Genomic DNA, 57,671 nt, shown 5'->3' with positions numbered 1-57,671 from the left:
ATTAATATTTTCTTTTTTAAAAATAAATATATAATTATCTTAATAATATTTTTATGTTAACCTTGAAAGGAATTTTTATATGTTTTCTATAATTGTTGCCAAAAGTATTAATAATATCATTGGAGTTAATAATAAAATGCCTTGGAATATTCCATCTGATTTAAAAAGATTTAAAGAACTTACTATGGGTAAAAAAATATTAATGGGAAGAAAAACCTTTGAATCTCTTCCTTTTGTTTTACCTGGAAGAACTCATTTAGTTTTAACTACAAAGAAAGATTTTTCTTATAATCATAAGGACGTAATTATTTATAATGATTTAAATAAGCTTATTTCTGAGTATAAAGATAGCATGGAAGAAATATTTGTAATAGGTGGTGGAAAAATATATTCTGAGCTTTTAAAATATACTTCAAAATTATATATAACTGAAGTTTTAAAGGAATATAAAGGAGATACTTATTTCCCTAAAGTAGATTATTATAAATGGATAAAAACTTATGAAAGTTCTATTCATGAAGAAAATGGTAATAAGTTTAAGTTTTTTAACTATAAAAAGATATAATCTTCAATATATCCTTAGCTATAATTTATTTAGAGGTTATTATAATGCTTATTCCTAATGACTTAATAAAAAGTAAAAACTCCTATTTAAGTAGACATATGAAATATCTACTTAATGGAGTTTTACTTTTTTTATAACTTTTTATTTAATATGATTCTTCTAAAGATACAACTTCTCTTTTTCTAAATACTAACCCTGCTATTAAGCCTCCAACTATAGCTGGAACAACCCAGTTAAATCCTAGGTTTGCAAGAGGCAACTTATGAACAAATTCAAATTTTATTCCTAAGCTATCAATTACAGTAAGTAAGCTTATTAAAAGAGTTGCATAAGTAGCTCCCTTTACCACTACATTATTTGGAACGAATTTTTCAAATATACTCATTACTACTAATAATATAGAAACTGGATAAATTAAGCTTAATACAGGTACTGCAATTTCTATTATTTTATCTACTCCTAAATTAGAAGATAATGCACTAAATACACATATTGCTATTACTATATATTTGTATTTTAATTTTTTGTTAGATACATCTTCAAAGTATTTAGCTGTAACAGAAGTTAATCCTACAGCCGTTGTAAGACAAGCAAGTCCTATTACTATTGCTAACATAATAGTACCTGTTGACCCTAAAATTGCATTAGTTATATTCATAAGTAATGTTGTTTGTGAAATACTGCTATCATATAAAGTTGAAGATGTAGCCCCTAAGAATGTTAATCCTCCATAAACAATAGCTAGTCCAATACATGCAATTAAGGCAGATTTTATTGTAAGCATTCTATTTTCTTTTTTGTCCTTATAGCCTTTACTTGCAAATGAAGCCATAACAAGTGCTACAATTCCTCCAGTTCCTAAAGCATCCATTGTTTGATATCCTTGAGTAATCCCAGTCATAAATAACTTACCTGAATTAACTTTTTCTAAATCTCCAATAGGATTTATAATTCCCTTTATTATTAATACTGCTAATGATATAAGTAATAATGGTGTTAGAACCTTTCCGATTATATCCATAACCTTATTAGGCTTTATTGTTAGCACAAAAACTATTAAAAAGAATATTACTGAAAATACATATGGATTTACATTTCCTAAAAGTGGAGAAATACTCATTTCAAATGTTGTTGCCGCAGTCCTTGGCACTACTAATATAGGTCCTAAGCATAGCATCATTAAAATTTCTAAGGTAATACCAAACTTTTTACCTGCTCTTCCAACAACCCCTTGGAAAGATCCAGCCTTAGAAACTGCAACTATTGATAAAAATATTATTCCTACGTCTGATATTATAAATCCTAAAAAACTAATTAACCATTCACTTCCTGATGTTAATCCTATGTATGGAGGAAATATTAGGTTTCCAGCCCCAAAGAATATAGAGAATAAGGCAAATCCTATTACTAATATATCTTTCTTTTTGTTCATTTTTTACAACCCCAATCTAATTAATTTATATTTTTCATATAAAAAAGCCACATAGTGTAAAACTATGTGGCCTTAGTGCCTTAAATAAAAAGCCACATAGTGTTTATCTATGTGGCTCTACATGCATTTTAAACTTAGCCATCATAGATACAAACCTAGTTTGCATCTATGAATCTTTTATATATCATAAACGCAAACTTAACTATAATAGCTAAAGTAAAAGGTATTTAATTTTGAAGCTCTAGTTAAGTTTAAATTTTTCATACTCAATACTCTCCAAATTTCAATTTATTATCTTAATAGAATTTTAATTGTTAAACCATAAAAAGTCAATAGAAATTAATGATATAATATTAAAAAAACTTTGAAAAACCTATGAATAACATAAAATAGCTTTTAAATATTAACTTATTTATGGCAATTTAATATTATTAATTTATTAGCATCCAGCATAGTAAACTAATATTTTATCTACTAAGTTAGATACCTCCTTATTACTTTCTATAAAAATCTTTGCATTACTTTTTATAATTTCTTTATCATGAGAATTTTTCATTGTCTCTAAAGAAGTTTTAGCTTTATTTAAATTATTTATTATATCATCATTATATGAAGCAAATTTTTCTGGAACCTTTACCCCTTTAAGGTCCTCTATTAAACATTTAAAAAAATTATTTGATCTTTCTAACTGTTCAATCATAGTATTATTTAATTTACCAGTTTCAGATACTGTTCTCATATTTTTTATAGAACCATCTACGCTCATATTAACAATAGTTGATGAAATTTTATCTATGTACTCTTCTTCGTCTTTACTTTTTTCTTCTTCCCTACTCTTTTCTATAGGAATATTGATTGTATTTTTTTCACCGCTTGTACTACATCCAAGAACGAAAAGCGATAAAGTTACCCATAGAATTCCTACCAAAAGTTTTCTTCCCATAACTTCCTCCGTAAAATTATATTTTTGTCATAAGTATGTCTATATAATTATACCAACAAGTATAAAAAATTTTATTAATGTTTCGTGAACATATAGAAAACATAATTTTACAAAATAAAAAAAACTTTTAACATACTCTGTTAAAAGTTTAATTACATAATAAAACCGTGCACCTCACTTCGACAATAACTTATGAACGTTACCTATGCAGTTAGCTCAAGCCAGACGTATCCACGGCACATGAAAATGACTGCTTATCGCTGCTTCCTTCCGGACCTGACGAGGTTCACAGGTTTCCATTGCGTGGGGCCCAACTCTCAACACCACTTACATAGGGCAGACTCCACAAGTTAGAGCCTCTATGAGGACTTCGATCCTGCTGTAGCGGATTGCAGGTTACAGGGCACCGCTAACTCCCCATCTAGCACGGCATGGCGGAGAGAGAGGGATTTGAACCCTCGGTAGAGTTTCCCCTACACACGCGTTCCAGGCGTGCTCCTTCGACCACTCGGACATCTCTCCATAATAAATATTAATTTGTAATACTTTTTCATTCTAACATATAAGTCTAACCAATTCAATACTGAAAATTTAATTATAATTATTATACTTATATGAATAAAATTAGTATAAATTAGAAATTTTAATTTAAACAATACTTTTATCCTATATTTATTTTAATATAATCACTTAAAAATGAGCTATATCAAAGCTTAAAAAGAAAATTTAAAATAATATCTTCTAAATAAAATTGATACAGCTCCATATAAATCTAATTTATAAATATACCTTTTCTCTTTTTCTTTCCTCTTGAAACAATAATTATTATTGCCACAATTCCAATAATAATTCCTAGTAAGCTAACTAATTGAGCAACTCTAATATTCATAAAATATAAACTATCTGTTCTTAGCCCTTCAATAAAGAATCTTCCTAGAGAATATAAAGATATATAAGCAGAAATAACTACTCCCTTATATCTATCTGTAATATTATATAAAATTATCATCAATAAAATGGCCACAAATATATCCCATATACTTTCATATAAGAATGTAGGATGATAATATGCTCCATTTATGTACATACCCCTTTGAATAAACTCAGGAAATTTACTAATAAACTCACTAGTTACTTGTCCACCATGAGCCTCTTGGTTAAAAAAATTCCCCCATCTACCTATTCCTTGAGCTAATATAAAAGCTGGAGCCACAATATCTGCATAGGCTAAAAAATCTACTTTTTTAACCTTACAATAAATAAATGCAGTTAAGAAAGCTCCTATTATTCCTCCATGAATCGCTAATCCACCTTGTCTTATGTTTATCATATCCCAAAAGCTATGATAATTTTCAAGCTCAAAAAGCACGTAATATGCTCTAGCCCCTATAATAGCAAAAGGAAAGCACCATAAAAATAAATCTAAGATAACATCAAAGTTTAAATTCTTTTTCTTTGCGTTAATACTTACCAAGGTCATTGCAATTAAAATTCCTAATGCTATGATTATGCCATACCACCTTACTTCAAAACTACCAATTGAAAATGCTACTGGATTCATCTAACCTCTCCCATTCCTTTTAATTTTTTATAATAATACTACAGGAAAATTGTTAAGTAAATATGTATCATTCTCATTTAAATAAAATATTATAAAAAAACTTAATAATAAAATATGTAATATAACAGTCTTATTATTAAGCTTCTATCTTATCTATTTAGTTTTATATTTAGAATCCTGTTTTAAGCTAGTATTAATTTTTATTGATATATTCATACATAAGATAATTTATTGAAAAGTCTCTTTAATTTTTTATTGATTAAATTTACTGTAATGTATCTGTGTAAAATACATTTATAAATGGAATTTCAATTTCTTCTCCTGCACTATTTTTAATCTTTTTAGATTCAACTAATCCCTTAACTTTTATTTCACTTCCATTTTTTAAATCTGGCAAATCGCCCTTGCATAATACTCCTAAGTACACTGAATCAGCTATGCAGCAAGTCATATCTATTTGAGTAATTGCAAATTCTTCTTTTTCATATAATTCACTAACATATAAAAGCCCTTCTATAGAAATTTCTTTTCCTACAAAATCTTCTAGATGAAGTATTAATTCTTCTAAGGAACTATGAAAATTTTTCTCTGTAAATACTAAAGCTTCATTACTATTTAATTTTTCATTAGAGTGCAGGTGATTATGTTCACTCTCTTTATGTCTATCATGATATAACTTAACCCCTTTTAAGTTTAAGGAGACCTGATTAATATTTAATCCATTGGCTATATTTAAAATAACTAAAGCAAAAATAAAAATTAAATATCCACCCTTAAAACTCCTTCTAGTTGAGGTTTTAAAAATATTGAAAAATTGTATAACTAAAATCAAAAATAATAATATTATGGCCAAAATTACATATGCCTTCATATCTCTTGATATAATCAAAAAAATCTTTTCACTCATAAACATTTTTATTATTAAATATTCAAAGCAAAATAATATAAGAAACCATATGAATTCACTAAAATTAAATTTTCTCATAAAGGTTCCTCCTTAAAATATCAAAGCTGAAGCTATGAAGCAAAGTGAAAAGACTACAAATAAAAGTTTAATTACAAAGGATTTTTTAAATATAGAAAATAACATTATTGTATTTTTTAAATCTATCATAGGACCTATAATCAAAAATCCAGTTATTGATCCTAAAGAAAATCTATTCATAAAGGTACTAGCAACAAAGGCATCTGCCTCTGAACACAAGGAAATTAAGAATGAAAAAGCCATAAGGATTATTATTGATAAAACTGCACTATTTTCAAAATAAAAAATAATATCCCTTGGTACAAAGGTTTGAAATATGGCAGCTAAAGTTGCTCCAACTATAAAATATTTTCCTATTTCATAAAACTCTAAGGATGTATGCTTTAAAAGCCTTATAAGTTTACTAGAATTATCATCTATTTCTGAACATCCACAAAGACATTTTCCTTGTAATTCTCCCTCACCATTATCTATGAAAATATTATTTTCTCCACTTAAACAAAGCATAAGTAGCCCAGCTATGACAGCTATTGAAAAGCCTACGCCCACTCTCAACAATACTACCTTTATGTTTCCATCAAAAGCATAATATGTTGATAATATAACCAGTGGATTAACTATAGGAGCCGCCAACATGTAAGTTATGGCCACATTTAAAGGTACCTTTTTATTTAATAATCCCTTTGTTATAGGCACTGTGGCACATTCACAAACAGGTAAAAAAACTCCTATTATCCCAGCTTGAATTGATCCTAATAATTTATTTTTAGATATAATTTTATTAAAAATATTATTTGAAATATAAACTTGCATAAAGGAAGCTAGCACTGCCCCTATAAGTATAAAAGGCAGTGCTTCTATTACTATACTAGAAAAGACTATAGAAAATTTATTTAAAAGCTCCATATTTATCCCATCATCCTGTTTATAAGTCTTTCTTTGTTAAAGTTCATATTAGTTCCTTCCTTACCTATGCAATTAACTATATGGGCATTATGATTAAATCTTTCTATCATATCTTTATATTCTTTTAAAGCATTTTCACTTATTTCATTACATTTATTTAAAACAATAAGATTGCTTAGTGATATGTTCGGTATTATCATTGAAGGTATGTTCTTTAAAAACATATTAAAAGTTGTCATATCAATTAAATTAACTATAATCCCAATCTTTAAATATTCCTTAAGCTTACTATTTGTAACTTTATCTATAAACTTTTTAGTTTCACTAACCCCATTACACTCAATAAAAACTCTCTTAGGCGCATAAAACTTTATGCTTCTTATTAAATCCTCTTCCTTTAATTCATCCATGCTATAAAACTTTTTTACATTAATATTTTTCCTACAATTTATTAATTCTTCCTGCCCACGCTCACATTGTATTACTAAAACCTCCTCCTTAGAAAAATCATCTAAAATGTGATTTATGAAGGATGTTTTTCCTGATGATAAAAAACCTGTTATTAAATCAACTGAACATTTTTTCACATAATCCTCTCCCTTATTTTTAAGAAAATAACTTATCTATACTATCTTTATTTAAATTTCTTCCTATAACACAAACTCTACCTGTATAATCACTTTTATAATTAACAATAGAAATATCATTTGGTACAAAATCAAATTTAAACCACTTATTATCTTTAGATTTTATTATTCCCTTTGCCCTTAAAACCTCACCATGCTTGTTATTTTGAAATTCATTTAAAATTTTTACTAACTCAGAATATTCAAAGGTTTTTGGTGTCTCCACTCCCCAATTTTCAAAAAACTCAGGTGCAGAAACTCTTCTTAAACCTATTCTTTTAGGCTTCTTAATATTTATATTCTCTATTAAATTTTCAACTTTTTTCTCTGAAACTTGAATTATTCTTTCTGGGCTTAACTTACTTAACTCAGTAGTTATAATGTTAGCCTTATTGTTTATTGTTTTTATTTCATTACAAACATGAGTAATTTCCTTATCAGAAAGTTTTTCTACTCTAGTTAATATTATTGTGTTTGCATTTACTAATTGACTTCTATAAAAATCTCCAAAGTTTTTCATATACATATGAACATTTTGAGCATCAACCATGGTTATTTTCATATTTATTCTTAAGCCCTCTATATGAGCTTCTTTTATAGATTCAAGAACTTGAGAAAAATTAGCTACTCCTGAAGGTTCAATTATGATTCTATCTGGTCTGTAATTTGATATTATGTCTAAAATATTTTGTTTAAAGTCTCCCTTTATGGTGCAACATATACACCCAGAATTAATTTCTTTTACTTCAATTCTTCTATCTTTAAGTAAATCTCCATCAATTCCAACTTCTCCATATTCATTTTCCACAATAGCTACCTTTTCATCCTTTACTAAGGTATCTAAAAGCTTTTTTATTAAAGTAGTTTTGCCAGCTCCTAGGAATCCTGAAATTATATCTACTTTCATTTAATCCTCCTACTATAGAAACCATATTCTTATTGATTATATTCTTAAAACAAAAGGATTATTACTTAAAGTAATAATCCCTAAATCTCTAAAAATAAGTAAAATAAAAGCTTAAGAAAGACTTTATCTTTCCTAAGCTTTTATTTTGTAAATACCACCAAAACCAATAATTATTTTTTTACTTTTATTATTTTATATTATAAGTTGAATTTCCTGAAATCCACTCGTTTATATCTTTGTCCACTACAACTTTTCCATTTGCTATTATCTTTATGTTTTCTGGCTTATAAGCATCTGAGAATGCTGTATATTTTCTTTTTCTAATCCACATATTTTGTATATCATCAATTTTTAGATTTTCATCTTTTAATTTGAAAGTATAAGTGTCTTTACTTCCAGTCATAAAATCATTTCCTGGGTTGTCCATTTCCCATTCTTGAGTTTTTCCATCCTTTGTTTTGATTCCAAAATACATGTAGTCATCTGTTCCAGCATCTTTCTCACCACTAGTTGATATGTAAGCTACTAGTTCTTTTACATTCTTTCCAACTGATGGATCATTACCCTCTGATACATCGTGTAAGAATCTATAAATATATCCCGCTGTTCCTTTTTGAGAGTTAGCTAAAGTTACCTTTGCTGCATAATCCCAATCATCCCAACTATGACTCATGCTAGCATGACTATAGTATATTGATTTTCCTGTTTTAGCAAAACCTCTTGCATATTCTTTTGACCATGCATTAAAATCTTTGTTTTTTAAGATATCAGTATAAAAAGCCTCATTAGTTTTGCAACCTGCTGTGTTTATTTTATACTGTTCTTTTCTTTCCTCTGCAAAAGTCTCAAACTTAACATGTCCTGCGCTATCAACGGCAGTAACATTAGCAGGATGATATGGAGTATCTATATCTCCAAAATAGTGCATAGCCTCTCCAAGATAGAATGTAGCTTGTTTATAGTTTCCTCTTTGCCATTCATATCTAGCTAATGCTGAAAATTTTCTTATTTGTGATTCCCCTGTGTCAGGTATAGAATAAGCTAAATACCAACTATTATCCTTTGAGAAATTATTATCTGTATCAGGATCCCAGAAATGATCTTGATATAGATCATATGCATTCTTATCATAATCTGGATAAGTAGAACCTAATTGAAGCTCATGCATGTTCTCTTTTAAAATCTCTAAGTTTTTTCTTACACTTTCTGGTTCATTTTTGGACAGATCATTTTCTAAGATTGAAACCCCTTGAGTTACAATCATAGCATGAGTTCCTGTTCCATCAATCTTTCCATCCCAAGCGTAGACTTTAGTTGATGCCCCAGCCCATAGGCTAGTTGCTAGCGCGGCACAAATAAGCGCCTTACAAATCTTTCTTTTCATTTTTTATATCCCCCGTTAATTTTTTTCAAGTATTAATCTCCCCTTTTTTGATAACGATTAACACTTGCACTGAAATTATACCATATAATTACCATAAGCTCACTAAATTTTTGAATATTTTTTAAAATATTTTTGAATACAATTCAAATTTCAATTAAACATATCTAACCTTACCCACTCTAAATTGTTAAACTTATTTTTAATATGAAAATTTACAATTATTAGTGCTATAATAAGTTAAATCTTGTTTTTTAATTTAATAAGAATTTTTACACATAATATAAGGGATGGAATAAAATTTGAAATAAATTATAAGGCAAAGGATTTTAATATGGATAATAAAAATTTTCAATCAAAAACAGGTTTTAACTTAGAAAACACTTATTTAACTCTTCCAAATATATTCTTTAGTGAACAAAATCCAAAGGGTTCAAAAAATCCTAAACTTATTAAGTTTAATACTTCTCTTGCTGAAGAACTTGGGCTTAATGAAGAAGTTTTAAACAGCGATTTTGGACTTAATATATTTGCAGGAAATGAAACCTTCCCAGGAATTGTACCAATTGCACAGGCTTATGCTGGGCACCAATTTGGTCATTTTACAATGCTAGGAGATGGTAGAGCACTCTTATTAGGAGAACATGTAACTAAAGATAGTAAAAGATATGATGTTCAATTAAAAGGGTCTGGTAGAACAATCTATTCAAGAGGTGGAGATGGAAAGGCTGCCCTTGCACCTATGCTTAGAGAATATATAATAAGTGAAGGTATGCATGGTCTTGGAATTCCTACAACTAGAAGCCTTGCTGTAGTAAATACTGGTGAGGAAGTTTTAAGAGAAAGATTTGAACAAGGTGCTATATTAACAAGAATAGCTTCTAGTCACATTAGAGTTGGAACTTTTGCTTATGCAGCTCAATGGGGAACTTTAGAAGATCTTAAAAGTCTTGCTGACTATACTATTAAAAGACACTTTCCTAATATAGCTAAGAGTGAAAATAAATATATTTTATTTCTTGAAGAGGTAATAAATCGTCAAGCTGAACTTATAGTTAAGTGGCAAAGTGTTGGATTCATTCATGGGGTTATGAACACTGATAATATGGTAATCTCAGGAGAAACTATAGATTATGGACCATGTGCATTTATGGATACTTATGATACAAACACAGTATTTAGTTCCATTGATTATGCTGGTAGATATGCTTATGGAAATCAACCTAACATGGCTTTATGGAACTTAGCTAGATTCTCAGAAGCACTACTTCCTCTTCTAAACCCTAACCTAGATGAGGCTGTTAATATTGCTAAAAAGTCCATATCAAACTTTTCTAAACTATATAAAAAATATTGGTTCAATAAAATGAGAGCTAAACTTGGTCTTTTCACAGAAAAAGAAAATGATGAATTGCTAATTGAAGGGCTTTTAAGCACAATGCAAAAATATGAAGCAGATTTTACTAATACCTTTGTATCTTTAACTCTTAATAAATTTGAAGATGAAAAAGTATTTAGTAGTGATGAATTCAAAACTTGGTATGCTCTTTGGCAAAATAGATTAAAAGAAGAAAATAGATCACAGGAAGAAGTAAGGAATTTAATGATGAATAATAATCCTTATATAATTCCTAGAAATCACTTAGTTGAAAAAGCTCTTAAAAATGCTGAAAAAGGTGATTTTACTTTTATGGATAATCTATTAGAAGCACTAAAGAATCCTTATAGTTATTCTAAAGATTTAGAAAAGTACACTAAGTTACCTGAGAAAAGTGACACTCCTTATGTAACATATTGTGGAACTTAAAATTTAATTATATAAATTAATAGAATATAAATTAATGGGATATAAAAAACTTTTTTATAAGCTTTTTATATCCCAATTTTTATATCTAAATCTCTATATAATTTTCCTAACTTAAAATATATTCATTACCTCTATGTCTTTATTTCCTGCCCCTTCCATCATCTCATTGTACATTCCAAGAATTTCTTCTCCATAGGTAGGACTTGGTGCCCAATTTTTGCTTAAATCAATTACTGAATTAGCTTTCCCAAATATTGAAGCAAAGTGTCTAGGGTCCTTTGTTTCAGCCTTTGGATATCCTTCTGCCCCTGCATATAATGCTAAGTGATCCAAATGAGCCTTTACTCCTTCATTCCAACTTTTAAATTTCATATGAGCTTTAGGGTCTTTATCGCTCCCACCCTTATTTGTTTTTAACCCACATGGATTATGATATGAAGCATCTAATACTCCTCCAAAATTACCATAGGCAGTTTCCTTAGCTGCTTGTACATACGCTAAAGCTGGATTAACATCCCCATGTTCATCTGAATATTCCCAATATAAATCAGCAAGTTCAACAAATTCCTTAGTGGCTCCTTTTCCTTGTGCCCATTTTTTAGCATCATCTACTGTTATAAAAACATCTGAAACTATTGGTATATCCTCTTCTGTTTCTATTTCTATTTTTACGCTCTGCGCCTCTGTTACATGAACCACATCTATGTTTATTATTGTTAACATTACTAATATTGCTACTATTAAAGTTTCTATGTTAAATTGGTCTTCCTTCACAATAGGATCCTCCTAATACTATTACATAATATTCTCTATAAATAATATGCTATCCTATTCTTATTTATGTAAAAAAAGTGAACCCAAAACTTGAGCTCACTAAAAATTATTACTCTTTATTAATAACTTCCCAAAAGATTAAAATTAAAGTTCCTACAAAATAGCATATAATATCTTTTACATCAAAGGATGTACCTATGAGAATTGTAAAAAATCTACTATTTTGAAGATGTAATATCTCAACTATTCTAAAGTATTGTAAAACCTCAACTAAAACACCAAATAAAAAAATATATATGGGTAAATTTTTTATTTTTCTTCCAATTATTCCTCTTATAAATGTGTATATAACTATTACAACTAAAACATCACCTATATAAGGTCTAATAAAATTATCATGTACAAATAGTGCAATAAAAACCTCAATAATTAATAAGATTAAAAAGATAGCTAAATATCTTTTATTTATTTTCATAAAAACACTTCTTTCAAACTAATTTCTTTAAATAAAAATACCATAAATTTTTATTAATTATAGCACATAAAGAAAAATCAGTAAGTAAAGCTTTACCTACTGATTAAAAATATTATGAAACCTTTAGTGATCTTATTTTACATTCTTTTTGTAAATAGTTATCTTTTATATAGTTGAAAACTTCTTTATAGTCTTCTTCACCATATTTTTTAACTAACATAACATTTAAACTTGTACCAAACCATACTCTACAGAAAGAAGGATCTATCATTAATTTTGCCCCTTCTTTACCATTTATTCTTACATTTTCATCTTCTAATAATGTATTAAAGTGATTTATAAGCCCCATCATTATTCTGTCACCCATTTTAGGATCTTCATCAGCTATTGTAACGAAGTAATATGACCAAGCATATAAAAGATTTTCTTCTATAGCTATTCCTGCCACTTTTTCTCCTATAGTTTCATTAAAACATCTATGCATATAGTAAGATAATTTCTTTATGTTTTCTTCAAATTTCTTTTCATAGAAATTCATTTCATATCCTACCATCATATCTAATTTGCTCATAATGCACCCCCACCAATATTTGTATTCTCAGTATAACATAAAAAGGGTAAGTAAATCATTACTTACCCTCGTCTATCTTTGAAAAATTTTGTTAATATTTTACTACATTTTTCATCATTCTCCCAAACTACTTCAAGAAAATAATTTAGATTATGATTTTGAAGAATATTAACTACAGAACCAGCTGCTCCTGTTGTATCATCAAAGGTACCAATATAAATTTTTGAAAGTCTACTTTGAAGAATAGCTCCAGCACACATAGGACAAGGCTCTAAAGTAACATACATCTCGCAACCATGAAGTCTCCAATTATTTAGTTTATTACAAGCTTCTCTTATGGCAAGAATTTCTGCATGAGCTGTTGGATCTTTTAAAGTCTCCTTTAAATTATGAGCCCTTGCAATGATTTCTCCATCCTTTACTATTACAGCTCCTACAGGAACTTCTCCCTTTTCTCTTGCTTTTTCTGCCTCTTCCAAAGCTAAACTAAGCACCCTTAACTCTCCTCTTTTTCTCGTTTATATGTGTAAACTCTAACCTTTTTTACCCTATTTCTATCTAATTCTTCAACAATAACTCTAAAGTCATTAGTTTTAATTTCCTCTCCAACCTTAGGCATTCTTCCTAAATAACCTATTACATATCCTCCAATAGAATCAAATTCCTCAGATTCTATTTCAAATCCTATCATATCACTTAAGTCAGAAAGTCTTGTGCTACCATCTACTACGAACTCATTTTCTTTGATAACTTCTATATCTTTATCTCTCTCATCGTATTCATCTTCAATATCTCCTACGATTTCTTCTATTAAGTCCTCAATAGTAACAATACCAACTGTTCCGCCATATTCATCTAGTACTACTGCTATGTGATTTCTAGTTGTTTTCATCTCTGCAAATAGTTCTGTTATCTTTTTAAATTCAAAGGTTCTAAAAGGTTCTCTCATGTATTCTGTTACATTGAAATTTTCCTCATCACTATCTAAAAGAATTAAATCTTTAACATTTAAAATTCCAACAATATCATCTATTGATTCATTATAAACTGGTATTCTTGAAAATTGTTGTTCTTTTATTACTTTTAATACTTCTTCGTAGGTAGCTGTAACATTTACTGCAATGACATTTACCCTTTGAACCATTATATCTTTTACTTGAAGATCTCCAAATTCAAAAACATTGAATATCATTTCTTTTTCTTCAACTTCAAGAACTCCCTCTTCTTCACTTACATCAACCATTGTTTTTAACTCTTCTTCTGTTATAAATGGCTCACTTTTATTTAAATCTCCACCTAATAATCTTACTATTAGGGATGATACTGAAGAAAATAACCAAACAAGAGGTTTGAAAATTGTAACCACTATATTTATTATAGGAGCTACGGCTAAAGAAACCTTCTCTGCATTTTGCTTAGCTAAGGATTTAGGTGTTATTTCTCCAAAGATTAATACTAGTATTGTCATAACTCCAGTAGCTAAGGCAACTCCACCATCACCAAATATTCTAAAAGCAAGTGTTGATGCTAATGATGATGCACCTATATTAACTATATTATTTCCTATTAAGATTCCACCTAATAATTTATTAGGGTCTTCTAATAATTTTTCTAATAACTTAGCTCCTTTTATCTCTTCATCAACCATATGCCTTACTCTTATTCTGCTTAAAGCCATTAAAGCTGTTTCTGAGGCTGAAAAAAATCCTGATAAAATTATCAAGATAATAAGAAGCACAATTTGAAACGTATATGGGTCCAAATAAACCCCTCCTATTATTCTATATATTTTTCTTCTTTTTTTATTTTCCTATATAATTATTATATTATACAAAAATTTCATATTAAATAATAATATTTAAAAAACTCCATATAAATATGGAGTTTTTCCTTCACAGTTAAAACCATGGTATCCCCAGTAGGAATCGAACCTACATTTATCCCTTAGGAGGGGATTGTTCTATCCATTGAACTATGGAGACTTATTTGAATTTTATAATAATTTTAACTCTTTAACTAATATATGTCAACAAAGCTTATTTTATAACTATACCATCTAAGATGTTAATTGTAATCTCATCTATAACTTTATTAACATTAAACTCTTTATCTCTACTTAATTCATATAGGGATGTTGATATAAGACTTCCAAATAAACTGTGAGCTAGTAAGGAAATATCACACTCTCTTATTTGTTTTTTGGAAATAGCTTCTTTTAATATTCTCTCTATTCCTTCAATATACTCAGTTATTTTATTTCTTAGTTCATCCTGCCTAGTTTCTTTTCCCCAAAGCTGACTCATTACCATTTTAAAAAATGCTCTATTTTCATATAATAATTCAAATTGCATTTTAAAAAGTTTTTTTAATTTTTCTATAGGCTCATCTTCTAAATTTTCTATATCAGTTAATTTTTCATGCCAAATTTCTAAGCCTTTACTAATTACAAAATTAAAAATTTCCTCTTTACTTTTAAAATTATAATAAAGTGTTCCCTTAGCAACATTAGCTTTAGATGCAATTTCATCTACAGTTGATCCATTATAACCTGAAGTAGCAAAAACGTTTATAGCTGCTTCAAAAATAGCTTTCTTAGTTCTATTCATACTACCAACTCCAACACTTATTCTTAAAACAATTTAATCATATACCACTTATTTTATTTAATCAATAATATAAATTTGTAATTTCTTGTTTACAAGTTGAATTTATATATATAATAATATAATATATGTATTTAACATAATTTTTAAAGGGAGATATAATTTATGATAAAAATTTATAACAGGAAAACAAAAGCTTATGATGTTGAGCAAGTAGCTGGTCTTAAATATATAAATTGGTCTTATGCATCTCCTATAGGAAAAAGCTTCTTAGAATTATTTATTAAAAAGAAGATGTTCTCAAAACTTTACGGAAATTTTTGCGATTCTTCTTTAAGTAAGAAAAAAATTAAAGCCTTTATTGATGAGTTTAATATTGATATGTCTCTTTGCAATAAAAATATAGATGAATTTGAAAACTTTAATGATTTCTTTGCAAGGACCTTAACTCCTGAAGCTAGACCTATTGATTATAGTGAGAATATTTTAATTTCTCCTGGAGATGGCAGATTATCTGCATTTGAAAATATAGATCTTAATAAAGTTGTTCAGATAAAAGGATATACATATTCTTTAAAAGAATTAATAGATGATCCTAAAGTAGCTGAAGAATTTGAAGGTGGAACTTGTCTTATACTAAGATTATGCCCAACTGACTATCATAGATTTCACTTCGTAGATAGTGGAACTTGTAGTGAAAGCAAGAAAATTTCAGGTTTTTATTATTCAGTTAATCCTATAGCTCTTAATAATGTATCTGAACTTTTCTGCAAGAACAAAAGAGAATGGTCTATTTTTAACTCTGATAATTTTGGTAAAATTCTTCATGTAGAAGTTGGTGCTACTTGTGTTGGTACAATACTTCAAACATATTCTCCTGAAAAGAGAGTAAAAAAAGGAGAGGAAAAAGGATACTTTAAATTTGGTGGTTCAACTACTATCTTATTCTTTAAGAAAGATACTATAAAAATAGATAGTGATATAGTTGAACAAACTAAATTAGGTTTTGAAACTAAAGTTAATATGGGTGAAACTATTGGTAATAAATAGTTAAAAAGGAGCTTAATTATGTTAATAATTAAGCTCCTTTTTTATAAAATAAGATTATAGGAGAATTTAAATTTATTTTCTCCCTATTTTCTTTATTTATCCCAAATAAAAATTTTATTTTATTATTTTTTCTAATTCTTCTTTAAATGCTTTTTTATTCCCATCAAAAACAACTAAATTTATTCCCATCTCTTTAGCTCTTTTTGAAATAGATGATTTAATTGGAGGGTGTGTTGCTACTAATATTTTTATTACATTTTCTCCTCCTAATTGCTCAGAATAAACATTTAATTCATTTAAGGCAACTTCATCATATTTTTTTGAATCCTTACAAGAAACACAAATAAGCACTGAATCCTTTATGGCAACAACATCTAGCTCATTTTTAACTCTAGATTCCTTATCATTCCAAAGAAATAATAAACCACTTTTTATATCATCAATGCTTTTTATTTCTTCAATAATATTTTTTGTTAAAACTTCAAGCCATGTTCCACTTTTAAAAATAAATCCTTTTATAAATTCATTTTGGAATGTTACCTTTAAACATTGCTCTAATTCTTTTACTTTTATTTGGCCATTTTTCTCTAAAAAGTTAAGTATTTTATCAAGAAGCATAACTTCTTCTCTGCTCAATAATTCCTTATCTATTTTTATACTTCTAGGATTTGATTCATCATGGATAAAAACAGAATTATCACTTAACCTTATTTTATACTTTTTCCAAAGATCTAAATTACTAGCTATATAGTTAGTCATGGTCTCTATAATATTTATCTCTGAAATTTCTGTTGAATCCACAACAATAGAAGCCCCTATACTGTCTATGATGTCTTCTACATCCAAATCTACGAAATTACACTTTTCACATTGTACACTTTCTAAATTTAACTTTAAAAGTTCCTCTTTAGGTATATCCAGAAAAAAACCATCTATATTATGTTTTAATGCTAGGGTATACATTATTAAAATATCCTTTTTATTCCCTTGATTTAAACATATAGCTGTATTTTTACTTTTCATTCTCTTTATAATTTCTTCTATGGATGAAATAGTATCCTTCCCTAACTTTTCATCACTAAAATTGCAATTAGGAAATTTATTTAAATAAAACTGTCTCAATGAATTTAAAACCTTTAATTCTTCATCCTTTTTGTATAAATAAATTATCTCTTTAGGCTTTAACTTTTCAGCTAATAAAATACTTGATTCATTATGTTCATCTAAAATCGTAATTATAAAATCATAATTCATATTATCACCTTTAGCATATTATTTTATCTTATTTATAAGATAATCGGACTAAAATTCTTGATGAATTAAGCTCATTTTATAATTATTTTCACCTAAGTAAATTTTTTTATTCCATATTAAAATTATATACATATAAATAAAAAAGCTTGTAACTTAAAGTTACAAGCTTATGGTGCGGCGAAGAGGATTCGAACCCCCGACCAATCGGTTCGTAGCCGACTACTCTATCCAGCTGAGCTACCACCGCATATTAACAGACTTATAATATCATATATTCATTAATAAATCAAGATATTACATATTCTTCCCAAAACTTAAATTATTATTAAATATACTATTTATGGCTCATTCTTGTATTATATACCCTAGATATTTTTTACATTAAATATTATACTTATTTAGAATAACTCTATTAAGAAAAGGAGGAAAATTTATTTTGAAAAAATTTGTTATATTTACTGATTCGGCAGCTGATCTGCCAAAAAGCATGGTAAAAGATTTAGATATTAATTATTTAGGACTTATATGTAATATTAATAATACAGAATATATTGATAATATTGATAGCGAATTAACTCCAAAAGCTTTCTATAATAAATTAAGAGAAGGTATCATGCCATCAACAAGCCAAGTAAACTCATTTAGATTTGTTGAAGCCTTTGAAGAATATGTTAAACAAGGGATCTCTATTTTATACTTAGCATTTTCATCAGCCTTAAGTGGAACATATAATAGTTCACTTATAGCTAGAGAGGAATTATTAGAAAAATATCCTGATGCTGATATAAAGATAGTAGATACTAGAGCTGCATGCCTAGGTCAAGGATTACTAGTTTATTATGCTGCTCAAATGAAAAAGGATGGAAAATCTATAGATGAAATCTACTCTTGGGTAGAAGAAAACAAAAATAAGTTATGTCATTACTTTACAGTAGATAGCTTAGATCATCTAAAAAGAGGGGGAAGAATTTCATCTACAGCAGCAGCTATTGGTAGCTTATTAAGTATAAAGCCAATGCTATATGTAAATGATGCAGGTGAACTTCATAACTTTGCTAAGGCTAAGGGAAGAAAAAAATCTTTAAAAATGTTATTCCAAGAGCTTGAAAAGCGTATTGTAAACCCTAATGAACAAACAATTTTTATTGCTCATAGTGATTGTATTGAAGATGCAGAGACTTTAGCAGAAATGATTAGAGAAAAATATACTGTAAAAGACATAATTATAGATTATATAGGAATAGTTATAGGTTCTCACACAGGTATAGGAACATTAGCTGTCTTCTTTTTAGGGGATACAAAAGAACCTTAATAAAGTAAGTTTATTATAAATTATTAAAATAAATAAAAAATTAAAACCTATAAATATATTTTGATTAATTATCTAAATATATTTATAGGTTTATTTTATTTAATCTTATTTTTCAGCATAAATTTTTATTATGTTTAGTATTACTTCAACAGCTTTTTCCATTGAATTTATTGATATATATTCATATCTTCCATGGAAGTTTTCTCCGCCAGTAAATAGATTTGGTGTTGGTAGTCCCATAAATGATAATCTTGCCCCATCAGTACCTCCTCTTATAGGATTTTTGATTGGCTCAATTCCACATTGTTTCATTGCTTTTTCAGCAGTTTCTACAATATGCATTCTAGGTTCTATCATTTCCTTCATGTTCATGTATTGGTCTTTTAAAGTTACTGTAACAGTACCTTCTCCATACTTTTTATTTAACTCTTTAGCTATTTCATTAAATCTTTCTTTTCTATTTTTAAAGCCTTCTTTATCAAAATCTCTTATTATAAATGATAATGAAGTTTTTTCTACTTCACCTTGTATATCTAATAAGAATGAGAAACCTTCATATCCTTCTGTTTTTTCTGGAACTTCATCTAAAGGAAGCATAGAAACAAATTCATGAGCAACTAAAATAGAGTTAATCATTTTTCCTTTAGCACTTCCTGGGTGAACATTTTTACCTATTATTTCAACCTTAGCACTTGCAGCATTAAAGTTTTCATATTCTAATTCACCTATTCTTCCACCATCTAATGTGTAAGCAAAATCTGCTCCAAAGCCTTCAACATCAAAGTGATCTGCTCCTTCTCCAATTTCTTCATCTGGAGTAAATCCTATTTTAATATCACCATGTTTTATTTCTGGATTATTTATTAAATATTCAATAGCTGTTACTATTTCTGCTACCCCTGCCTTATCATCAGCGCCTAAAAGAGTAGTTCCATCAGTAGTTATTAAAGTTTGACCTTTATACATTGGAAGTTCTGGTGAAAAACTTGGTGATAATGTATATCCATTTCCAAGTTCAATATCTTTACCATCATAATTTTCAACAATTTTAGGATTAACATTTTTTCCACTCATATCTGGTGCAGTATCCATATGTGAAATAAATCCTATTTTCGGAATATCCTTATCACAATTACTCTTTAAACAAGCATATACATATCCTTTATCACTTATTCTTACTTCATCTACTCCGATTTCCTTTAATTCCTCTGCAAGGATTTTTCCTAATTCTAATTGACCTTTTGTACTAGGAGTAACCCTTGTTGTCTCATCTGATTTAGTATCTACTTTTACATATTCTAAAAACCTTTCATGAACTTTCTTCATGCTCAACACCACCTTATATAAAAATTGTTAATATTTTGTTAAAACCATTACTTTATACTAATATTATGACTGTTTCACAAAAAAAATACAATAGTTGTCATTTATTAATAAGTAAAAATATCCTATAATGATTAATGTTGGTATTATTGTCCATAATTAAATTAAATTACTAAATTTAATCGAGGTAAAATATGAAAAATAAAAAACTTTTAATTTCAATTTCTTCAGCAATATCCGTATTATTAATTATAGTTGTTTCATACTTTATTTTCTCATACTCAAATAACTTAAACAAATTTAAAGAGGATTTATCATCAAATAATTATGAGGATGCCTCCTATTGTTTTAATAATGGAACAAAAAATATTATATTGAAAAAAACTTTTATTAAATCATCAGAAGATATAATTACAGAAAAACTATCAGAAATAGAGAATGAGTATTATTCTGGCGATATATCTGAAGAAGAAACTGTAGAAGATTTAAATGGACTATTATCCTTAAATACGTCTAATGAGGAAATCTTAAATTTTAAAAACACACTTCCTCTAATAAAAGATTCAAAGGACTCTTTTGATATTGGAATTTCTAAGCTAGATGAAGGAAATTATTTAGAAGCTTTAAACTACTTTAAAAGTGTACATAATCTTTCAGATTGTAAACCTCAAGCACTAGAATATGAAGAAACTTGCTTAGATAAAATAAGAGAACCTATTTTAAAAACTGTAGATGAATATATATCTAATGAAAAATATTCAAAAGGAATAGAGTATTTAGATTCTCAAATAAATTTTCTCCCTGATGATCCAAAATTACAGGAAAAAAGAGATGAATTAGAAAAGCTTAGATTGGAGCATCTTGAAGATTATAGCCAAAAGAATATAGATAAAGCTACAGCTAGAACTGCTCCTGTTATGGAATATTATAAAAAATTAAATGAAGATACAATAAACCAATTTGATATAACTAGTAACACTAATTATTTGGTTTTTGTGAATATAGCTGAACAAAAAACTTATGTCTATGAAGGTTCAAAAAATGATTGGACTTTAGATAAGACCTTTACTTGTTCAACAGGTATTGAAGGAAAAGAAACTCCTGTAGGAGTATTTACTGTACAAAATAGAGCTCCTTGGTTTTTCTCACCTAAATACGGACAAGGTGGTAAATACTATGTTCAGTTTATGGGGAACTATTTATTTCACTCAATCCCATTTGATTCTGACAGAACCACAGTATCAGATCCAACCTTAGGGGTGCCATCTTCCCATGGATGTATAAGATTATCAGTTGAAGATTCTAAATGGTTATATGATAATGTACAAAATGGTTCAAAAATAATAATTTACTAAAATAAAAAACAGCTCATTACGAGCTGTTTTTTTAATTATTTTTTTCATACATTCCATGATTGTATATTCTTCTACTATCTAAAGACCAAATTCTTTCTGAGAATTCATTTTCCTTAGTTTCCTTAATTGCTTTTTTCATATCGTACATTCTAGCATCCATTACATCTAAATAATGTAACATCTCAGCTTCTGGTATAAGAGGCTTAACAGGACTTCCATATTCAGGCTCATAGTGATGTGATAAGACCATATGTTGAAGTAACATTATAATCTTGCTATCAGCATTAACTTCTTTTCCTATTACCTCAATTTCCTTTATTCCTTGAGTAATATGTCCAAGTAGAGTTCCCTCTAAAGTATATTCATCTACTATGCCCATTTCATTAGAAGACATCTCTTTGATTTTAGCCATATCATGAAGTATTACCCCTGCATAAACTAAATCTCTGTTTAAGAAATCATATATTCCACAAATATTCTCAGCTAACTTTAACATAGTTGTTATGTGATATAAAAGTCCACCCTTTATAGAGTGATGATTTGACTTTGCTGCTGGATAGTACATAAGTTTATCCTTATTAATCTCTAAAACTCTATTTAGAATATTTTTTATATCCACATCATTCATATTATGAACAGTATCTTTTATAGTATTAAACATTTCATCGCTAGTATATGGCGCACTCTGAACAAAATCATCTAAGTTTATATTATCTTCTTCAGTAACCTTGCTAGCATGTTCCACTTTTAACTGTAAAGTTCCCTGCCAACTATTCACCGTACCTCTAATCTTAAATACTGTATTGCTTTTTAATTCTTCATGCTCAGGTTTAATCTCCCATACTTTACCTAATATATCACCAGTTTTATCACTTAAAACTAAATCTAAATATTTTTTTCCACCAGAATTAGTAGTTTTTAAAGTAACTGATTTTAAAAGAAAAAAACCTTCGACTCTTTCTCCTTTAACGAACTCACCTATTTTTTTTACCGGTATTTCCATAAGTCTATCCTTTCTTTCCATTTTAATCTCTATTTTAATTATTGCATATTATTATTTTTTGTAAACAAATAAGTACTCTATTTATAGCTAAAATTTATATTAATTGATAAAATAACTACTAGGAGGTGACATGTTAATGAAATTACCTAACAATGTCCAATATATCTTAGAGAAATTTAACTCTAATGGTTTTGAAGCCTTTATAGTTGGTGGTTGTGTAAGAGATTCTTTATTAAATAAAAAACCTCAAGATTATGATATTACAACCAATGCATTCCCTGAAAAAATAGAAGAGCTTTTTGATAAAACTATTCCTACTGGTATTAAACATGGAACAGTAACAGTTTTAATCGATAAAAATCCTTATGAAGTAACTACTTATAGGGTAGATGGGGAATATTTAAATAATAGAAAACCTAAAGACGTAAAGTTCGTTTCTAATATAGAAGAAGATTTATCAAGAAGAGATTTTACTATAAATGCAATGGCATATAGCCCATATTTAGGATTTAAGGATTGTTTTAATGGAAAAGATGATCTAAAAAACAAATTAATAAGATGCGTTGGAGATCCTGATAAACGCTTCTCTGAAGACGCCTTAAGAATGCTTAGAGCAATTAGATTTAGTTGTCAATTAAACTTTAAAATAGAAAAATTAACTGCTGAATCTATAAGAAAGAATTTTAAATTAATAAAAAATATAAGCATGGAAAGAATTCAAAGTGAATTTACTAAAATAATTCTAAGCAATGATCCAGATAGAGGTCTTATGCTTCTTAGAAAGCTAGGATTTTCTGACTTTTTAGTTGAGGAATTTAAGAATTTAAAACTAATAAATTGTTATGATTTATATGATGATATCCATGATACTTATGGATTAATAAATTCACTTCCTAAAAAGCTTCATGTAAGATTAGCAGGATTATTCTATAAAGTTTTTAATTCTGAAAATGCAGTTGAGAAGTGCAGAACTATATTAAAGAAACTTAAATATGATAATAATACAATCAATGATACTTGCAACTTAGTAGAAAATATAAATAATATTTCATGTAATATGACAAGAAAAAAACTAAAACTACTTATAAATTCAGTTGGAACTGAAAATATCTTTGATTTATTAGATTTACAAAAATCATATCTATCTTACATGGATGAATATGATACTGAATGTATAGATATATTAAAAAACAGAGTTTCTGATATATTAGCTTCAAAAGAACCCATATTTATTAAGGACTTAGCCATAACAGGAAATGACTTAATTACCGAACTTAATTTTAAACCTGGAAAAAATATAGGTGTTATATTAAATTTTCTTCTTGAAAATGTAATGCAAACACCAGAGTTAAATAATAAGGAAGACTTACTAAACCTTAGTAAGCAATTTTATTCATATAATTAAAGTTATCTACTCTAAACATAGAAAAATAAGCAAGGAAATTATTCCTTGCTTATTTTTAATTCTTTTTCAAGATAGAAGGAATACAGATAAGCTTCCTTAACTTCTTCCCCTAAAATTTTATTTAATGTGTCTTTATATAAGTTAATTTGAATTTTATATTTATTTATGAAGTCTTCTTCCTCTCCCTCTTTAACATAATCAGTTTTATAATCTAAAAGAACATATCCATCTTCTTCCTCAAAGAAAGCATCTATAATACCCTGTAATCTTACTTTTTCCTCTCCATAGATTTTAGGATCAAGATTTTTTTCTATAATACTACTTGGAATCTCAGTTATAAAAGGTAATTCTCTATATACCTTTTTACCAGATTTATATGAGTTTAACATTCTCTGACCTAAATCACTTTTAAAGAATTTCTGTATTTTAAATACATTTACCACTTTTCCTTCTTCTTCTGTTAAAAGTTCTTTTTTAACCATTTTAAGAACTTCTTCTCTTATTTCATCTATATAAGTTACCTTATCTAAATCAATATGTTGCATTACAAAGTGAGTTATAGTCCCCTTCTTAGCTGCTGAGAATTCTTCCTGTCTTTCCTCCATAAATCTTGGTTTTCTTTTTATTTTTTCTTTTTTATTTTCTTCATTACTTTCATTATCAATAATATTATAACTTTCTTGCATAAACTCTTCTTCTTGATGAGCTCTCTTTAATTCAGTTACAGAAATATTTGAAGGAGTATTACAAGACTCTATATATTTATATTTAAAGCCTAGTCTATCTCTTATTTCTATAACTTCTTTTATATCTTTTTTAGATTCAATCCAATTATTACTTTCAAAAATATCAATATTATTTTTTTCTTTTTTATTGTTATTTGTTTCTAAAAGCTCACTTCTGTCCCAGCTTTTAAAACTCCAATTAGATTTATCATCTAAATTTAAAGTTATATCTCCATTACCAATATTTCTTATGGCATCTCCATCTTTATGTTTTGTTAAAGCCATGCAAATCCAATCTAAATAACTCTTTCCCTTTAAAACATTTCCAGGATTTATTCTATTATCCCCTGAAGAAGCTGAAGCTTTGCACCAATTTTCACAAGACTTTTCTAAGTCTGATACAGCACCAGTTATAATTAATTTTTCCTTAGCTCTTGTAAAGGCAACATAAAGTATCCTCATTTCCTCTGATAAAACTTCTAATTCACATTTTTTCTTTATAGCATGCTTTTGAAGAGTATCATACTTTATTCTCTTCTTAACATCTATACAATTTGTTCCTATGCCTAAGGTTTCATGAAGAAGTATATCTTCTCTTAAGTCCATCTTGTTAAATTGCTTTCCTGTTCCACCTAATATGACAACTGGGAACTCTAGCCCCTTACTCTTGTGAATACTCATTATCCTTACAACATTCTCATTTTCTCCAAGAATCTTTGCACTTCCCATATCACCAGAAGACTTTTTAAGCTTATTTATGAAGTTTATAAAATTAAATAATCCCTTAAAACTAGTTGATTCATATTGCTTTGCTCTTTGGAATAGTATTCTTAAATTTGCCTGACGTTGAACTCCATTTGGCATTGTTCCAACATATCCATAGTATGATGTATCAGAATATAAGAACCAAATAAATTCATCTATTGGCATATAAGCTGCCTTTTCTCTCCACTTATTTAAATAATCTAAGAAGTACTTACACTTACCTTTTAATTCCTTAGATATACTTTCATCATAAATTCCATCTACAACTTCCTTTATTATTTCAAAGAAGTATTTATCTTTATTTAATAATCTTAAATCTGCAAATTCTTCAGATGTAAATGAAAATATTGGTGAACGTAAGGCAGATAATATATAAATATCCTGCATTGGATTATCTATTATGTGTAATAAGGCTAATATAGTTCTGATTTCAATAGTTTGAAAATATCCTGTTCCTGTGTCAGCATAAACAGGTATTCCATAAGTCCCTAGCTCATCAACAAAGGTTTCTGCCCAGTTCTTAGTTGCTCTAAGTAAGATAACAATATCCTTGTATTTAATCCTTCTATATTTCCCCAAATCCTTATCAAAAACCATATAGTGACTTCCATCTTCAGGATTCATTAGCTCCTTAATCTTTTTGCCAATTATTCTAGCTTCTAACTGTATGCTATCTAAATCTTCTTCCTCTTCTCCTAGTTCATCATCATCTCTATATTCCTTATTGCCTGCTTTATTTAATATATTTAGCTCTATATCACCAGCAACCTTTAGATTTTCTATTTCATCTATATATTCTTTCTCTACATTTTCCTCATTTAACTCCCCATAGGAAGCCCCTAGGTTTAAAGCCTCTTTTTCATCATATTCAAGCTCTCCTACAGTATTACTCATTAAGGTTTTAAAGATATAGTTTACTCCATTTATTATTTCTTCTCTACTTCTAAAGTTTTTATAAAGCATTATTTTTCTATTAGAATCTTCAAACTCTCTATAATTAATATATTTCTCTAAGAAAAGTTCTGGATTTGCCTGTCTAAACTTATATATACTTTGTTTAACATCTCCAACCATAAATACATTAGGATTTTCTACATCTCTTCTTGAAACCATTCCTACAATTGTTTCTTGAATTGTATTACTATCTTGATATTCATCAACTAAAACTTCTTCAAATTTATCCTTAAATTCTAAGGCAACCTGTGAAGGTTTTATATTCCCCTCTTCATCTTTATCTATTAATATTTCTAAGCAAAGATGCTCTAAGTCATTAAAATCCAAAATATCCTTTTCTCTTTTTTTATCTCTATACCTATTAGAAAATTCAATTACTAAACCACTTAAACATTTCATTAAAGGATACATCTTTTTCATTCCTAAAACAGCTTCTTCTAAAGAAGTTTCAAAAACATTATCCCTTAAATTCTCTATTATTTTTTTACTTTCATCTCTAAGACTTTTAGCTTTTTCCAATGCTCTTTCATCATCGACACTAGCTTTTCTAACTGATTTTAGCCTTCCAAAGCTTGCTCCCATAAGCTTATTATAAAACTTTACTATTCCTTCACTTAAAGCAATTCTAAGCTCTTCAACCTGAATTATTTCAGGATATATATTCACTAAATAAGGCTCAAGTCCTCCCCCCATTTCAGCTATATCCCTAGCTTGAGTAAGCATTGAATAGGCATTATTTAAATCTAAAATTATACTTTCTTTTAAGACCTCTATCCACTTCTTACCTTCAAGTTCCTCTATAGAATTTATGTTAAATTCCTCCACCTTATCCTTTAACCAAGTCTCTGGCCAAGGACCACTCATTATAAAATTATAGAATTTTAATATTATGCTATTTAAATTATCATCACTTTTACTTCCACCATAAGCTTCAACTAAATCTTTAAAGCATTCATCATCCTTAGCATACATATCCTCAAAAAGGTCAGCTAAAATATCTTGCTTTATAAGTTCACATTCTGTTTGATCTCCTATTCTAAACCCAGGATCTAAGTCTATTAAGTGGAAATTATTTTTTATAACTTCTAAACAAAAAGAATGCATAGTTGTTATACTAGCTCTATTTAAAAGAGCTAATTGTCTTTGAAGCGCTTCAGAACTAGGATCTTTCTCCAAAGCTTTAGATATTGCATCACCTATTCTCTCTCTCATTTCAGAGGCAGCAGCATTAGTAAATGTAACAACTAATAACTTATCTATATCAACAGGATTTTCTCCCTCTGTTATCATTTTTATAATTCTTTCAACTAATACAGCAGTTTTTCCTGATCCAGCAGCAGCTGCTACTAAAAGGTTGCATTTTCTAGTATTTATAGCTAATTCTTGTTCTTCAGTCCATTTAGTCCCCATTTACTTCACCACCTACTTTTTCATTTATACTCTTCCATATGTCTTCATCTTTTTTCTTTGGAATAACTTTGTATCTATTGTCTTCTAAACTAGAATCAAATTGGCATATATGTGAGTAGTTACAATAATCACACACTATATTTTTATTTTCTTTACATGGTTCTATATCAATTTTACCTTCTATCATGTTTTGGCATATCTCAACCATTTTTTCATTTACATACTTCCTTAATAATTCAAACTGCTCCATGGTTATTAAAGCTTTATTTTTTCCTAAATCTCCTGCCTTTTTCATGTTTGCAGGTATTATAAGAGAGTGTGTTCCAGGTTCTAAAGTATTATCCATTGCCTTAACAACTTTTACGTCATCTAGTAAAAGCCCTTCTAATTTTAACTCTTTTAAAACCTCACTTTTTATTTCTTCTTCTGTTAAATCTCCCTTAGACTTTAATATAGGGTCATCTATTCTAAAATAAAGTATTGCCCCTGGCATAGCTTGATTTTCAACTATATTTTCTGAATTATTTATAAGGGCATCTAAATAAACTAAAAGTTGCATTTGAAGTCCATTATAAAATTTATTTAAATCAAACTTTTTAGAACCAGTTTTATAATCTATAATTCTTAAGTATGTTTCACCATCTAAATTTAATTTATCAACTCTATCTATTCTTCCATTTAAATAAAAACTTTCTCCTGAAGGAAGATCTAGTTTTATTGAGTTCACATCTTTAGAAAATCCAAAGGCCAATTCATTTTTATAAATTTCAAAATCACTTCTCTTCATCTGTTCACTAATTACCATAACTGATTTTGTAAGAATTCTCTTAAATCTATCTGTAAAATAAGAATATCTCTTTGAACTATTTAATATGGATGACTTATTGTTTTTAACCTGATTATCAACTAAAGAATTTATTATGTTTCTGCAATTCTCCTTGCTTAAATCACTCCATTTTAAATCTTTTTCTTTAATTTCATTGGTAAACTCATCTAATATTTCATGCATAAAGCTACCTAAATCAGGCGCTGTAAACTCATATATTTTTCTATCCTTAGCCTTTAATCCATATTGTATATAGTAAGCAAATGGACACTGGGCATACCTCTCTAATCTTGAAACGCTTAGTGAAATTTTATTTTTATTATCTTCATAAAGCTTTTTAGCCTTTTCCTTTGAAATATTATTTTCTAAATTAGTGTATTCAAGCCCCTTCCTTACATACTCTATTCTTTCTTTCCACTTAGGTTCTCTTAAATACCAATCATAAACATATTTCCAATAGTCCTCTATCTCAGCACCATCATAATTTTTTCTAATTGCTATCATAAGCTCATTTAAAGTAGGAAGCTTAGCAGAAATCTTCTCATACTTATCATCTACTAATTTAAAGCCTTCACTTTCTTCCTTTACATTTGGAAGTATCTTTTTAAGTCTATGAACTATAATAGAAGGTCTTTGTGATTTACCTTCAAAATCTGCTAAAGGATAAGTAACAACTAAGTATTCCTCTGCTATGGTAAAGGCTGTATAAACTAAAAACTGCTCTTCAAAGATTTTAGTTCTAGTATCTGAAGCTAGTGAAATTCCTTTTTCAAGTAAAATCTCTCTATCATTATCTGATAATATTCCTTCTTCTTTGCTAGCTGAAGGGAGTACCCCATCATTTACTCCTATAATGTATAAAGCCTTTGTTCCTCTACTTTTTATTCTTGTTATATCTCCTATGTTTACTTGATCTAAAGCTACAGGAATTAATCCCATTTCATATTGAGATAATCCAATATTTAATACTTTCATAAATTCATTTAAATCCATAACTTCATTTCCTAGAACATCAACTGCCTGCTCTAAAACATCTATGAAAATATCTCTTACCTCATAATATTCCTTTGCCTCAATAGCCATATCATTTTCCTTGAAATAATCAACATATTTATCTATGGTATCCATAACATCTAATTTAGAGTCTAAAAATTCATATAAAATTGTGGCAAATTCCTTTAAGGTTTTCTTTCCTTTACACTGTTTATTAAACTCATCTAAAGGAGTTACTATATTCTCTCTAATATCATTTAATCTCTCTAATCTTTGCTTATCTTCCTCTGATATCTCTTCTTCTTTTAAAATGCTAGAACTATAGTTAACCCATTCTTCCATCCACTTTTTACCCTTTATTCCATAGGCCAATACATAGTTTTCTAGTTCATCAATAAGCTCTGCCCCTTCAATCCCTCTAAACTCTTTAATAAGACCAGTTTTAAGATATTTAAACATGCTTTCATAAGTCCAATTCTTGCTTATTATATCTACTGCTGAATTTATAAAAACAATAAGTGGATTACTAGCTATATCTATCTTTTTATCTATATAATAAGGAATCTCATATTCTGCAAAAATAGCTGATACAACCTTCTCATAATTATCTACATCCCTGCATATTACTGAAATATCCTTAAATCTGTATTGCTTCTCTCTAACAAGTCTTAATATATCCTTAGCTACAAACTCTATTTCATCATAGTTATTATTTGCTCTATAAAGCCTTAAACTATTATTTTTCCCTCTATACTGTTTAAAAGGATATGCATAGAGTTGCCTTTCTATATGTGCTAATTCCTTATTTTCTTTGAATCTATAGGAAATATCCTCATTTAAATTAATATATCCATTAAAAGCAATTCCTTCTTCTTGTATTAAATTCATTAATCTTTTTTCTGTATTTTTTGTAGCAACAAAAAGATCACTTTCCCCTTTAGGTGAATTTACTTCATCTATGGATAAAGTTATGTTAACACTTTTAGCTCTTTTTAATAATTTTCCTATAACACTTAACTGATTTGGAGTAAAGGAACTAAACTCATCTATCCAAATCTCAGCTCCATCATATAAAGAACATCCATCTAACTTCTCATTTAATAGTAAAAGTTGATCCTCTTCATCAACATATCCCTCATGAAGTCTTGAGTTAAATTCATTAAAAACATCCTTTAATTCTTCCATCTTCATTTTTAGATTTTCATCTTCTATTTCATTAATAGTTAAATCTAAAACTTCATTATTAACATTATACTTTTTAAACTCAGTTATTGTTTTTGATGCTATGTCTATAAAACCCTTTTGTCTAGAAGCATTTTTAAACACAGTCATATTATCACCTAAATCTTCTAGTACCTTAAAAATAAGCATGCTTTTACCAGCATCCCCCATAATAGTTCTAGTTGCTCCTCCACACTCATTAAAAACATTGTGAGCAAGTCTTTTAAAACTAAGAACCTCAGCATTTAAAACATACCTTTCTCCTATGGCATTTAACACTTTATTCTCAGTCTGAAAAGTAAATTGTTCTGGAACAATTAAAATTAATTTATTGGTAGGTGAATTATTTATTTTCTTTTTTATTTGATTTATACAAAAAGTACTTTTACCAGTACCCGCTCTTCCATATATAATTTTTAAGCCCATATTTACACCTCGAAATTTATTTATATATTTCCAAATTATTACCTCTTATAATAACATTTTATACTTAATTATGCCTTTTAAATAGCAATATGACAAAAAAAATATATAAGGTATTTTATTATAGAAATAGATTACAATACATTATATAATAATGGTGAAATCATAAATAATCATAAAGATGGTTATTAACCAATAAGGGGTGTTTTAAATGAAAATAGGTGATACTTTCAAAAAATTTATGGATACTACAGCTGAAATTGAAACTAAGCTTGGCAATCCAATGGCATGTTTTCTTGAAGAGCAAGAGAGAGAAGAAAAAGAGAAAAAAGCACACCATAAAGAAGTAAAAGCTAAGGGAAAGAATGATAATTAAAATATAATTTATTAACATAAAAATTGAAATTATCAACAGAAAATATAAAACTCTAATGTTTTTTGTGTATAACATTAGAGTTTTTTCTTTAATAATTTTCTATTCTAATAGGTCCACCTATAATATCTCTTCCAACAAAAAGTGATCCCTTTTCATCAGCCTTTATTGTCCACTTTATAAGTGAAATCTCGCCCCTCTCAATTTCTATAGCTGTAATAGTTCTAGGTAATACACAGCACCCTATGTTAAAGTATGTTGATTCATTCCTACTCTTAGGAAATAGTGTTTTATGCGTATGTCCTAAAATAACTCTAGTTTTATTTTCCTCTGCCCACTTACTTATTTTCTCATCAAATAAATTTCTTTTATTATTACTTTTTGCAGGACTTGTAGGATCTTTAAATCCCATAAAAGCCTCTAAAATAGCCCAGACATATCTCACTAAAAATTTTGATAAAAAGGCTAATTCATTATTTAAAAAGTCTATTTGATGACCATGAATTACAAAAAAATCTTTTTTACTTTCTTCATGCACTAGTACTAAAGATTCATATATCTCTAAAGTACTATAAAAATCTGAAGCAGAGTGATTAAATCTATTTCTTCTCTTGTTTTTCCTTAAAAACTTTATTTTACTCTTATCCTTATCATGATTTCCATATATCATATAAAGTCTATTTTTTTCTTTAAATTCTTCTAAAACTTCATAGATCTCATAATTCATATCATATATCTCTTGTATATCTTTAAACTTCCATAATTCATCACCATCTCCAACTTCTATATAAGTAAATTTATTTTTATAATAATACCTTATAGCTGATAGATAAATGTTGATATTAGGAGCTAAACTATCTTTATATGTTCCATCTCCCCTATGACAATCACTAAATAAGACTATTTTAGAATTACTATTAAAAATAATTTCTTTAGAATTATTTTTAATATCATTTAGTTTTTCAACTTTCATTCATAACTCCATAAAATACTGCTTCATATATATTTATATTTTTCTTACATTGATATATTCTCTATGCTAACTAATTTAAAGTTAATTAAAGATAAATATAACTTAATTACTTCTTCTTAAGAATAATATTATATTAAATTAATAAAATCTCATAAAAACTCTTTATTTTAATTACTCTTAATTACTTAAATTCAAATTTATGGTATAATATTTTTTAATTAAGGAGGGGAAATCTATATGAGTACATTTCTTTATTTTATATTTTTTACTTTTATTATTTATATATTACTTACTGGATTTTTTAAAAAGGTTTTTAAGGAAGCTTTTATTGAACTTTTAAATGAAGATAATGAAAAGCTTAAGCTATTTATTAAGGAATGTCTTAGAGAACATGACTTCTCTAAAAGAAATAAAAATTAAGCAAAAAAAAGCATCTAGTAAAACTAGATGCTTTTGGCGGAGAATCCGGGATTTGAACCCGGGCGCCGGTTGCCCGACCTACTCCCTTAGCAGGGGAGCCTCTTCAGCCACTTGAGTAATTCTCCACTTGTGGCGGAGAGAATGGGATTCGAACCCATGGTACGCTCACACGCACGCCGGTTTTCAAGACCGGTGCCTTAAACCAACTCGACCATCTCTCCATGTTTGACACATTTATTATTATATCATTTTCATTTTATATGTCAACTATTTTTTTATAAAAAAAGATACTATTTTTTATTCCATTATAGTATCTTTTTTCTTAATAATTATTTTAATGGTATCTTCATAAATAATACCCAAGTAAATACTGTTAAAAGAAATCCTATTATATTTAATATTAATGGTAATTTACCTTCATTGTGCTTTTTAAAAGCTATGTAACCAGCAATAATACCAGGAATTGAAAAAGGTAATCCTACAATAAAAAAGTATAGTGCTGCAAAAATACTACTCCATCCTAAATATAAAGATAGTGTATATGCTGTTGATCTTTTTGGTTTTTTAGGTCTAACTGGCCCTGATGATCCTTTCAAAATATCTCCTCCCAATAAAATTCATATAATTAAATTATACATTTTTAACTACAAACAAGATTATATTATCTATAAATTTTATATTAACAATTTTTGTATTTAATAAATTATAAAAATATTTTGCTTAAACCTGTTTTTTTAAGACTTATTAATTACATAAAGAAGTTTATCTAAAATACTCTATAAAGTAAATGTCTCTTCAAATTATTTTTTATTTTACATTAAACATAAATAAAAGCACCTAGTAAAACTAGATGCTTTGGCGGAGAATCCGGGATTTGAACCCGGGCGTCGGTTGCCCGACCTACTCCCTTAGCAGGGGAGCCTCTTCAGCCACTTGAGTAATTCTCCATAATATCCCATTTTTATTTTTTATAAAAAAAATGGCGGAGAGAATGGGATTCGAACCCATGGTACGCTCACACGCACGCCGGTTTTCAAGACCGGTGCCTTAAACCAACTCGACCATCTCTCCGCGGTACGATAATTATTATATCAACGGTTTAAATTTATGTCAATACTTTTTTTATAAAAAAATAAAAATAAAAGATACTATATTTGATTTAAATACAGTATCTTTTATATAAAATTTAAAACCTATACAAAAATAAGTTTATTATCTATCCTTACAGCAATATTTGCAACCACATCCAGGTCTTCCTGGTTTGTCAGGTTTTTCTGGTCTTTCAGGTCTTTCATTATTTTTGTATTTTTTATAGCATTCAATTGTAGCAAATAAGTGTTTAAAAGCTTCAAAAACTGTTTTGTCTAATTCCCTATCTAGTTCCATTGCTTCACAGAATAAAGATTTTTGTTTTTTTCTTAAACATTCTAATCTTTCTTCTAATTCATCAATTTCTTTTTGAATATATTTTACACCTTCAAGTTTTTCTTCAACTGCTTCATTAAGTTCAGCAGATTCTCTAGTTAACTCTTCAGCTACTTTCTCTAACTTTCTACATTTATGACAATTATCCTCATATTTATCCCAATTACATTCACAATTACATTTATAGTTATATTTACAATTATCCATAATAATTACACCTCACTTTTATTTCACCTAATTTATACTATGTTAATGATTTATTTTTTGACACAAAAATAAAAAAAACGGTATTAAAATACCGTTTTTTAACTCTATACTAAACTTATTTATTTTAATATATAACCATAAATCTAATTATATATTTCTTCTAAAAGAAACTGTAATTATTTTAGTAAATCACATCTCATATATTCTTTTAAAGCTTCTGGTATAACTACTGATCCATCTTCTTGTTGATAGTTTTCTAATATAGCAGCTACAGTTCTTCCAATAGCAACCCCTGATCCATTTAATGTATGAACAAATTGTGGTTTTTCCTTTGGAGAATTTTTATATTTAATGTTAGCTCTTCTAGCTTGGAAATCTTCAAAGTTTGAACAACTTGAAATTTCAACATATCTATTGTAGCTTGGCATCCAAACTTCTATATCATATTTTAATGCAGCAGTGAATCCTAAATCACCTTTACATATTCTAACTATTCTATATGGTAATCCTAAACCTTGTAATACAGATTCAGCATCTTGAACTAATTTATCTAATTCTTCATAGCTTTGCTCAGGTTTACAGAACTTAACTAACTCAACTTTATTAAATTGGTGTTGTCTTATAAGCCCTCTTGTATCTCTTCCTGCTGAACCAGCTTCTGCTCTGAAACAAGCACTATATGCAGCATGTTTTATTGGAAGTTTATCTCCCTCTAAAGTTTCATTTCTGTACATATTAGTTACAGGAACCTCAGCTGTTGGTATTAAGAAATATCCATTGTTTTCTACTTTGAAAGCATCTTCTTCGAATTTTGGAAGTTGACCAGTACCAGTCATACTATCTCTATTTACCATGTATGGTGGTAATACTTCAGTGTATCCATTTTCAAATGTGTGTTTATCTAAGAAGTAGTTTATTATAGATCTCTCTAATCTAGCACCCATTCCTTTGTAAACTGTAAATCTTGATCCAGCAACCTTTCCACCTCTTTCGAAGTCTAAAAGATCTAAATCTGTTCCTAAATCCCAGTGTGCTTTTGGTTCAAAGTTGAATTTAGTAGGTTCTCCCCATCTTTTTATTTCAACATTGTCCTCATCAGTTTCCCCTTCTGGAACAGCTGGGTTTGGTATATTAGGAATTCTTAGCATGATGTAGTTAATTTTATCGTTTAACTCAGCAACTTTAGCATCATCAGCCTTTATTTTACCCCCTATTTCTCTCATTTCAGCCATTACTTCTGTAACGTCTTCTCCAGCTTTTTTTCTCTTTGGAATTTCAGCTGATACTTCGTTTCTTTGTTTCTTTAAAGCCTCAACATCAACTAAAATTTTTCTTCTTTCTTCATCTAAAGCTATAACTTCGTCTATAACATTTACATCAAAGTCTTCTCCTCTATTAGATAAAGCTTTTTTCACTTCTTCAGTATTACTTCTTAACTTTTTTAAATCTAACATTGCCATTCTCCTTTCAAGAACCTTATTTATATTTAAAATTTTATTAACTAAAAAAATATATAAAAAAGGAGCCTCCATTCCCTATAAAAAGGGACGAAAAGACTCCGCGTTGCCACCCTAATTGATAAAATCAAAAAAAGATTTTATCCTCTTAAAAACTTTAACGGTTAATTCCGTACTGCTCATCACAGTCCCTCACAGGTGGATTCATGAAAATATTGTACTAGTTCACACCAAAACCACTAGCTCTCTGAAAGCAATATATAACATTACTAGCCTGATCAACGGTTTATTATTAATTTAAACATAATATATAAAAAATATACTTTAATATTTGCTTTTTGTCAATTCTTAACTATCTTTTGGTAGATTTTTTGTGCATATAATGTCTACGCCAGTATTCATTATATTTTTGCATACCACATTTCCACTTTTAGTTGGCACTCCAACGTATAATCTACTTAAAACATTTGAAAAATCAATCCACTTAGATATCTCAACTGGTTTATTACTTTTTACAGGAACTACATTATATTTTTTAGATCCTCTAACTCTTACCACACTAGTAAATATATCTTTATGCATTAAACCACCCCTTTAGACTCTATCAAATTCCTTAATTCTAGATGCTAAAACCTTGGAATTCTTTGAATCCTCAACTATTTCTGTTGGCTTTTTTTCAAGCTCTCTTGCTAATATATTTATTATTTTGCTTATACAGTAAGCTCCATGACAAGTTCCAAAGGTAGCACCTGTTCTTCTTTTTACACCCTCAACAGTTCTTGCCCCTAGTGGACGTCTTATGCAGTCTACAATTTCCCCTTCACTAATACCATTACAAAGGCATACTATCTTTCCATACCTCTTATCTAAAGATATAAGTTCATTTCTCTCCTCATTAGATAATTCTCTAAAACGATAGAATTCCCTTCTTTTATCTACAAAGTTTTTATTTAAACTACAATTTAATTTATCTATTATCTCATCACATATTATCTTAGATACAGCTGGGGCTATAGTAACCTCTCCATAGTGATTACCCATAACCTTTATATATCCCTTATTTTTTCTACTATCATCTATAATTAGTCTATCCTGATTATGATTATCATAAAAAATATCCTTAACATGTTTTCTACTAATGCTATTTATCATCTCTTTAGCTATTTTTAATGATTTCATAAATCCTAATGAATTATTTGAGTTTATTCCTATTAAAGTATCCCCATTAACAGTATTCTTTTGAATTATAAACTCCTCTTCATTTTTTAATTTAACAACTATATTTGATGTTTTCTCTTTTATTTCATCATTTAATAATAGATAATATGTTTTTAAAGCATTTTTTTGTTCATAATCCTTATCTTGATCTATAGTATAATGTTCACTTGGAGTTGTGTTTATAACAAATCTACAAGTAAATTTATTCTTATTTGTAGTTACTTTAAAGCCTTTAGCTATACTTTGAATATCTAAAACTACTTCCTCTAGTCTAAAGCTTACTCCATTATCATAAGCTATTTCAGCAAATCCTATAGCTAAATCATATGGACTTGTAACAGCTATATTTTCTGAATACATAGCTTTCTTTATTTCACCTTTATAATTAGGTTCTATTTCTCTTGCTCTTTTTTCATCAATTAAATAAATATTATTTATTCCTCTTGATTTAGCTCTCTTATAGTTCTCTTCAATTATTCTAACTGTTTCATCATTATCAGCTATAGTTAAATGTCCTACCCTCTTAAATGGAACATTTAATTTTTTAGTTATTTCAGGTAACATCATGTTTCCCATATTCTCTAAGTAACTCATTAAATTGTCCTTACATTCAGAACCGTCATATACAATTGCTGTATTAACAAAGGAAACATCATCTGCAATATCAAAATCCTTCTCTATAAGAGCTATATTTAAGTTATACTTTGATAACTCATATGCAACAGAGCATCCTATGATTCCTCCACCTAATATCAACACATCATAATCCATATGTTTCACCCCTAGCTCTTAGATATATTCCACTAAAAATTATATCATAAAATATATATACTATTGTAATCATTCCTAAAATTATAGCAATATAAAAAAAGAGTATTCAAGTAAATTTCTATAAAATCTTAATAAATTAAAATTAGAAAAATCTACTTAAAATACTCAAATTTATTTTATATAAATTACAATATAAAATTTTTAACTAGTCCTTAGTTATTTTTTAAGAACTAATAATTAATTTACTCTTGTGACATTTTGTTTAGAATATCCCCTAATTTATTTATAAACTCTCCATAAGTTGCCCAGTCACCATTTTTTTGAGCCTCTATAGCTTTATTAAATAAATCAGCAGCTTCTTTTATTCCACTGTTATCTGAAGTTATTTCATTCTTAGGAGTTTCATCCTTATTTGAGTTTTTATTCTCTTCAGATGAACTATAATTAAATAGCTTTAAAAGTGCCTTTTCTATATTTTCTTCTATAACTATTTTATCTCCATTAGAAAGAATTACTCTTTTCATCTCAGGCATACTATTTTCTGAATTTGCCTTTAAATAAATTGTATTTAAATATAGTAATGAATCTTCTATAGGAACAATAATTATATCACCATATATAACCTCTGATCCTTTTCCAGCCCAAAGACTTATTTCCTTAGAAATGTTAGGATCCTGTTGTATTCTATTCTTGAATAAAATTGGACTATATATAGTTCTTTGAGGAGGGAATTTATACATAACTAGTTCTCCATAGTTATCTCCATCCATTCTAGCTCCTAAAAGTGCTACCATACTTTGTTTACCTCTCATATTAAAATAATCTAGAAGCATCATTTCAACATTTTCTTCATCAGGTAATTTCGTCATAAGATAAAGGCCTTCATTTTCAGCTTCATTATTTTTATTTTCTTTTGCCTTATTAAGAATAGATTCTTCCTTACCTTCATCTCCTTGACTTAGGTTCTCTCCTCCATGCTTAACAACCTCTAGTGATCTATCCCATAAATCTTCCTCAGTAAATAGTTTAATAGGATCATCTACATGATATTTTGTTAATACCTTACTTTGTAATTCAAATAAGTCTTGAGGATATCTAAAATGCTCCTTTAAATCCTCTGGCATTTCTGATAAAGGCTTAAATAAACCTTTATATATTTTTAAATAACAATTAATTATAGGGTCATTCTCATCTGTTACATAAAAATCTACATTTCCATTAAAAGCATCAACCACAACCTTAACTGAATTCCTTATATAGTTTACTCCTTCATGAGGCTCTGAAAATGGGTACTTATCTGTTGATGTATATGCATCCATCATCCAAACCAATCTTCCATCATGAACTACTATATATGGATCACTATCATAAGTTAAAAACGGAGCTATTTCTTGAACCCTCTTAACTATATTACGATTAAGAATTATTCTACTTTCTGAAGTTATGGAACTAGACATTAATATTTTAGGATTTCTTTCATAAATACTAAATAACACTCTATTAAAAGGTGTCATCTTTAATCCACCAGTTCCATTATAGTTAAATGTATTTTCTGTATCTCCTGTTGGATAGTCAAACTCTCCCCCTTCAGTATTTACAATAACATAATCATTATCACTTTCTCCAAAATAAATTCTTGGATTTTCAAGATTAATATCTGTTGTATTTACTGTTGGTATATCTTTCATAACAAAGTCAGGTTGTCCAAATTCTGTTACACTATTAACCCTACTCATAGCTAAACCATACCCATGGGTATATCTAAGATGCTTATTTTGCCATGTAGTCATAGAATCTCTGTTTATTTCCCTTGGAGATACAAATACTTGCGTATATTTACCATTTATATTATATCTATCTGTATCAGCATCATTAAATTCATAATAATTTTTTATAAGTTGAACTTGCTGATAAAAACTTAATAAAGGTCCTGTTGAATTAACCTTTAGGTTTTCAATGATATCTTTATTATCTTCTAATTTTTCACTAGTTATATTCTCGTTTGGTTCCATTTCTTTAACTTCAATCTCATCAATATTAAAAGCCTTTTTAGTAGCATCAATACTATATGAAATATAAGGTTTTTCAAGTTCCATTTCATTTGGTTTAACTACAAACTGTTGAGTAAAAATGGCTACTACAGGCTCTAAAACAATAAGTACAGCAATTGATGCAATTGATATTATAATAGGTCTAAATTTAAGCTTTAAAATTGAAATAAAAACTACTATTGAAGATATTACACAAGCTACAGCTATAACCTTATAAAATATCATTGTTATTTTAACATCTGTATAACCAGCTCCATAGGATACTCCTCTAGTACTATAAACTAAATTATATGACTTTAATAAATAGCTACACCCTATAAGCAGTGATAATACTGAAGCCAAAACTGCTAGTTGTTTTCCCGCAAACTTTCTTATTCCATAAGTTTTACTATTTATATTTATAACGTTATCCTTGTTTTGATAAATTTTATCTTTAAATCCTAAAGCTAAATATATAATAACTGTTATAAGAACTAAAATAATTATTAGGGAAATAGCTGTACTAAAAAGAGACTGTACTAAAGGTAATTTAAAAACATAAAAAGATATATCCTTATTAAAAATAGGATCTACTTCTCCAAAAGGAACCGCATTAGTAAATTGAAGAATTTTATACCACTGAGTTGTGGCAGTAGCTCCAGCTCCTAATATTGATATTACTAAATTTGATAATAAAAAGTACTTCTTAACTGACTTAAACTTAGTATCACCTACCAAGCTTCTAATACTTTTTCTCAAAGTAAATAAATATATAGCTATTACACAAAAATATAAAATAAATATAGGTACAAATAACTTACATATAGCTATAAGCTTAGTAAAAAATACATTTAAATATCCTACTTCCTTAAACCATTGAACATTAATAATAAAATTAGTTGAAACGAAAAAAACTACAACTAGAAGTAAGATACTAATAAGAACTGTATTAAGTATCTTATTTTTCAAAACTTCCCCTCCTTAAATTTTGACATTTCATATATAAAATAAAACTTCACTAAAACTAAAATTCATATAAGTCTTAAATCTAAATAATATAATTTATATAGAGTTTTAATCTAAGCAATATAAGTTATATAAATCTTTAACTAAAATAATATAAGTTTATATAGAATATTCTTTAGATTATAGCTTATTTTCTAGACATAAAATTTATATGAAGTATTATCCTTATAATTAAAGTTAAAGTAAATTATTTAACTCCACAGAATATAAATTGAAATTATTTCAACATAATTTATACTGAATATTAGCTTTAATAAAATTTATTTAAAAACTATGCACCTATTATTAAAATTAATTCATATCATCAGCTTCTTTTAATATACATAGCAATATGTTTTTACTAGATTTAATAGAGTGATGTCCTCTAATTGCTTCTACAAACTCCTTATCATAATCATCTTCCCTTAGATAATCAAATGCCTTATCACCATGATTATAATAAATATATATTGGTTTTATATTTTGAAATTTACTTATTCTATTTTTAGATATTTTTTTACCTAACACTAAAAATGACTTTGTCATTATATTTAAAGGATAATATAATTTTCCTATGTCATGTAATAATCCTAGCTTAGAAAAAATTTTTAATTCACTCTCTGAATTTATCCCTTTACTCTTAGCTAAATTAACACAATCTTTAGAAACCTTTATAGAATGTAACTGTTCTCCTTTTTTCAATCTCTTAAATAAACTAAACTCATAATCATTTAAGATTGATCTTACATAACTATAATCTAACTCTTTAAAATTTGCAGAAATAGCCCATAAAAATTGCTTTATTCTATACGACATCTTTAGGTATTCACCTTCTATTCTCATTAAAGATATTAATACTGTAAATTATACCATATAAAGATAATTATTATATATTATCTTTCCGTTAAAATATTTATCCACTAAATACTCTCTATATGTATATAACTTATTTGTTTTGTGTGGATAACTTGTTATTCTTTTTAAAATTTTGTGGAAAACTTTTAAGATTAGTTAAATCAATAGATTTATTTTAGATTTGAATATATTTAAGAAAAATAAAAAAACTCTAAACATTTGTTTAGAGTTTCTGGTGGAGGTAAGGAGATTCGAACTCCTGACCCCCTGCGTGCAAGGCAGGTGCTCTCCCAACTGAGCTATACCCCCAAAAATGGTGGACCTTCAGGGACTCGAACCCCGGACCTACCGGTTATGAGCCGGTTGCTCTAACCAACTGAGCTAAAGATCCATATTACCTGGCAACCACCTACTCTCCCACACAGTCTCCCGTGCAGTACCATCGGCCTCAATAGGCTTAACCTTCGTGTTCGGAATGGAAAACGGGTGTTACCCTAAAGAGCATCATCACCAGATGACATGTATATGTTATCAAATCTCTAATAATTTGTCAACATATTTTTGAAAGTTTTTGTTCTTTCAAAATTGCACATATTTAATTTACTATATTTGGTCAAGCCCTCGATCTATTAGTATCGGTCAGCTGAACATGTTACCATGCTTACACCCCCGACCTATCAACCTTGTGTTCTTCAAGGGATCTTACTAGCTTACGCTATGGGAAATCTCATCTTGAGGTTGGCTTCACGCTTAGATGCTTTCAGCGTTTATCCATTCCCGACTTAGCTACCCAGCTGTGCTCCTGGCGGAACAACTGGTACACCAGAGGTCAGTCCATCCCGGTCCTCTCGTACTAAGGACAGCTCCTCTCAAATTTCCTACGCCCGCGACGGATAGGGACCGAACTGTCTCACGACGTTCTGAACCCAGCTCGCGTGCCGCTTTAATGGGCGAACAGCCCAACCCTTGGGACCTACTTCAGCCCCAGGATGCGACGAGCCGACATCGAGGTGCCAAACCTCCCCGTCGATGTGGACTCTTGGGGGAGATCAGCCTGTTATCCCCGAGGTAGCTTTTATCCGTTGAGCGATGGCCCTCCCACGAGGTACCACCGGATCACTAAGCCCGACTTTCGTCCCTGCTCCACTTGTGGGTGTCGCAGTCAGGCTCCCTTCTGCCTTTGCACTCTTCGAACGATTTCCGACCGTTCTGAGGGAACCTTTGGGCGCCTCCGTTACTTTTTAGGAGGCGACCGCCCCAGTCAAACTGCCCACCTAACAATGTCCTGTGACCAGATTCATGGCCGCCAGTTAGAATTTCAGTACTGTCAGGGTGGTATCCCAAGGTTGACTCCACCAAGGCTGACGCCCTGATTTCCTAGTCTCCCACCTATCCTGTACAGACAATACCAAAACTCAATGCTAAGCTACAGTAAAGCTCTACGGGGTCTTTCCGTCCAATCGCGGGTAGCGAGCATCTTCACTCGCACTACAACTTCGCCGGATTTACAGTTGAGACAGTGCCCAAGTCATTACGCCATTCGTGCGGGTCAGAACTTACCTGACAAGGAATTTCGCTACCTTAGGACCGTTATAGTTACGGCCGCCGTTTACTGGGGCTTAAGTTCACACCTTCGCTTGCGCTAAGTGTTCCCCTTAACCTTCCAGCACCGGGCAGGCGTCAGCCCCTATACATCAGCTTACGCTTTAGCAGAGACCTGTGTTTTTGCTAAACAGTTGCTTGGGCCTATTCTCTGCGGCCTACTCTCGTAGGCACCCCTTCTCGCGAACTTACGGGGTCAATTTGCCGAGTTCCTTAACTGTAATTCTTCCGCCGGCCTTAGGATTCTCTCCTCACCTACCTGTGTCGGTTTGCGGTACGGGCACTACTTCTCTCTCTAGACGCTTTTCTTGGCAGCGTGGAATCATGTACTTCGGTTCCGTAGAACCTTCCCCATCACGCCTCAGCATTATGAGAGCGGATTTGCCTACTCTCACTGCCTAAACGCTTAGACTAGCATCCAATAGCTAGCACACACTATCCTCCTGCGTCACGCCATCGATAATAACGATGGTAGTGGTACTGGAATATCAACCAGTTGTCCATCACCTACGCCTTTCGGCCTCGGCTTAGGTCCCGACTAACCCTCAGCGGACGAACCTTCCTGAGGAAACCTTAGGTTTTCGGCCTGTGGGATTCTCACCCACATCTCGCTACTGATGCCAACATTCTCACTCGTAACCAGTCCACCGCTCCTTACGGTACGACTTCAGCCCGGTTACGACGCTCTCCTACCGCTTGAACATAAGTTCAAGCCCGTAGCTTCGGTGGTAAGTTTAGCCCCGTTACATTTTCGGCGCAAGATCTCTCGACTAGTGAGCTATTACGCACTCTTTTAATGAATGGCTGCTTCTAAGCCAACATCCTAGTTGTCTTAGAAATCTCACATCCTTTCCCACTTAACTTACACTTTGGGACCTTAGCTGACGATCTGGGCTGTTTCCCTTTTGACCACGGATCTTATCATTCGTAGTCTGACTGCCGAGCTCAAAGTATGTGGCATTCGGAGTTTGATAAGGTTCGGTAAGCGCTATGCCCCCTAGCCCATTCAGTGCTCTACCTCCACTACTCATACTCGACGCTAGCCCTAAAGCTATTTCGGAGAGAACCAGCTATCTCCGGGTTCGATTGGAATTTCTCCGCTATCCACAGCTCATCCCATGCTTTTTCAACAGCAACGTGGTTCGGTCCTCCACGAGGTTTTACCCTCGCTTCAACCTGGCCATGGATAGGTCACCCGGTTTCGGGTCTACGGCATGCAACTAGTCGCCCTATTCAGACTCGGTTTCCCTTCGGCTCCGTACCTTAAGTACTTAACCTTGCTACATACCGTAACTCGTTGGCTCGTTCTACAAAAAGCACCTCATCACCCTCATAAGGGGCTCTGAGCGGTTGTAGGCACACGGTTTCAGGTTCTATTTCACTCCCCTCCCGGGGTTCTTTTCACCTTTCCCTCACGGTACTGCTTCACTATCGGTCATCAGGTAGTATTTAGCCTTGGGAGGTGGTCCTCCCTGCTTCCCACAAGGTTTCACGTGTCTCGTGGTACTCTGGATCATAACTCGTGGTCTTCTCGTTTCACTTACAGGACTATTACCTTCTACGGTGGAACTTTCCAGTTCTCTTCAGTTACAATAGCCTCCACTTTGATGCTATGTCCACAACCCCGGAAACAAGTTTCCGGTTTGGGCTCTTTCCCTTTCGCTCGCCGCTACTAAGAAAATCGATTTTTCTTTCTCTTCCTCCAGGTACTTAGATGTTTCAGTTCCCTGGGTTACCTTCATTAAGCTATGTATTCACTTAATGATACATGGGGTTTCCCATGTGAGTTTCCTCATTCGGAGATCTTCGGATCTCAGGCTATGTGCGCCTACCCGAAGCTTATCGCAGCTTATCACGTCCTTCATCGGCTCCTGATGCCAAGGCATTCACCATGCGCCCTTTGTAGCTTGACCTATATTAGTTATAGTTCTCATTTTACAAAGAATAGAAATTGGTTTTGCCAATTTGGCTTGTTGTTTCTATAAATTAAATTATGTGCAATTTTCAAAGAACAATTTTGAGAGATAGTCTCTCAAAATTAAACAGAGATATTATCCAGAATTCATTATCATCTTAGTTGTCCTAAGACGTATTCCTTAGAAAGGAGGTGATCCAGCCGCAGGTTCTCCTACGGCTACCTTGTTACGACTTCACCCCAATCGCTGACCCTACCTTCGGCCGCTGCCTCCTTGCGGTTAGCTCACGGACTTCGGGTATTGCCAACTCTCATGGTGTGACGGGCGGTGTGTACAAGACCCGGGAACGTATTCACCGCGACATTCTGATTCGCGATTACTAGTAACTCCAGCTTCATGTAGGCGAGTTTCAGCCTACAATCCGAACTGAGACTGGTTTTTAAGTTTGGCTCCACCTCGCGGTATTGCATCTCTCTGTACCAGCCATTGTAGCACGTGTGTAGCCCTACACATAAGGGGCATGATGATTTGACGTCATCCCCACCTTCCTCCTGGTTAACCCAGGCAGTCTCGCTAGAGTCCTCAACTTAATGGTAGTAACTAACGACAAGGGTTGCGCTCGTTGCGGGACTTAACCCAACATCTCACGACACGAGCTGACGACAACCATGCACCACCTGTCACCTTGTCCCCGAAGGGATTTCCTCGATTAAGAGTAATGCAAGGGATGTCAAGTGTAGGTAAGGTTCTTCGCGTTGCTTCGAATTAAACCACATGCTCCGCTACTTGTGCGGGTCCCCGTCAATTCCTTTGAGTTTTAATCTTGCGACCGTACTCCCCAGGCGGAATACTTAATGCGTTAGCGGCGGCACGGAGGTGTTGAAACCCCCACACCTAGTATTCATCGTTTACGGCGTGGACTACCAGGGTATCTAATCCTGTTTGCTCCCCACGCTTTCGAGCCTCAGCGTCAGTTACAGTCCAGAGAGTCGCCTTCGCCACTGGTGTTCTTCCTAATCTCTACGCATTTCACCGCTACACTAGGAATTCCACTCTCCTCTCCTGCACTCTAGATAACCAGTTTGGAATGCAGCACCCAAGTTGAGCCCGGGTATTTCACATCCCACTTAATCATCCGCCTACGCTCCCTTTACGCCCAGTAAATCCGGATAACGCTCGCCACCTACGTATTACCGCGGCTGCTGGCACGTAGTTAGCCGTGGCTTCCTCCTTGGGTACCGTCATTATCTTCCCCAAAGACAGAGCTTTACGATCCGAAAACCTTCATCACTCACGCGGCGTTGCTGCATCAGGGTTTCCCCCATTGTGCAATATTCCCCACTGCTGCCTCCCGTAGGAGTCTGGGCCGTGTCTCAGTCCCAATGTGGCCGATCACCCTCTCAGGTCGGCTACGCATCGTCGCCTTGGTAGGCCGTTACCCCACCAACTAGCTAATGCGCCGCGGGTCCATCTCATAGCGGATTGCTCCTTTGGTTGAATGATGATGCCATCTTTCAACGTTATGCGGTATTAATCTTCCTTTCGGAAGGCTATTCCACTCTATGAGGCAGGTTACCCACGTGTTACTCACCCGTCCGCCGCTAATCCGTTTCCCGAAGGAAACTTCATCGCTCGACTTGCATGTGTTAAGCACGCCGCCAGCGTTCATCCTGAGCCAGGATCAAACTCTCAATTTAAAAGTTTAATCTATACTCATATTACTTATAAAAGAATTGCTGGTTTATGTTAATATCTTCTGTTTAATTTTCAAAGACCATTTCTTTGTCGCTCTCAAGCGACTTCTTTAGTTTAACATCACTTTCGAACTTTGTCAACATTTTTCTTCAAAAAACTTTTTTAACTTATTTGCTAAGTTTTGTTTTTTGTTTTGTTGCTGTTCGTCAGCGACAAGTAATATCTTATCACATAAGGTTACATAAACATTTAGTTTATATGCTATATTATAAAATTATATTATATTTTCTCTTAATTTCTTTATTTTTCTCAAAAATTTAATTATTGATACACTTGGTAAAGTTTATATTATATTTATACTATTTATTTGCTATTCGTAAGGATTTTTAGATATTTTAATATAATAATTTGCCTAATAAAACTCTTTTTAATCTAGTTAAGTTTTATTTATATTTTATTATTTAACTTAAAAAATATGAATTTTAATAGAAAAATTTAAGAAATAAAAAAACTCTGATGCTAAAAGCACCAGAGTTTCATTAAAAATTATTAGTTTTCTTCATCCTTAACTTCAGTAGCTACTTCTTCTACAATTATATTTGTATCTTCTGATTCATCTAATAAAGTCATTTCTTCTTCCTCTTCATTAGTATCTCCAGAGATTTTAGCAATAGTTACAACAGCTTCATCTTCTAGAGTCCTCATAAGTTTAACTCCCATTGCAGATCTACTTGTAACTGAAATATCACTTACATTTATTCTTATAGCTACCCCTTGGTTATTTATAAGCATAAGCTCATCATCTTCTTTACATACAGTAGCACCAACTACTTTACCAGTCTTATCAGATACTTTATATGTTATAAGACCTATTCCACCTCTATTTTGAACTTTATATTCATCTAGGTTAGTTCTCTTACCATAACCATTTTCACTGACAACTAGTAATTTTTCGTCTTCTACAGCTATATCCATACAAACAGCAACGTCGCCTTCTCTTAAGCTTATAGCTTTAACTCCAGATGCAGTTCTACCCATAGGTCTAACATCTGTTTCATTAAATCTTATAGCATTACCGTCTTGAGTTACAAATATAATATCTGCGTCTCCATATGTTATTTTAGCTCTTAGAAGCTCGTCACCTTCTCTAAGGTTTAATGCTATTAATCCATTCTTTCTTATGTTCTTGAAGTCTTTTAATGGTGTTTTCTTAACTATTCCTAGTTTAGTTCCCATAAATAAGTATCCATCTTCTTGAACATCCTTAAATGAAAGAACAGTTTGTATTTTTTCATCTGCTTCTAATGGTAATATATTTACAAGATTTGTTCCCTTAGCAGTTCTTCCTGCGTCTGGTACTTCATAAGCTTTTATCTTATAAACCTTACCCTTAGTTGTAAAGAATAATAAGTTTGAGTGTGTTGATGTTACAAGTACATTTTCAACAAAGTCATCTTCTTTTGTTGTCATTGCTTGTATTCCCTTACCACCTCTCTTTTGAGCTGAGTAAACATCTGAAGATATTCTCTTAATATATCCAGTATGAGTAAGAGTTATTACAACATCCTCTTCTTGTATTAAGTCTTCTATATCTATTTCATTTTCTTGTTTTTCTATTTGTGTTCTTCTTTCATCTGAGTACTTAGCTTTTATTTCTAGAAGCTCTTCTTTTATAACCTCTAATAATCTTTCCTCACTAGCTAAGATTGCATTTAAGTAATCTATTAACTTCATAAGCTCATTATACTCATTTTCAATCTTATCTCTTTCAAGACCAGTAAGTCTTCTAAGTCTCATTTCTAAGATTGCAGCAGCTTGCTTTTCACTTAAACTAAATCTTTCAATAAGTGTGTTTTTAGCTATTTCTGAAGTCTTAGAACTTCTTATTATATTTATAACATCATCAATATTATCAAGGGCTATTATTAATCCTTCTAATATGTGCGCTCTCTCTTTAGCTTTATTAAGCTCAAATTGAGTTCTTCTAGTTATAACATCCTTTTGGAAGTTTATATAGTGAACTAAAACTTGTTTTAAGTTTAATATTTGTGGTTGATTATCAACTAAAGCAAGCATTATAACTCCAAATGTGTCTTGCATTTTTGTGTGTTTATATAAAAGGTTTAATGTAACATTTGGATTTGCATCTCTCTTAAGTTCTATAACCATTCTCATACCTTCTCTATCAGATTCATCTCTTAAATCTGATATTCCAGTAATTTTTTTGTCCTTAACAAGATCTGCAATATATTCTATAAGCTTAGCCTTATTAACTTGGTATGGAAGTTCAGTTACTATTATTTTATGTCTTCCATTTTCCTCTTCAATTTCAGCTTTAGCTCTTACTACTATTCTACCTTTTCCAGTTTCATAAGCAGCTCTTATTCCTGATTTACCCATTATTATTCCTGCTGTAGGGAAATCTGGTCCTTTAATGTATGTCATTAATTCTAAGCTTGTTAATTCTGGATTGTCTATAAGAGCTATAGTTCCATCAATTACCTCACCTAAGTTATGTGGTGGTATATTAGTAGCCATACCAACAGCTATCCCTGATGAACCATTAACTAAAAGGTTAGGATATCTTGAAGGTAATACAACTGGTTCTTTTTCCTCACCATCAAAGTTTGGAATAAAATCAACTGTATTTTTATTAATATCTCTAAGCATTTCAGAAGCTATTTTATTCATTTTAGCTTCTGTATATCTCATTGCCGCTGCTGAGTCTCCATCAACAGAACCAAAGTTACCATGTCCGTCAACAAGCATATATCTTAAAGAGAAATCCTGTGCCATTCTAACTAATGCATCATAAACTGATGAATCACCATGTGGGTGGTATTTACCTAAAACTTCCCCAACTATTCTGGCACATTTTCTATATCCTCTTTCAGGATATAGTCCTAATTCTTGCATTGAATATAAAATTCTTCTGTGAACTGGTTTTAAACCATCTCTAACATCTGGTAATGCTCTACCAACAATAACGCTCATAGCATAATCTATGTAGCACTTTTTCATTTCTTTATTTATATCTATGGGTATTACTTTTCCCTCATTTAAGCTCATGTACTTCACCTCATATTAGTACTATATATCTAAATTGCTAACATTTTTAGCATTCTTCTGAATAAATTCTCTTCTTGGCTCTACTTTATCGCCCATAAGAATTGTAAATATCTCATCAGCTACCATAGCATCCTCAATATCTGCTCTTAATAATATTCTTGATTCTGGATCCATAGTAGTTTCCCAAAGTTGTCCTGCGTTCATTTCTCCAAGACCTTTGTATCTTTGAACATTTACACTACTATCCTTTCCACCAAACTCTTCTATTATTTCATCTGCAGCAGCATCTGAGTATGCATATCTCTCTTGTTTTCCTTTAGAAATTTTATATAGTGGTGGTTGCGCTATATAAACGTGTCCTTGCTCAACTAAGTCTCTCATATATCTATAGAAGAATGTTAATAATAGAGTTCTTATGTGAGCACCATCAACGTCAGCATCAGTCATGATTATTATTCTATTATATCTTATTTTTTCTATATCAAACTCAGGTCCTATACCAGCTCCAATTGCAGTTACCATTGATCTTATAGTATCTGAACCTAAGATTTTATCCAATCTTTGCTTTTCTACGTTCATTATTTTACCTCTTAAAGGTAATATAGCTTGGAATTTTCTATCTCTTCCTTGCTTTGCAGATCCACCAGCTGAGTCTCCCTCAACTATGTAAATTTCACATTCCTTTGGATCTTTTGATGAACAATCAGCAAGTTTACCTGGTAATGAACTTCTTTCAAGTACTGATTTTCTTGTAAGTTCTCTAGCTCTTCTTGCAGCTTCTCTAGCTCTTGATGCTAATAAAGCTTTTTCTATTATAATTTTACCAACCTCAGGATTTTCTTCTAAGAAAGTAGAAATTCCTTCTCCTGAAATTGAATCAACAGCACTTCTAACTTCACTATTTCCTAATTTAGTTTTAGTTTGACCTTCAAATTGAGGCTCAGATATTTTAACAGAAACAACAGCAGTTAAACCTTCTCTTATGTCATCTCCTGATAAATTCTTATCTGATTCCTTTAAGTGACCAAATCTTCTACCATAATCATTCATTACTCTTGTTAAAGCAGTTTTAAATCCTGCTAAGTGAGTACCACCTTCAACAGTGTCTATATTATTAGCAAAAGTAAAGATATTTTCATTGAAACCATCATGGTATTGTAAAGAAACCTCTACAGCAATTCCATCTTTAAGACCTTCTACATAAATTGGTTCATCATGTAAAACCTCTTTATTTCTATTTAGATAACTTACAAAAGATTTTATACCACCTTCATAGTGATATACTTCTTCTTTAACTTCATCTTCTCTTTCATCAATAAGAGTTATGTTTATTCCCTTATTTAAGAAAGCTAATTCTCTAAGTCTTTGTGATAAAATTTCAAAATCATATTCAGTTTCTTCGAATATTTCATGGTCAGGCTTAAAGTGAACTTTAGTTCCACTACCTTCAGCTTCTCCTATTTTCTCTAAACCTGTAAGCACAGCCCCTCTTTTATAAGACTGTTTCCAAACATATCCATCTCTTGTTACAATTACTTCGCATAATTCTGAAAGAGCATTAACTACAGATGCACCAACACCATGTAATCCACCAGATACTTTGTATCCGCCGCCTCCGAATTTACCTCCAGCATGTAGAACTGTCATTATAACTTCTACAGTTGGTTTTCCCATCTTTGGATGAATTCCTACTGGCATACCTCTTCCGTCATCAACTACAGTAACTGAATTATCCTTGTGTATGTATACTTTTATATTTTTACAGTATCCAGCTAATGCTTCATCAATACTGTTATCAACAATTTCGTAAACTAAATGATGAAGACCTCTTGAACTAGTACTACCAATGTACATTCCTGGTCTTTTTCTTACAGCTTCTAGTCCCTCTAAGACTTGAATCTGACTTGCATCATAATTTTGATTGTTTTGCTCCAACATATAACTCCTCCTATATAGCAGCAATTTACCTTTTATAGGGTCTTCCGTGAATAATCTCAAACAACTTAGTCGAAATTCCTTCAATCCTCACACTTAATGTAAACATTATTTAAGAGCTATTAATTTAAAGGCTATGGGTTAACCCTTCCCAAAATAAATGTGGCAATCCTATTTTTATAAAATCTTTTAAAAATAAATCTTTAGTAATAACCTCAAATTTATCTTAATTCAAAAATTTAAGGATTATAATTAATATCTGTACGCTTTGTTAATGTAGATGATGAAATAGGTGAAAGATATACCTTACTCATTTTATCTATCTCAGCTATAACAAAAGATTTTGGCTTTTCATCTGTAATTCTTTCAACAAAGCCATCCTCTTCAGCCATTCTTAAGAATTGTATAGTATCTGAACTATACATAGCAGTTTGTATATCGAATATTCCTATAACATCTTTAACTGGAACTACTACATTCTCTCCTAAGTGTAAAAACACAAATACTCCTCCTTTAACATTGAATACGTCCATTTATAACTCTAAATACTTTTGAGTTTTCATCTAAATAACTGGTTAGATCTTCTATTCCCGTACATGTTATTACTGTTTGTATATTTTTTATTGATGTTAAAACATATCTTTTTCTATTAAAGTCTAATTCTGACAATACATCATCTAATAATAACACAGGATATTCACCTGTTATTTCTTTTATTATTTTTAAAGATGCAAATTTTATTGTTAATACACTAGTTCTTTGCTGACCTTGTGAACCATAAATCTTTGCATCTATATTATTTAAATATATATTAAAATCATCTCTATGTGGACCTATAGATGTAGCTCTTTTATCTATATCCTTTTTTCTATTTTGTTCTAATAGTTTTATCATAGAATCTTTAATATTATCTAAATCTTTTACAGTGGAAATATATTTAAATTCAATTTCTTCTTTTCCTGAAGTTATCTCTTTATGAATTTCTTTAGAATATTTGTTTAACTGTTCTATATATTTTAATCTAGTCTTTATAATATTCTCTCCATATTGAGCCAATTGTATATCATATATGTCTAACATTTCCTCATTTATATTTTTATTCTTTAAAACTAAATTTCTTTCATGTAAGACTTTATTATATTGAACTAAATTATGATAATACCTTTTGTTTAATTGGCTAAGTTCCATATCAATAAATCTTCTTCTTATTCCAGGAGATTCTTTTACTATTTTTAAATCTTCTGGAGAGAACATAACTACGTTAAATGTTCCAATTAATTCTCCAATTTTACTTATCTTTATTGAATTTATGCTAATAGCTTTTTTTCCGTCTTTTAAAATATTCACATCTATGATTTTGTCTAATCTATCCTTATGAACATCTAACCTTATAAAAGCTCTGTCCTTATTCCACTCTATTAGCTCCTTGTCTCTATTAGTTCTGTGTGACTTAGCAAATCCACAATAATATATAGCTTCTATTACATTGGTTTTACCTTGTGCATTATCACCTATAAAGACATTTACATTAGGACAAAGCTTAATTGATAAATTTTCATAATTTCTATAATTAATTAATTGCAAACTTTTTATATACATAAAAACACCTATATTTAATTATACCATATTCTTATGTTCTTTAGGCTATGTATCTTTAAATTAACTTATAAATTTCCCCATTGAACTCTACAGTATCATCAACTCTTAATTTTTTTCCTCTTTGAGTACATACTTCACCATTTACTAAAACTTCTCCGTCCATTATGAACATTTTAGCTTCTGATCCTAAGCTAACTGCTCCACACCATTTTAAAAATGAATCTAACTTTATAAACTCTGTATTAATTTTTACTTCTTGCATAATTATACACACAATGTATATTTAAAAATTACATTGTTTCTCCTTTCAAAAAAATAAAATAAAAAATAGTCTATGGTGAGTTTAGCAATACTAAACTCACCATAGTTATAAAAATCTAATTTAAATTATCTTGCTATTCTAACAGGTAGAACTAAATATTCACATAAATCATTGTTCTTATTTCTTATAATACATGGAGATATGCTACTTGTCATTCTTAATTCTATTTTGTCCTCTTCCATATTTTTTAAAACATCTAGTAAGTATTTTGAGTTAAATGCAATTTGAATTTCATCTCCTTGCAATTTGATAGTAACCTCTTCTCTAACTTTTCCTAATTGAGAATTAGATGTGATTACTATATTTTCATCAGTTATATCAAACTTAACTAAGTTACTATTTCCTTCCTTAGCCATAAGAGATGCTCTTTCAATACCATTTTGAAGAGTTTGTTTATCAACTTCAATTTGTAACTTATGTTCTTTTGGTAATAAGGCATCATACTTTATGAATTCACCTTCTAGCAATCTAGAAATAACTTTTGTATCTCCCATATTAAATAATATGTGATTTGGGGTAAATGTTATGTTGACTATTTCCTCTGAATCTTCTAATATCTTAGCTACTTCGTTAAGTGTCTTTCCTGGTATAACAGCATTAATTGTATTGTTAGTATCTATATTCTCTGTTCTTATTGCTAATCTATATCCATCTAAAGCTACTAAGTTTAATTTAGAGTCCTTAATTTCGAATAATATACCTTGAAGAATAGGTCTAGTTTCATCTTGAGCTATGGCAAAAGAAGTTCCTTTTATCATATTTTTAAGAATTCCTTGGTTTATTGAGAATATCATATTCTCGTTTATCTTAGGTAAGCTTGGAAAATCTTCTGCATTCATATGTAATAAATCAAATACAGATTTTTGACAAGTTATTCTTATAGCTTCTTCTGATACTGTTTCTATTTTAATTTTATCGTTAGGTAACTTTCTTATTATCTCTCCAAATATTTTAGCATCAACAACTAACTTCCCTGGTTCAGTAACATCAGCTTCAAATTTAGTTTCTATACTAACATCTTTATCTGATCCTATTATAGTTACTATGTTCTCAGAAGCTTCTATGTATAGACCTTCTAAGATAGGCATTGTTGATTTTCCAGTTATAGCTTTTTGAGCTATAGCTATAGATTCTTGTAATTTATTTTTGTCACATGTAAATATCAAAATAAAAACCCTCCTTTTAGGACTTATTCACATAAGTTATACACAGTGTGAATTTTTGAATAATAGATATATTAATAGATAATAAATATAATAATAATAGTAATAGTACCTGTGGATTTGTGGATAAAACCTGGACACCTTTGTATACCAAGGCTTACAGGGATTTTTTACTTGTGGATAACCTGTAGATTACTGTGAACAATTATCCACAATAAAATAACAGGCAAAAAATAATAAACATAATAATTCACAGGTTATCCACAGATAATATACAGTTATTATGTACTTTGTTAATTACTTTTGAGTAAGCTTTTTAGTAATGTCATTAATCATGCTTTGTAGACCTTCATCAGTCTTTAAATTTTCAGAAATTTTTTCATAAGCATGAATTACTGTAGTATGATCTCTTCCACCAAATTCTTCACCTATTTTAGGTAAAGACATATCTGTAAGTTTTCTACTTAAATACATAGCAATTTGACGAGGATAAGCTATATTTCTAGTTCTTCTTTGAGATTTTAAATCCTCTATTCTTAAATTATAATAATTTGCTACGGATTCTTGAATAGTTTTTACTGTAACTGGAGCACTTTCTTTATTAGATATTATATCTTTAAGTGCTTCTGAAGCTAAATCAACGCTTACATCCCTATTAGTTAGAGAGGAATAAGCTATTATTCTTATAAGTGCGCCTTCTAATTCTCTTATATTTGATTTGATTTTAGTAGCTATATATACCATAACTTCATTTGGTACATTTAAGCCTTCAACATCAGCTTTTTTCTTTAGTATTGCCATTCTAGTTTCGAAATCAGGTGGTTGAATATCTGCTATTAAACCCCATTCAAATCTAGATCTTAACCTGTCTTCTAATGTAGGAATTTCCTTAGGCGGTCTATCTGATGATAGTATAATTTGTTTATTCTCTTCATGTAGAGCATTAAAGGTATGGAAGAACTCTTCTTGAGTACGTTCTTTACCTGCTATGAATTGAATATCATCTATTAATAAAACATCGACTTTTCTATATTTGTTTCTAAACTCTTCATTCTTATCATCTTTAATAGCATTAATAAGTTCATTAGTGAATTTTTCAGATGATACATAAACTACTTTTGCTTTAGGATTTTCTTGAAGAATATAATGTCCTATTGCATGCATTAAGTGAGTTTTTCCAAGTCCTACTCCTCCATAGATAAATAATGGGTTATAAGCTTTTGCTGGTGATTCTGCAACAGCTAAAGATGCTGCATGAGCAAAGCGGTTACTATTACCTATTACAAAGGATTGGAAAGTATATTTAGGATTTAATGTAGCTGACATTTCATCACTTACAACTATAGATCCATCGACATCATTTGTATTCTCTTTCTTCTCTTCTTTCTGCTTTTCCTCATTTTCTTTTTCTTCTTCTAAATCAGACTCAAGATAGAACTCTATTTTAAACTTTCTAGATGTAACTATCTTTAAAGCTTGAATTAATAAGTCTTTATATCTTGTATCTAAAATCCCTTTAGTGAATTCATTAGGAACAGAAAGTTTTAATATATTATCTGAAATTGATATAGGAGTACAGCTTTTAATCCAAGTGTTAAAGCTTATTTCAGAAATTTCTCCTTTTATTATGTTCAATGCTTGTTCCCAGAGATTATTTAGTTGGGCATCCATCTTCTATCCTCCAATCATAAAATGATTTTAACTTTTAGTTATGCACATATAATTAACATATTAGATTATTACTTTACATGTTGTGAATAAAATTATTAACAGGCTGTTGATAATGTGGATAAATTTTATTATAAAAAAATTATCAACAAGAAATATACACAGTTCTTGTTGAAAGTTTAAAATATATAAAACCGTTGAAATAAAAGGATTATAAAGACTATAAATAAAAAATAATAAGAATAATATACAAGTTATCAACAGGATTATTCACAAGTGTGGATAAGTTGTTATATTAGATAAAGTTATTCACAATGCATTAATATGATAACATAAAGGTATAGTTGGATTCAATAAGTTATCCACAAAAATAACAGCTGTTGATAACTTATTTTGTGTAAAACTTATTTAGA

General features: G+C 30.0%; 42 protein-coding genes, 9 tRNA genes, 3 rRNA genes, 1 other RNA gene and 1 other annotated feature. Of the genes, 8 read left to right on the top strand and 47 right to left on the bottom strand.

Features of this window, described 5'->3' with window-relative positions; genetic code table 11:
* Positions 1 to 79: 79 nt before the first annotated feature.
* Positions 80 to 565 carry a dihydrofolate reductase gene (locus tag CPF_RS00270; RefSeq protein WP_011590043.1) on the top strand — a complete coding sequence of 162 codons (486 nt, stop codon included), beginning with the start codon at positions 80 to 82 and terminating at the stop codon, positions 563 to 565.
* 145 nt (positions 566 to 710) lie between these two features.
* Here CPF_RS00270 and brnQ read toward each other — a convergent pair whose 3' ends face one another.
* From brnQ to cpa, 10 genes are all read right to left on the bottom strand, one after another.
* Positions 711 to 1,997, bottom strand: a complete 1,287-nt coding sequence (gene brnQ / locus CPF_RS00265; protein WP_003458178.1) for a branched-chain amino acid transport system II carrier protein — start codon at positions 1,995 to 1,997, stop codon at positions 711 to 713.
* A 439-nt stretch (positions 1,998 to 2,436) separates the two neighbouring features.
* Complete coding sequence (locus CPF_RS00260; RefSeq protein WP_003468616.1) at positions 2,437 to 2,940, bottom strand: hypothetical protein; 504 nt, start codon at positions 2,938 to 2,940, stop codon at positions 2,437 to 2,439.
* 165 nt (positions 2,941 to 3,105) lie between these two features.
* Positions 3,106 to 3,370: signal recognition particle sRNA large type (ffs, locus tag CPF_RS14700), an RNA gene on the bottom strand.
* Between the two features lie 2 nt (positions 3,371 to 3,372).
* Positions 3,373 to 3,462, bottom strand: a tRNA-Ser gene (locus CPF_RS00255).
* 250 nt (positions 3,463 to 3,712) lie between these two features.
* Positions 3,713 to 4,501, bottom strand: a complete 789-nt coding sequence (lgt, locus tag CPF_RS00250) for a prolipoprotein diacylglyceryl transferase (RefSeq protein WP_003468570.1) — start codon at positions 4,499 to 4,501, stop codon at positions 3,713 to 3,715.
* A 265-nt stretch (positions 4,502 to 4,766) separates the two neighbouring features.
* A complete protein-coding gene (locus tag CPF_RS00245; RefSeq protein ID WP_003468577.1) occupies positions 4,767 to 5,486 on the bottom strand; it encodes a TIGR03943 family putative permease subunit in 720 nt (239 codons plus the stop codon).
* Between the two features lie 12 nt (positions 5,487 to 5,498).
* Positions 5,499 to 6,392: a permease gene (locus tag CPF_RS00240; protein ID WP_003468662.1), complete on the bottom strand. Its 894-nt coding sequence runs from the start codon at positions 6,390 to 6,392 to the stop codon at positions 5,499 to 5,501.
* A gap of 2 nt (positions 6,393 to 6,394) precedes the next feature.
* Entirely contained in the window at positions 6,395 to 6,979 is a 585-nt protein-coding gene (locus CPF_RS00235) for a GTP-binding protein (protein WP_011590042.1), read from the bottom strand.
* 19 nt (positions 6,980 to 6,998) lie between these two features.
* Complete coding sequence (locus tag CPF_RS00230) at positions 6,999 to 7,925, bottom strand: GTP-binding protein (protein WP_003458162.1); 927 nt, start codon at positions 7,923 to 7,925, stop codon at positions 6,999 to 7,001.
* Positions 7,926 to 8,112: 187 nt separating this feature from the next.
* A complete protein-coding gene (gene cpa, locus CPF_RS00225) occupies positions 8,113 to 9,309 on the bottom strand; it encodes an alpha-toxin (protein ID WP_011590041.1) in 1,197 nt (398 codons plus the stop codon).
* 331 nt (positions 9,310 to 9,640) lie between these two features.
* On the opposite strand from cpa, the gene CPF_RS00220 reads away from it, so the two are divergent.
* Positions 9,641 to 11,113 carry a protein adenylyltransferase SelO gene (locus CPF_RS00220; RefSeq protein WP_011590040.1) on the top strand — a complete coding sequence of 491 codons (1,473 nt, stop codon included), beginning with the start codon at positions 9,641 to 9,643 and terminating at the stop codon, positions 11,111 to 11,113.
* Positions 11,114 to 11,224: 111 nt separating this feature from the next.
* Here CPF_RS00220 and CPF_RS00215 read toward each other — a convergent pair whose 3' ends face one another.
* The 7 genes from CPF_RS00215 to CPF_RS00185 form a co-directional block, all read right to left on the bottom strand.
* Positions 11,225 to 11,887 (bottom strand): glucosaminidase domain-containing protein, encoded by a 663-nt coding sequence (locus tag CPF_RS00215; RefSeq protein ID WP_003458203.1) that lies wholly within the window; start codon positions 11,885 to 11,887, stop codon positions 11,225 to 11,227.
* Positions 11,888 to 11,996: 109 nt separating this feature from the next.
* On the bottom strand, positions 11,997 to 12,362 hold the full coding sequence (locus CPF_RS00210) for a DUF2809 domain-containing protein (protein ID WP_003450965.1): 366 nt from the start codon (positions 12,360 to 12,362) through the stop codon (positions 11,997 to 11,999).
* 112 nt (positions 12,363 to 12,474) lie between these two features.
* Positions 12,475 to 12,933: a hypothetical protein gene (locus CPF_RS00205; RefSeq protein ID WP_003450846.1), complete on the bottom strand. Its 459-nt coding sequence runs from the start codon at positions 12,931 to 12,933 to the stop codon at positions 12,475 to 12,477.
* Positions 12,934 to 12,995: 62 nt separating this feature from the next.
* Positions 12,996 to 13,427: a nucleoside deaminase gene (locus CPF_RS00200; RefSeq protein WP_003450857.1), complete on the bottom strand. Its 432-nt coding sequence runs from the start codon at positions 13,425 to 13,427 to the stop codon at positions 12,996 to 12,998.
* A 2-nt stretch (positions 13,428 to 13,429) separates the two neighbouring features.
* Positions 13,430 to 14,695 (bottom strand): HlyC/CorC family transporter, encoded by a 1,266-nt coding sequence (locus tag CPF_RS00195; protein WP_011590037.1) that lies wholly within the window; start codon positions 14,693 to 14,695, stop codon positions 13,430 to 13,432.
* Between the two features lie 145 nt (positions 14,696 to 14,840).
* Positions 14,841 to 14,915: transfer RNA gene (locus CPF_RS00190), tRNA-Arg, on the bottom strand.
* 54 nt (positions 14,916 to 14,969) lie between these two features.
* The gene (locus CPF_RS00185) at positions 14,970 to 15,539 is read right to left on the bottom strand and encodes a TetR/AcrR family transcriptional regulator (protein WP_011009579.1); all 570 of its coding nucleotides are present in this window, start codon (positions 15,537 to 15,539) and stop codon (positions 14,970 to 14,972) included.
* A 162-nt stretch (positions 15,540 to 15,701) separates the two neighbouring features.
* Here CPF_RS00185 and CPF_RS00180 point away from each other — a divergent pair, with 162 nt between their 5' ends.
* Complete coding sequence (locus CPF_RS00180; RefSeq protein ID WP_011590036.1) at positions 15,702 to 16,586, top strand: phosphatidylserine decarboxylase; 885 nt, start codon at positions 15,702 to 15,704, stop codon at positions 16,584 to 16,586.
* A 114-nt stretch (positions 16,587 to 16,700) separates the two neighbouring features.
* On the opposite strand, the gene CPF_RS00175 is transcribed toward CPF_RS00180, so the two are convergent.
* Positions 16,701 to 17,840: a Card1-like endonuclease domain-containing protein gene (locus tag CPF_RS00175; protein WP_011590035.1), complete on the bottom strand. Its 1,140-nt coding sequence runs from the start codon at positions 17,838 to 17,840 to the stop codon at positions 16,701 to 16,703.
* Positions 17,841 to 18,010: 170 nt separating this feature from the next.
* Positions 18,011 to 18,087 (bottom strand) — tRNA-Arg (locus CPF_RS00170).
* Positions 18,088 to 18,276: 189 nt separating this feature from the next.
* Here CPF_RS00170 and CPF_RS00165 point away from each other — a divergent pair.
* Positions 18,277 to 19,152, top strand: coding sequence for a DegV family protein (locus CPF_RS00165; RefSeq protein ID WP_011590034.1), 876 nt, complete (start codon positions 18,277 to 18,279; stop codon positions 19,150 to 19,152).
* A 105-nt stretch (positions 19,153 to 19,257) separates the two neighbouring features.
* Here CPF_RS00165 and pepT read toward each other — a convergent pair whose 3' ends face one another.
* The gene (pepT, locus tag CPF_RS00160) at positions 19,258 to 20,478 is read right to left on the bottom strand and encodes a peptidase T (RefSeq protein WP_003474863.1); all 1,221 of its coding nucleotides are present in this window, start codon (positions 20,476 to 20,478) and stop codon (positions 19,258 to 19,260) included.
* Between the two features lie 191 nt (positions 20,479 to 20,669).
* On the opposite strand from pepT, the gene CPF_RS00155 reads away from it, so the two are divergent.
* Entirely contained in the window at positions 20,670 to 21,830 is a 1,161-nt protein-coding gene (locus CPF_RS00155) for a L,D-transpeptidase (protein ID WP_003458221.1), read from the top strand.
* 31 nt (positions 21,831 to 21,861) lie between these two features.
* On the opposite strand, the gene CPF_RS00150 is transcribed toward CPF_RS00155, so the two are convergent.
* Entirely contained in the window at positions 21,862 to 22,854 is a 993-nt protein-coding gene (locus tag CPF_RS00150) for a 3'-5' exoribonuclease YhaM family protein (protein WP_003472587.1), read from the bottom strand.
* Between the two features lie 115 nt (positions 22,855 to 22,969).
* On the opposite strand from CPF_RS00150, the gene CPF_RS00145 reads away from it, so the two are divergent.
* Positions 22,970 to 24,238, top strand: a complete 1,269-nt coding sequence (locus CPF_RS00145; protein WP_041702735.1) for a CCA tRNA nucleotidyltransferase — start codon at positions 22,970 to 22,972, stop codon at positions 24,236 to 24,238.
* A 38-nt stretch (positions 24,239 to 24,276) separates the two neighbouring features.
* On the opposite strand, the gene addA is transcribed toward CPF_RS00145, so the two are convergent.
* Complete coding sequence (gene addA / locus CPF_RS00140; RefSeq protein ID WP_011590031.1) at positions 24,277 to 28,092, bottom strand: helicase-exonuclease AddAB subunit AddA; 3,816 nt, start codon at positions 28,090 to 28,092, stop codon at positions 24,277 to 24,279.
* Positions 28,082 to 31,558: a helicase-exonuclease AddAB subunit AddB gene (addB, locus tag CPF_RS00135; RefSeq protein WP_011590030.1), complete on the bottom strand. Its 3,477-nt coding sequence runs from the start codon at positions 31,556 to 31,558 to the stop codon at positions 28,082 to 28,084. Before addB ends, addA begins: the two co-directional genes overlap by 11 nt.
* A 208-nt stretch (positions 31,559 to 31,766) precedes the next feature.
* On the opposite strand from addB, the gene CPF_RS14915 reads away from it, so the two are divergent.
* Positions 31,767 to 31,931: a hypothetical protein gene (locus CPF_RS14915; RefSeq protein ID WP_003450864.1), complete on the top strand. Its 165-nt coding sequence runs from the start codon at positions 31,767 to 31,769 to the stop codon at positions 31,929 to 31,931.
* 88 nt (positions 31,932 to 32,019) lie between these two features.
* Here CPF_RS14915 and CPF_RS00130 read toward each other — a convergent pair whose 3' ends face one another.
* Positions 32,020 to 32,901: a metallophosphoesterase gene (locus CPF_RS00130; protein WP_003450881.1), complete on the bottom strand. Its 882-nt coding sequence runs from the start codon at positions 32,899 to 32,901 to the stop codon at positions 32,020 to 32,022.
* A gap of 237 nt (positions 32,902 to 33,138) precedes the next feature.
* Between CPF_RS00130 and CPF_RS00125 the strand changes: the two genes are divergently transcribed.
* A complete protein-coding gene (locus CPF_RS00125; protein ID WP_003450940.1) occupies positions 33,139 to 33,321 on the top strand; it encodes a hypothetical protein in 183 nt (60 codons plus the stop codon).
* A gap of 34 nt (positions 33,322 to 33,355) precedes the next feature.
* Here CPF_RS00125 and CPF_RS00120 read toward each other — a convergent pair.
* The 23 genes from CPF_RS00120 to dnaA all read right to left on the bottom strand — a co-directional run bounded on the left by CPF_RS00120 (position 33,356) and on the right by dnaA (position 57,261).
* A tRNA-Ser gene (locus CPF_RS00120) sits at positions 33,356 to 33,446 on the bottom strand.
* 5 nt (positions 33,447 to 33,451) lie between these two features.
* Positions 33,452 to 33,542, bottom strand: a tRNA-Ser gene (locus CPF_RS00115).
* Positions 33,543 to 33,650: 108 nt separating this feature from the next.
* A complete protein-coding gene (locus CPF_RS00110; RefSeq protein ID WP_003450912.1) occupies positions 33,651 to 33,917 on the bottom strand; it encodes a hypothetical protein in 267 nt (88 codons plus the stop codon).
* A 260-nt stretch (positions 33,918 to 34,177) separates the two neighbouring features.
* Positions 34,178 to 34,268 (bottom strand) — tRNA-Ser (locus CPF_RS00105).
* A gap of 33 nt (positions 34,269 to 34,301) precedes the next feature.
* Positions 34,302 to 34,392: transfer RNA gene (locus tag CPF_RS00100), tRNA-Ser, on the bottom strand.
* Between the two features lie 141 nt (positions 34,393 to 34,533).
* Positions 34,534 to 34,953 (bottom strand): hypothetical protein, encoded by a 420-nt coding sequence (locus CPF_RS00095; protein ID WP_011590029.1) that lies wholly within the window; start codon positions 34,951 to 34,953, stop codon positions 34,534 to 34,536.
* 176 nt (positions 34,954 to 35,129) lie between these two features.
* Entirely contained in the window at positions 35,130 to 36,407 is a 1,278-nt protein-coding gene (gene serS, locus CPF_RS00090; RefSeq protein WP_011590028.1) for a serine--tRNA ligase, read from the bottom strand.
* An 86-nt stretch (positions 36,408 to 36,493) separates the two neighbouring features.
* Positions 36,494 to 36,701: a binding site (T-box leader), on the bottom strand.
* Positions 36,702 to 36,758: 57 nt separating this feature from the next.
* Complete coding sequence (locus CPF_RS00085) at positions 36,759 to 36,992, bottom strand: DUF1667 domain-containing protein (protein ID WP_003450903.1); 234 nt, start codon at positions 36,990 to 36,992, stop codon at positions 36,759 to 36,761.
* A 12-nt stretch (positions 36,993 to 37,004) separates the two neighbouring features.
* On the bottom strand, positions 37,005 to 38,399 hold the full coding sequence (locus CPF_RS00080) for an NAD(P)/FAD-dependent oxidoreductase (RefSeq protein WP_003458179.1): 1,395 nt from the start codon (positions 38,397 to 38,399) through the stop codon (positions 37,005 to 37,007).
* Positions 38,400 to 38,641: 242 nt separating this feature from the next.
* On the bottom strand, positions 38,642 to 41,398 hold the full coding sequence (locus CPF_RS00075; RefSeq protein ID WP_011590027.1) for a UPF0182 family protein: 2,757 nt from the start codon (positions 41,396 to 41,398) through the stop codon (positions 38,642 to 38,644).
* 348 nt (positions 41,399 to 41,746) lie between these two features.
* A complete protein-coding gene (locus CPF_RS00070; RefSeq protein WP_011590026.1) occupies positions 41,747 to 42,250 on the bottom strand; it encodes an HD domain-containing protein in 504 nt (167 codons plus the stop codon).
* A gap of 272 nt (positions 42,251 to 42,522) precedes the next feature.
* A tRNA-Ala gene (locus tag CPF_RS00065) sits at positions 42,523 to 42,598 on the bottom strand.
* 5 nt (positions 42,599 to 42,603) lie between these two features.
* A tRNA-Ile gene (locus CPF_RS00060) sits at positions 42,604 to 42,680 on the bottom strand.
* A 5-nt stretch (positions 42,681 to 42,685) separates the two neighbouring features.
* Positions 42,686 to 42,804: ribosomal RNA gene (gene rrf, locus CPF_RS00055) — 5S ribosomal RNA — on the bottom strand.
* 94 nt (positions 42,805 to 42,898) lie between these two features.
* Positions 42,899 to 45,804 (bottom strand): 23S ribosomal RNA (locus tag CPF_RS00050).
* Positions 45,805 to 45,991: 187 nt separating this feature from the next.
* Positions 45,992 to 47,504: ribosomal RNA gene (locus CPF_RS00045) — 16S ribosomal RNA — on the bottom strand.
* Together the 16S, 23S and 5S rRNA genes with 2 tRNA genes alongside form the textbook arrangement of a ribosomal RNA operon.
* Positions 47,505 to 48,051: 547 nt before the next feature.
* Positions 48,052 to 50,571, bottom strand: a complete 2,520-nt coding sequence (gyrA, locus tag CPF_RS00040) for a DNA gyrase subunit A (protein WP_003470357.1) — start codon at positions 50,569 to 50,571, stop codon at positions 48,052 to 48,054.
* A gap of 21 nt (positions 50,572 to 50,592) precedes the next feature.
* Positions 50,593 to 52,509, bottom strand: a complete 1,917-nt coding sequence (gyrB, locus tag CPF_RS00035; RefSeq protein WP_003466052.1) for a DNA topoisomerase (ATP-hydrolyzing) subunit B — start codon at positions 52,507 to 52,509, stop codon at positions 50,593 to 50,595.
* Between the two features lie 236 nt (positions 52,510 to 52,745).
* Positions 52,746 to 53,006: an extracellular matrix regulator RemB gene (remB, locus tag CPF_RS00030; protein WP_003451015.1), complete on the bottom strand. Its 261-nt coding sequence runs from the start codon at positions 53,004 to 53,006 to the stop codon at positions 52,746 to 52,748.
* Positions 53,007 to 53,019: 13 nt separating this feature from the next.
* Positions 53,020 to 54,105 carry a DNA replication/repair protein RecF gene (gene recF, locus CPF_RS00025; RefSeq protein ID WP_003450989.1) on the bottom strand — a complete coding sequence of 362 codons (1,086 nt, stop codon included), beginning with the start codon at positions 54,103 to 54,105 and terminating at the stop codon, positions 53,020 to 53,022.
* Between the two features lie 55 nt (positions 54,106 to 54,160).
* Positions 54,161 to 54,367 (bottom strand): S4 domain-containing protein YaaA, encoded by a 207-nt coding sequence (gene yaaA / locus CPF_RS00020; RefSeq protein ID WP_003470354.1) that lies wholly within the window; start codon positions 54,365 to 54,367, stop codon positions 54,161 to 54,163.
* Positions 54,368 to 54,492: 125 nt separating this feature from the next.
* Positions 54,493 to 55,593: a DNA polymerase III subunit beta gene (dnaN, locus tag CPF_RS00015; protein ID WP_003451044.1), complete on the bottom strand. Its 1,101-nt coding sequence runs from the start codon at positions 55,591 to 55,593 to the stop codon at positions 54,493 to 54,495.
* A gap of 294 nt (positions 55,594 to 55,887) precedes the next feature.
* Positions 55,888 to 57,261 (bottom strand): chromosomal replication initiator protein DnaA, encoded by a 1,374-nt coding sequence (gene dnaA / locus CPF_RS00010; RefSeq protein ID WP_003451025.1) that lies wholly within the window; start codon positions 57,259 to 57,261, stop codon positions 55,888 to 55,890.
* Between the last annotated feature and the right edge of the window lie 410 nt (positions 57,262 to 57,671).

Source organism: Clostridium perfringens ATCC 13124 (genome assembly GCF_000013285.1).
GTDB classification, from domain to species: Bacteria; Bacillota; Clostridia; order Clostridiales; family Clostridiaceae; genus Sarcina; species Sarcina perfringens.
Note: the sequence above shows the minus strand (reverse complement) of the source record. Positions and strands in the feature narration are given on the sequence as shown.

Coding starts and splice junctions, on each gene's coding strand:
- CPF_RS00205 (WP_003450846.1), bottom strand. CDS start 12,933: ATGAGCAAATTAGATATGATGGTAGGATATGAAATGAATTTCTATGAA.
- CPF_RS00085 (WP_003450903.1), bottom strand. CDS start 36,992: ATGCATAAAGATATATTTACTAGTGTGGTAAGAGTTAGAGGATCTAAA.
- gyrA (WP_003470357.1), bottom strand. CDS start 50,571: ATGAGCTTAAATGAGGGAAAAGTAATACCCATAGATATAAATAAAGAA.
- recF (WP_003450989.1), bottom strand. CDS start 54,105: ATGTATATAAAAAGTTTGCAATTAATTAATTATAGAAATTATGAAAAT.
- CPF_RS00210 (WP_003450965.1), bottom strand. CDS start 12,362: ATGAAAATAAATAAAAGATATTTAGCTATCTTTTTAATCTTATTAATT.
- CPF_RS00180 (WP_011590036.1), top strand. CDS start 15,702: ATGATAAAAATTTATAACAGGAAAACAAAAGCTTATGATGTTGAGCAA.
- CPF_RS14915 (WP_003450864.1), top strand. CDS start 31,767: ATGAAAATAGGTGATACTTTCAAAAAATTTATGGATACTACAGCTGAA.
- brnQ (WP_003458178.1), bottom strand. CDS start 1,997: ATGAACAAAAAGAAAGATATATTAGTAATAGGATTTGCCTTATTCTCT.
- CPF_RS00125 (WP_003450940.1), top strand. CDS start 33,139: ATGAGTACATTTCTTTATTTTATATTTTTTACTTTTATTATTTATATA.
- CPF_RS00080 (WP_003458179.1), bottom strand. CDS start 38,399: ATGGATTATGATGTGTTGATATTAGGTGGAGGAATCATAGGATGCTCT.
- yaaA (WP_003470354.1), bottom strand. CDS start 54,367: ATGCAAGAAGTAAAAATTAATACAGAGTTTATAAAGTTAGATTCATTT.
- CPF_RS00185 (WP_011009579.1), bottom strand. CDS start 15,539: ATGAATAGAACTAAGAAAGCTATTTTTGAAGCAGCTATAAACGTTTTT.
- CPF_RS00095 (WP_011590029.1), bottom strand. CDS start 34,953: ATGGATAATTGTAAATATAACTATAAATGTAATTGTGAATGTAATTGG.
- CPF_RS00130 (WP_003450881.1), bottom strand. CDS start 32,901: ATGAAAGTTGAAAAACTAAATGATATTAAAAATAATTCTAAAGAAATT.
- lgt (WP_003468570.1), bottom strand. CDS start 4,501: ATGAATCCAGTAGCATTTTCAATTGGTAGTTTTGAAGTAAGGTGGTAT.
- CPF_RS00260 (WP_003468616.1), bottom strand. CDS start 2,940: ATGGGAAGAAAACTTTTGGTAGGAATTCTATGGGTAACTTTATCGCTT.
- CPF_RS00230 (WP_003458162.1), bottom strand. CDS start 7,925: ATGAAAGTAGATATAATTTCAGGATTCCTAGGAGCTGGCAAAACTACT.
- pepT (WP_003474863.1), bottom strand. CDS start 20,478: ATGAAGAAAGTTCATGAAAGGTTTTTAGAATATGTAAAAGTAGATACT.
- CPF_RS00155 (WP_003458221.1), top strand. CDS start 20,670: ATGAAAAATAAAAAACTTTTAATTTCAATTTCTTCAGCAATATCCGTA.
- addA (WP_011590031.1), bottom strand. CDS start 28,092: ATGGGGACTAAATGGACTGAAGAACAAGAATTAGCTATAAATACTAGA.
- CPF_RS00240 (WP_003468662.1), bottom strand. CDS start 6,392: ATGGAGCTTTTAAATAAATTTTCTATAGTCTTTTCTAGTATAGTAATA.
- CPF_RS00270 (WP_011590043.1), top strand. CDS start 80: ATGTTTTCTATAATTGTTGCCAAAAGTATTAATAATATCATTGGAGTT.
- gyrB (WP_003466052.1), bottom strand. CDS start 52,509: ATGTTGGAGCAAAACAATCAAAATTATGATGCAAGTCAGATTCAAGTC.
- CPF_RS00150 (WP_003472587.1), bottom strand. CDS start 22,854: ATGGAAAGAAAGGATAGACTTATGGAAATACCGGTAAAAAAAATAGGT.
- CPF_RS00245 (WP_003468577.1), bottom strand. CDS start 5,486: ATGAGAAAATTTAATTTTAGTGAATTCATATGGTTTCTTATATTATTT.
- addB (WP_011590030.1), bottom strand. CDS start 31,558: ATGGGCTTAAAAATTATATATGGAAGAGCGGGTACTGGTAAAAGTACT.
- cpa (WP_011590041.1), bottom strand. CDS start 9,309: ATGAAAAGAAAGATTTGTAAGGCGCTTATTTGTGCCGCGCTAGCAACT.
- dnaA (WP_003451025.1), bottom strand. CDS start 57,261: ATGGATGCCCAACTAAATAATCTCTGGGAACAAGCATTGAACATAATA.
- CPF_RS00175 (WP_011590035.1), bottom strand. CDS start 17,840: ATGAATTATGATTTTATAATTACGATTTTAGATGAACATAATGAATCA.
- CPF_RS00145 (WP_041702735.1), top strand. CDS start 22,970: ATGAAATTACCTAACAATGTCCAATATATCTTAGAGAAATTTAACTCT.
- serS (WP_011590028.1), bottom strand. CDS start 36,407: ATGTTAGATTTAAAAAAGTTAAGAAGTAATACTGAAGAAGTGAAAAAA.
- CPF_RS00070 (WP_011590026.1), bottom strand. CDS start 42,250: ATGTCGTATAGAATAAAGCAATTTTTATGGGCTATTTCTGCAAATTTT.
- CPF_RS00220 (WP_011590040.1), top strand. CDS start 9,641: ATGGATAATAAAAATTTTCAATCAAAAACAGGTTTTAACTTAGAAAAC.